Origin of the sequence: Ahrensia marina (genome assembly GCF_001293565.1) — a bacterium.
GTDB classification, from domain to species: Bacteria; Pseudomonadota; Alphaproteobacteria; order Rhizobiales; family Rhizobiaceae; genus Ahrensia; species Ahrensia marina.
In genome coordinates, this window is the sequence record NZ_JXMU01000010.1 from 115,344 (window position 1) to 173,014 (window position 57,671).

General features: G+C 50.8%; 50 protein-coding genes, 3 tRNA genes and 1 riboswitch (2 of these 54 cut by a window edge). Of the genes, 35 read left to right on the forward strand and 18 right to left on the reverse strand.

What is annotated here, in order from left to right; all coding sequences use genetic code 11:
• The 5 genes from SU32_RS08020 to SU32_RS08040 all read right to left on the reverse strand — a co-directional run.
• A protein-coding gene (locus SU32_RS08020) for a valine--tRNA ligase (RefSeq protein ID WP_053998826.1) crosses the window boundary here: on the reverse strand, window positions 1-1,891 show its 5' portion. Its footprint begins 1,079 nt before the window's first position; the window shows 1,891 of its 2,970 coding nt (coding positions 1-1,891); it begins with the start codon at window positions 1,889-1,891; the stop codon falls past the left edge of the window.
• Window positions 1,892-2,001: 110 nt separating this feature from the next.
• On the reverse strand, window positions 2,002-2,787 hold the full coding sequence (locus tag SU32_RS08025; RefSeq protein ID WP_082376563.1) for a PopZ family protein: 786 nt from the start codon (window positions 2,785-2,787) through the stop codon (window positions 2,002-2,004).
• 133 nt (window positions 2,788-2,920) lie between these two features.
• Window positions 2,921-4,297 carry a TolC family outer membrane protein gene (locus SU32_RS08030; protein WP_053998828.1) on the reverse strand — a complete coding sequence of 459 codons (1,377 nt, stop codon included), beginning with the start codon at window positions 4,295-4,297 and terminating at the stop codon, window positions 2,921-2,923.
• Between the two features lie 163 nt (window positions 4,298-4,460).
• Window positions 4,461-5,135, reverse strand: a complete 675-nt coding sequence (locus SU32_RS08035; RefSeq protein WP_053998829.1) for a protein-L-isoaspartate O-methyltransferase family protein — start codon at window positions 5,133-5,135, stop codon at window positions 4,461-4,463.
• A gap of 42 nt (window positions 5,136-5,177) precedes the next feature.
• A tRNA-Cys gene (locus SU32_RS08040) sits at window positions 5,178-5,251 on the reverse strand.
• 501 nt (window positions 5,252-5,752) lie between these two features.
• Here SU32_RS08040 and SU32_RS08050 point away from each other — a divergent pair.
• From SU32_RS08050 to SU32_RS08075, 6 genes are all read left to right on the forward strand, one after another.
• Window positions 5,753-5,827, forward strand: a tRNA-Asn gene (locus tag SU32_RS08050).
• Between the two features lie 278 nt (window positions 5,828-6,105).
• A complete protein-coding gene (locus SU32_RS08055; protein ID WP_082376565.1) occupies window positions 6,106-7,572 on the forward strand; it encodes a cryptochrome/photolyase family protein in 1,467 nt (488 codons plus the stop codon).
• Window positions 7,573-7,574: 2 nt separating this feature from the next.
• Window positions 7,575-8,909 carry an NAD(P)/FAD-dependent oxidoreductase gene (locus tag SU32_RS08060; protein ID WP_053998900.1) on the forward strand — a complete coding sequence of 445 codons (1,335 nt, stop codon included), beginning with the start codon at window positions 7,575-7,577 and terminating at the stop codon, window positions 8,907-8,909.
• A gap of 9 nt (window positions 8,910-8,918) precedes the next feature.
• Window positions 8,919-9,755 (forward strand): DUF1365 domain-containing protein, encoded by an 837-nt coding sequence (locus tag SU32_RS08065; RefSeq protein ID WP_053998830.1) that lies wholly within the window; start codon window positions 8,919-8,921, stop codon window positions 9,753-9,755.
• Between the two features lie 62 nt (window positions 9,756-9,817).
• Window positions 9,818-11,059, forward strand: a complete 1,242-nt coding sequence (locus tag SU32_RS08070) for an SAM-dependent methyltransferase (RefSeq protein WP_245625507.1) — start codon at window positions 9,818-9,820, stop codon at window positions 11,057-11,059.
• A gap of 90 nt (window positions 11,060-11,149) precedes the next feature.
• On the forward strand, window positions 11,150-12,478 hold the full coding sequence (locus tag SU32_RS08075; protein ID WP_053998832.1) for an MFS transporter: 1,329 nt from the start codon (window positions 11,150-11,152) through the stop codon (window positions 12,476-12,478).
• Here SU32_RS08075 and SU32_RS08080 read toward each other — a convergent pair.
• Together SU32_RS08080 and SU32_RS08085 are read right to left on the reverse strand one after the other, a co-directional pair.
• A complete protein-coding gene (locus SU32_RS08080; protein WP_053998833.1) occupies window positions 12,475-13,311 on the reverse strand; it encodes an SDR family NAD(P)-dependent oxidoreductase in 837 nt (278 codons plus the stop codon). The genes SU32_RS08075 and SU32_RS08080 overlap by 4 nt on opposite strands.
• Before the next feature lie 72 nt (window positions 13,312-13,383).
• A complete protein-coding gene (locus tag SU32_RS08085; protein WP_082376567.1) occupies window positions 13,384-14,031 on the reverse strand; it encodes a cupin domain-containing protein in 648 nt (215 codons plus the stop codon).
• Between the two features lie 243 nt (window positions 14,032-14,274).
• Here SU32_RS08085 and SU32_RS08090 point away from each other — a divergent pair, with 243 nt between their 5' ends.
• The 3 genes from SU32_RS08090 to SU32_RS08100 all read left to right on the forward strand — a co-directional run bounded on the left by SU32_RS08090 (window position 14,275) and on the right by SU32_RS08100 (window position 16,874).
• A complete protein-coding gene (locus tag SU32_RS08090) occupies window positions 14,275-15,309 on the forward strand; it encodes a cysteine synthase A (protein WP_053998835.1) in 1,035 nt (344 codons plus the stop codon).
• Window positions 15,310-15,424: 115 nt separating this feature from the next.
• Window positions 15,425-16,270, forward strand: a complete 846-nt coding sequence (gene sseA, locus SU32_RS08095) for a 3-mercaptopyruvate sulfurtransferase (protein WP_053998836.1) — start codon at window positions 15,425-15,427, stop codon at window positions 16,268-16,270.
• Between the two features lies 1 nt (window position 16,271).
• Window positions 16,272-16,874: a GNAT family N-acetyltransferase gene (locus tag SU32_RS08100; RefSeq protein ID WP_053998837.1), complete on the forward strand. Its 603-nt coding sequence runs from the start codon at window positions 16,272-16,274 to the stop codon at window positions 16,872-16,874.
• A 102-nt stretch (window positions 16,875-16,976) separates the two neighbouring features.
• Here the strand turns inward: SU32_RS08100 and ald are convergent, their stop codons facing one another.
• On the reverse strand, window positions 16,977-18,095 hold the full coding sequence (ald, locus tag SU32_RS08105; protein ID WP_053998838.1) for an alanine dehydrogenase: 1,119 nt from the start codon (window positions 18,093-18,095) through the stop codon (window positions 16,977-16,979).
• A gap of 139 nt (window positions 18,096-18,234) precedes the next feature.
• Between ald and SU32_RS08110 the strand changes: the two genes are divergently transcribed.
• Complete coding sequence (locus SU32_RS08110; protein WP_053998901.1) at window positions 18,235-18,717, forward strand: Lrp/AsnC family transcriptional regulator; 483 nt, start codon at window positions 18,235-18,237, stop codon at window positions 18,715-18,717.
• Between the two features lie 2 nt (window positions 18,718-18,719).
• Here SU32_RS08110 and SU32_RS08115 read toward each other — a convergent pair whose 3' ends face one another.
• A complete protein-coding gene (locus SU32_RS08115; RefSeq protein WP_160316302.1) occupies window positions 18,720-19,523 on the reverse strand; it encodes a MipA/OmpV family protein in 804 nt (267 codons plus the stop codon).
• An 84-nt stretch (window positions 19,524-19,607) separates the two neighbouring features.
• Window positions 19,608-19,922, reverse strand: coding sequence for an HlyU family transcriptional regulator (locus tag SU32_RS08120; RefSeq protein WP_053998840.1), 315 nt, complete (start codon window positions 19,920-19,922; stop codon window positions 19,608-19,610).
• A gap of 151 nt (window positions 19,923-20,073) precedes the next feature.
• On the opposite strand from SU32_RS08120, the gene SU32_RS08125 reads away from it, so the two are divergent.
• Both SU32_RS08125 and SU32_RS08130 read left to right on the forward strand, forming a co-directional pair.
• The gene (locus tag SU32_RS08125) at window positions 20,074-21,093 is read left to right on the forward strand and encodes an alpha/beta hydrolase (protein WP_082376581.1); all 1,020 of its coding nucleotides are present in this window, start codon (window positions 20,074-20,076) and stop codon (window positions 21,091-21,093) included.
• Between the two features lie 165 nt (window positions 21,094-21,258).
• Window positions 21,259-22,410 carry an AI-2E family transporter gene (locus SU32_RS08130; protein WP_053998841.1) on the forward strand — a complete coding sequence of 384 codons (1,152 nt, stop codon included), beginning with the start codon at window positions 21,259-21,261 and terminating at the stop codon, window positions 22,408-22,410.
• 5 nt (window positions 22,411-22,415) lie between these two features.
• On the opposite strand, the gene ilvA is transcribed toward SU32_RS08130, so the two are convergent.
• On the reverse strand, window positions 22,416-23,669 hold the full coding sequence (gene ilvA, locus SU32_RS08135; RefSeq protein WP_053998842.1) for a threonine ammonia-lyase IlvA: 1,254 nt from the start codon (window positions 23,667-23,669) through the stop codon (window positions 22,416-22,418).
• Between the two features lie 141 nt (window positions 23,670-23,810).
• Between ilvA and SU32_RS08140 the strand changes: the two genes are divergently transcribed.
• The 3 genes from SU32_RS08140 to SU32_RS08150 are packed head-to-tail and all read left to right on the forward strand — an operon-like array spanning window position 23,811 to window position 27,579.
• Window positions 23,811-25,262 carry a TrkH family potassium uptake protein gene (locus SU32_RS08140; protein WP_053998843.1) on the forward strand — a complete coding sequence of 484 codons (1,452 nt, stop codon included), beginning with the start codon at window positions 23,811-23,813 and terminating at the stop codon, window positions 25,260-25,262.
• Window positions 25,263-25,267: 5 nt separating this feature from the next.
• Window positions 25,268-26,395 carry an amidohydrolase gene (locus tag SU32_RS08145; protein WP_053998844.1) on the forward strand — a complete coding sequence of 376 codons (1,128 nt, stop codon included), beginning with the start codon at window positions 25,268-25,270 and terminating at the stop codon, window positions 26,393-26,395.
• Window positions 26,392-27,579 carry a class I SAM-dependent methyltransferase gene (locus tag SU32_RS08150; protein ID WP_053998845.1) on the forward strand — a complete coding sequence of 396 codons (1,188 nt, stop codon included), beginning with the start codon at window positions 26,392-26,394 and terminating at the stop codon, window positions 27,577-27,579. The genes SU32_RS08145 and SU32_RS08150 overlap by 4 nt, the downstream gene beginning before the upstream one ends.
• A gap of 84 nt (window positions 27,580-27,663) precedes the next feature.
• Here the strand turns inward: SU32_RS08150 and SU32_RS08155 are convergent, their stop codons facing one another.
• Together SU32_RS08155 and ade are read right to left on the reverse strand one after the other, a co-directional pair.
• On the reverse strand, window positions 27,664-29,007 hold the full coding sequence (locus SU32_RS08155) for an ATP-binding protein (protein WP_082376569.1): 1,344 nt from the start codon (window positions 29,005-29,007) through the stop codon (window positions 27,664-27,666).
• A gap of 62 nt (window positions 29,008-29,069) precedes the next feature.
• On the reverse strand, window positions 29,070-30,869 hold the full coding sequence (gene ade / locus SU32_RS08160; RefSeq protein WP_053998903.1) for an adenine deaminase: 1,800 nt from the start codon (window positions 30,867-30,869) through the stop codon (window positions 29,070-29,072).
• A 188-nt stretch (window positions 30,870-31,057) separates the two neighbouring features.
• On the opposite strand from ade, the gene SU32_RS08165 reads away from it, so the two are divergent.
• From SU32_RS08165 to SU32_RS08185, 5 genes are all read left to right on the forward strand, one after another.
• Window positions 31,058-31,522, forward strand: a complete 465-nt coding sequence (locus tag SU32_RS08165) for a (2Fe-2S)-binding protein (protein WP_053998847.1) — start codon at window positions 31,058-31,060, stop codon at window positions 31,520-31,522.
• On the forward strand, window positions 31,519-33,762 hold the full coding sequence (locus SU32_RS08170) for a xanthine dehydrogenase family protein molybdopterin-binding subunit (protein ID WP_053998848.1): 2,244 nt from the start codon (window positions 31,519-31,521) through the stop codon (window positions 33,760-33,762). Before SU32_RS08165 ends, SU32_RS08170 begins: the two co-directional genes overlap by 4 nt.
• A gap of 9 nt (window positions 33,763-33,771) precedes the next feature.
• Window positions 33,772-34,401: a hypothetical protein gene (locus SU32_RS08175; RefSeq protein WP_053998849.1), complete on the forward strand. Its 630-nt coding sequence runs from the start codon at window positions 33,772-33,774 to the stop codon at window positions 34,399-34,401.
• Window positions 34,394-34,753 carry a hypothetical protein gene (locus SU32_RS08180; protein ID WP_053998850.1) on the forward strand — a complete coding sequence of 120 codons (360 nt, stop codon included), beginning with the start codon at window positions 34,394-34,396 and terminating at the stop codon, window positions 34,751-34,753. Before SU32_RS08175 ends, SU32_RS08180 begins: the two co-directional genes overlap by 8 nt.
• 93 nt (window positions 34,754-34,846) lie before the next feature.
• Window positions 34,847-34,933, forward strand: a tRNA-Leu gene (locus SU32_RS08185).
• 175 nt (window positions 34,934-35,108) lie between these two features.
• Here the strand turns inward: SU32_RS08185 and SU32_RS08190 are convergent.
• Complete coding sequence (locus SU32_RS08190) at window positions 35,109-35,588, reverse strand: Lrp/AsnC family transcriptional regulator (protein WP_053998851.1); 480 nt, start codon at window positions 35,586-35,588, stop codon at window positions 35,109-35,111.
• 93 nt (window positions 35,589-35,681) lie between these two features.
• Here SU32_RS08190 and SU32_RS08195 point away from each other — a divergent pair, with 93 nt between their 5' ends.
• From SU32_RS08195 to SU32_RS08240, 10 genes are all read left to right on the forward strand, one after another.
• Complete coding sequence (locus tag SU32_RS08195) at window positions 35,682-36,884, forward strand: methionine gamma-lyase (RefSeq protein ID WP_053998852.1); 1,203 nt, start codon at window positions 35,682-35,684, stop codon at window positions 36,882-36,884.
• Window positions 36,885-36,950: 66 nt separating this feature from the next.
• Window positions 36,951-39,335: a transketolase-like TK C-terminal-containing protein gene (locus tag SU32_RS08200; RefSeq protein ID WP_053998853.1), complete on the forward strand. Its 2,385-nt coding sequence runs from the start codon at window positions 36,951-36,953 to the stop codon at window positions 39,333-39,335.
• A gap of 106 nt (window positions 39,336-39,441) precedes the next feature.
• A riboswitch (glycine riboswitch) is annotated at window positions 39,442-39,527 on the forward strand.
• A gap of 130 nt (window positions 39,528-39,657) precedes the next feature.
• Window positions 39,658-40,767: a glycine cleavage system aminomethyltransferase GcvT gene (gene gcvT / locus SU32_RS08205; protein ID WP_053998854.1), complete on the forward strand. Its 1,110-nt coding sequence runs from the start codon at window positions 39,658-39,660 to the stop codon at window positions 40,765-40,767.
• A gap of 20 nt (window positions 40,768-40,787) precedes the next feature.
• Window positions 40,788-41,147 carry a glycine cleavage system protein GcvH gene (gene gcvH / locus SU32_RS08210; protein ID WP_053998855.1) on the forward strand — a complete coding sequence of 120 codons (360 nt, stop codon included), beginning with the start codon at window positions 40,788-40,790 and terminating at the stop codon, window positions 41,145-41,147.
• Between the two features lie 14 nt (window positions 41,148-41,161).
• Window positions 41,162-43,996 (forward strand): aminomethyl-transferring glycine dehydrogenase, encoded by a 2,835-nt coding sequence (gene gcvP / locus SU32_RS08215; protein ID WP_053998856.1) that lies wholly within the window; start codon window positions 41,162-41,164, stop codon window positions 43,994-43,996.
• A 340-nt stretch (window positions 43,997-44,336) separates the two neighbouring features.
• A complete protein-coding gene (gene rnk, locus SU32_RS08220; RefSeq protein ID WP_053998904.1) occupies window positions 44,337-44,750 on the forward strand; it encodes a nucleoside diphosphate kinase regulator in 414 nt (137 codons plus the stop codon).
• Window positions 44,751-44,901: 151 nt separating this feature from the next.
• Window positions 44,902-45,408, forward strand: a complete 507-nt coding sequence (locus SU32_RS08225; RefSeq protein ID WP_053998857.1) for a GreA/GreB family elongation factor — start codon at window positions 44,902-44,904, stop codon at window positions 45,406-45,408.
• Window positions 45,409-45,486: 78 nt separating this feature from the next.
• Window positions 45,487-46,755: a D-amino acid dehydrogenase gene (locus SU32_RS08230; protein WP_053998858.1), complete on the forward strand. Its 1,269-nt coding sequence runs from the start codon at window positions 45,487-45,489 to the stop codon at window positions 46,753-46,755.
• Window positions 46,752-47,837 (forward strand): alanine racemase, encoded by a 1,086-nt coding sequence (gene alr / locus SU32_RS08235; RefSeq protein WP_053998859.1) that lies wholly within the window; start codon window positions 46,752-46,754, stop codon window positions 47,835-47,837. The genes SU32_RS08230 and alr overlap by 4 nt, the downstream gene beginning before the upstream one ends.
• Window positions 47,838-47,966: 129 nt before the next feature.
• Complete coding sequence (locus tag SU32_RS08240; protein WP_053998860.1) at window positions 47,967-48,587, forward strand: 5-formyltetrahydrofolate cyclo-ligase; 621 nt, start codon at window positions 47,967-47,969, stop codon at window positions 48,585-48,587.
• 1 nt (window position 48,588) lies between these two features.
• On the opposite strand, the gene nagA is transcribed toward SU32_RS08240, so the two are convergent.
• From nagA to SU32_RS08260, 4 genes are read right to left on the reverse strand one after another with little or no spacing between them, the layout of a single operon-like run.
• On the reverse strand, window positions 48,589-49,743 hold the full coding sequence (gene nagA, locus SU32_RS08245; RefSeq protein ID WP_053998861.1) for an N-acetylglucosamine-6-phosphate deacetylase: 1,155 nt from the start codon (window positions 49,741-49,743) through the stop codon (window positions 48,589-48,591).
• On the reverse strand, window positions 49,740-50,771 hold the full coding sequence (locus tag SU32_RS08250; RefSeq protein WP_053998862.1) for an SIS domain-containing protein: 1,032 nt from the start codon (window positions 50,769-50,771) through the stop codon (window positions 49,740-49,742). Before SU32_RS08250 ends, nagA begins: the two co-directional genes overlap by 4 nt.
• Window positions 50,772-50,790: 19 nt before the next feature.
• On the reverse strand, window positions 50,791-51,546 hold the full coding sequence (locus SU32_RS08255) for a GntR family transcriptional regulator (protein WP_053998863.1): 756 nt from the start codon (window positions 51,544-51,546) through the stop codon (window positions 50,791-50,793).
• Window positions 51,547-52,431: a glucosamine kinase nucleotide-binding domain-containing protein gene (locus SU32_RS08260; protein WP_160316303.1), complete on the reverse strand. Its 885-nt coding sequence runs from the start codon at window positions 52,429-52,431 to the stop codon at window positions 51,547-51,549. It lies immediately after the preceding gene.
• A gap of 185 nt (window positions 52,432-52,616) precedes the next feature.
• Here SU32_RS08260 and SU32_RS08265 point away from each other — a divergent pair, with 185 nt between their 5' ends.
• The 5 genes from SU32_RS08265 to SU32_RS08285 all read left to right on the forward strand — a co-directional run.
• Entirely contained in the window at window positions 52,617-53,531 is a 915-nt protein-coding gene (locus SU32_RS08265; RefSeq protein ID WP_053998865.1) for an N-acetylmuramic acid 6-phosphate etherase, read from the forward strand.
• 27 nt (window positions 53,532-53,558) lie between these two features.
• Entirely contained in the window at window positions 53,559-54,818 is a 1,260-nt protein-coding gene (locus SU32_RS08270; RefSeq protein WP_053998866.1) for an ABC transporter substrate-binding protein, read from the forward strand.
• 73 nt (window positions 54,819-54,891) lie between these two features.
• Window positions 54,892-55,818, forward strand: a complete 927-nt coding sequence (locus SU32_RS08275) for a carbohydrate ABC transporter permease (RefSeq protein WP_053998867.1) — start codon at window positions 54,892-54,894, stop codon at window positions 55,816-55,818.
• A 12-nt stretch (window positions 55,819-55,830) separates the two neighbouring features.
• On the forward strand, window positions 55,831-56,688 hold the full coding sequence (locus SU32_RS08280) for a carbohydrate ABC transporter permease (RefSeq protein WP_053998868.1): 858 nt from the start codon (window positions 55,831-55,833) through the stop codon (window positions 56,686-56,688).
• Window positions 56,685-57,671 carry the 5' portion of a Gfo/Idh/MocA family protein gene (locus SU32_RS08285; RefSeq protein WP_053998869.1) on the forward strand. 81 nt of this gene lie beyond the right edge of the window, so 987 of the gene's 1,068 nt are visible here — the first part of the coding sequence; the start codon lies at window positions 56,685-56,687; the stop codon falls past the right edge of the window. Before SU32_RS08280 ends, SU32_RS08285 begins: the two co-directional genes overlap by 4 nt.

Here is a 57,671-nt window from a genome sequence, read left to right on the forward strand (position 1 = left end):
CACGCACCAAGGCATGGACATAAACGGTGTGGAAAGGCTCAATGCCTTTTCCGTCTTCATCCTTCATGAAGTGGTTGCCCATCATCATCATGCGCGCAACCCAGAAGAATATGATGTCAAATCCCGTTACCAGAACATCTGTCTGGTAATAGGCTTCAAGCTCTTTGGTTTTCTCCGGCCAGCCCAGTGTCGAAAACGGCCACAGCGCCGACGAGAACCATGTGTCGAGAACATCAGGATCACGGCGCAAAATACTTTGCGTGTCAGACGCTTCGATCTTGTTCTCTACCCACGCTTTCCACGGACCTTCATGAGAAATGTAGTGTTGAATCGCCGCCTCAAGCGCCAATCCTTCATTCTTGGCAACGAAAACACGGTCATCAGGGCCATACCAGGCCGGAATCTGATGCCCCCACCAAAGCTGGCGCGAGATACACCAAGGTTGGATGTTTTCCATCCAATTATAATAGGTGTTTTCCCATGTCTTCGGCACAAAATTGGTGCGGCCCTCTTTAACCGATTCAAGCGCCGGCTTGGCCAGTGTTTCCGCATCGGCAAACCACTGGTCGGTCAGCATCGGTTCGATGACCACTTTGGAACGGTCGCCAAATGGCTGCATGATTTTCTTTTTTTCCACCAATGGCACCGTGGCGCGTGTTTCACCGCCCTCTTCCGGCGCAAGCGGTGCTTTTACCGGACCAAGGCGCGGATCGGTTTCCGGCACCATAATGGCCAGACCTTCCGCTGTGATGTCGGCCACGACCTTTTTGCGGGCTTCAAAACGGTCCAGTCCGCGATATTCATCCGGTACGAGGTTAATCGCATCAACCGCCGCCTCACTTGGCAGCTCACCGCTTTCGACAATCGCCTTCGCCTTTGCAGCCTCTTCTACATAAGAAGCGCCATCAGCACGCATTGCCGCTTTCGTGTCCATAAGACGGTACAGCGGAATATTGTTACGCTTGGCAACCTGATAATCGTTGAAATCATGCGCGCCGGTGATTTTAACCGCACCCGAACCAAAATCCTTATCGGGATATTCATCCGTAATAATTGGAATTTTGCGGCGGTGCTCTTTGGGACCGACAGGAATCTCGCAAAGCTTGCCAACAATAGAGGCATAACGCTCGTCAGAAGGGTGAACAGCCACCGCACCATCGCCCAACATGGTTTCAGGACGTGTTGTCGCGATGGAAATGTAATCACGCGTTTCTTCTAAAACGACATTACCGTCTTCATCTTTTTCAACATAAGTATATGTCGCACCATCGGCCAACGGGTATTTGAAATGCCACATATGGCCGTCAACTTCGGTGTTCTCAACTTCCAGATCAGAGATCGCGGTTTCAAAATGCGGGTCCCAATTGACCAGACGCTTGCCGCGGTAAATCAGACCTTCATTATAAAGCTCGACGAATACCTTAAGCACAGCCTCGGACAGACCTTCATCCATCGTAAAGCGCTCGCGTGACCAGTCACACGAAGCGCCAAGGCGTTTGAGCTGATTGAAAATCGTGCCACCGGACTCGTTTTTCCACTCCCAGATTTTCTCGATAAATTCCGGCCGCGTAAAGTCGGTGCGCTTTTTGCCCTCGGCGTTCAGCTTGCGCTCGACGACCATTTGCGTGGCAATGCCCGCATGGTCCATACCCGGCTGCCAGAGCACATTATTGCCCAGCATTCGCTGATACCGGATCATGATATCCTGCAACGTATTATTGAGCGCATGGCCCATATGCAAAGAGCCAGTCACATTGGGCGGCGGTATCACAATGCAAAATGGTTCTGCGCCCTCGCGCGCACCGGCACCAGCGGCAAACGCGTTGCTGTCATCCCATTTTTTGGCAATTTGCGGCTCAACACTGGCCGCATCAAAAGTCTTATCAAGCATCGAAAAACCCGTGCCGTTTACCGGCTATTTGTCAGAAATAATATGACCTTGGATAAATCGGATAGTAGGCCCGCTGTCAACACAGACGCGCTTGATGATCACACGGCAAATTACTCGCCGCGTGCAATCCGTTCAATTTCGGCACGAACCAACCGCTCGACCATTGCCGGAAGGTTGTTATCAAGCCATTCCGACAGCATCGGCTTGAGCAGATCTTCGGTCATCTCTGGCAAGTCGCGACCGGCTTCTTTTGCCAATGCTTCTGACAGGCTTTCAAATGAATTGCCAATGCTTGTCTGAACCTGCTCGGAAACCAAATTACGCTTAGCCTGAGGAATATGTGAAGGCGCTGCCGGGCGCACATGGGCACCGGCGACTTCGGGGTCCGATGTCCTTGCAGCAAGAGCACTGCCAACCTTTTCAAACGCCGTGCGATCGTCAGAGGTAAAACGCTGCTCGTATTTTTTCTGCGAAGGCTCGGCTTTTGGGGCTTCTACCTTTGCAGGCTCCATAATGGAAACTGTTTCCTTGGCTGTTTCCAGAGAAACGACATTGCTGTCCGCTGTTTCATATTTCGTATCCAGAGTTTCCAGAAAGCTATCAAGCTCTGGCACACCAATGTCGGAAAATTCGTCGGCAGTTGATTTTTCAACTTGGTCCAGCACTTCAGCACCAAGGATATCAGCAGCCGTCACCATAGATATCTGTTCGTTTTCCTGAGAAGGATCGGACGCTGCGTCATCATTGGCAACAGATTCCTTGGCAGCGTTCACCGCTTCGGTTTTTTTATTGCCATCGTCGATAATACGACGGATTGAAGCCAGAATATCGTCCATTGAAGGTTGGTTTTGAACCGTATTGGTCTGCGCCATGTCACCCACTCTACAATTATCCATTGAGCATTCGGAGAGCCGAATCACACATCAACGTATCGCATATAGTTGTGCAAATGAGAATCGTTGATGGAAAATTGATTCCAAAACCCACAGGAATAAAAGCGAAAATGGTTACCGCAGCCGGTTGACCGGTTTAGCGACCATCAGGCGTGCGCAAACCGTACCACTTATCCTTGACGGCGTTATAATGCTCTTCCGGATCCTTGATAGCGACACCCAATCCAAGGCGTTTCGCGCTCAGGCGTCCAACGGCAGAGGCAAGCGCAAAGCTTGAAACCACCTGATTGCGCTGCGCCTGAACCAGTGCGATCTGTGCATCAAGGACAATCGAGCGGGCATTGAGAACATCCAGCGTCGTGCGCTGGCCAACGCTGCGCTCTTCAACAACACCGTTAAGTGCCAGACGCGCAGCACGCAAACCTTCCTGATTGGCGCTGACAGAAGCGCGGGAGGCTTCAAGCTGTGTAAAGGCGGAAACAACCGCCGCTCGAACCTGATCACGGGCAACATCGACTTCAAGACGTGCCTGCCCTAACTGTTCCTTGCTTTGACGCACAGTGGCAGAAGCCTGGCCGCCCTGATAAATCGGCACAGTAACGTTCAAGCCAACACGTCCTGTTGTAGACGCTGAAGAACTGTCCAAAGCGCTCGGCCCGCGTCCGCTATTTGATGATGAAGAAAAATTGCGCGAGACAGAAGCACTCAGCCCAACCTGCGGTAGGAAAGCACCTTGTGCAGCTTTCACCGAAAACAGACCACTGTCTACGAGCGCATTGCGCACTTCGATGGCTGGATGTCCGGAAAATGCTATTTGTTCGGCCTGACCAAGCGAGCGCGGCAAGAGCTTGGAAAGCGGCGCCGGTGTTTTCAGACTGCCTGGCTGTGTGCCGACGATTTGCGCATAAATGGCTTCGGATGATTTGACTTGCGCTTGCGCGGCGATCAGTTGCGCCCGTGCTGCGGCCAGACTGGCTTGCGCCTGCGCAACATCGGTTCGCGTACCTTCACCAACTTCAAAACGGGAGCGCTCGGAGCGAAGCTGCTCATTAAGCGAATCAATATTCTGCGCCCGCAAGCTTGCAATCTGGCGGTTCTGCACAACGTCCATAAATGCCTGCGAAGCATCGAACAGCGTGTTCTGCTCTGTATTGCGAAGATTGGCGCGTTCTGCGCGCACACCTGCCTCGGCGCCCTTGACATTGTTGCGCGTCTGGAAACCGTCGAAGATCGACTGGTTAATCTCTACGCCGAAGCTTGCCGTGCTATAACCGCGTGCATCAGGAGAAAAATTATAAAGAAGCGACGATGTCGCTTGAATGCGCGGGCGTTGGCCCGATTTCGCAAGCGGTACATTTTCATCAACAGCACGCAAACCGGCGCGCGCCGAGTTCAGGCTGGGGTTGTTTTCATAGGCTTTCGCCATTGCGCCGTAAATTGTTTCAGCGCTTTGAGCGACGGAAGATACGCAGACACTCAATGTTAGAATGGCTGTAAATATTGTCCGACGCATATAACTAATCCCAGTTTTACCAAGTACGCTTGTTAGGCGCTGTAGTGCACTAAGGACATTGAGATGAAAAATTCAAGTTACAAAAGTGTCATGGACACAGCGTTTACATTTTTAACCGGTTAACCGTTGTTAATCCGCACCACAATGTCAGTAAGTTTCAAGTTTAAAACGAGAATTCCTGCTCTTTTACAAAGCCCGGCAGTGTTTTGGCAGAAAGATTAAATGCCTTTCGGCTTGATACAATTCCCTGCTCGTCTTTTACATAAAGGCGCGCGAAAGCTGTTGTGCCGCGCCCTTCGATAACAACAAGGCGGCCATTGCTTTTAAGCTGCTCAAGAAGCGCATCCGGAACAGCATCTACCGCGCCATTCAAAAAGATAACGTCATATGGCCCCTCACCGGCAAAACCGGCATTGAGTTCACCGGTGACAACGACAACATTGTCAAAACCGAGTGACGCTAATGTTTCAGAAGCCTTGTCAGCCAGCTCCTCATCGCTTTCAAGCGCAATAACAGCACTGGCAAGCTTGGAAAACACCGCCGATGAATAGCCCGTTGCACAGCCAATATCGAGTACCAGATCATCCGGACCCACTTCAGCCATTTGCGCCAATTTGGCAAAAGGTGACGGCTCCATAAGATAGCGTGGCTGCGCTGCATCGGCAGATGTTACCAGAACATCATCATCAATATAGGCAAGCGGTTTAACTTTGGCCGGCACGAACGCTTCGCGCGGAATTTCAAACATGGCTTCGATTAAGCGCAGTTCAGTCACATCAGTTGTACGGACCTGGCTATCAACCATTGCACGACGAAGTTCTGTATAATTTTCCACCATCGATTGATCTCTGCGCTTTTGTAATGTGCGGCAGTATGAAGATGGAGGCCTCGTCCGGAATCGAACCGGAGTACACGGATTTGCAATCCGCTGCGTAACCACTCCGCCACGAGGCCCTAATACCACTGCGTATCGCGGCATCTGTTAACAGAGCGTTTTTAATCCGACAAGCAGGCAATCATTATTGTAGCCATTATTTTTGCTTTGCATCGCCTTTCCTGCGCAAACGGGCTCTCATCCGGCCAAATTTTACGGTCATTTTGCGGCTGAGGCGACGAGCAATTCTGGAATCATGACTCAAAATTAAAACTCCAAGCGGCAACATCCAAAAGCCAAGCACCGGCAAAAACCCCAATATGCCACCCAGAATTAGGGCTGTTCCCAATAAAATACGCATGAATCGGTGACGCGGTAGTTTGATAGACCGGCCGAACAGCTTCAAATGTTGATCAGATTTGTATTTCATTAAGCCTATATGTGAATTTCCGCTTCGCTCTGCCAGCAATTTCCTGATTGCGCGGCCATATTTTGGCGTAAGGCAAAAAAATTATGTTTTTTGTCAAAAGTCCCTTTGCAAATTAAAATACCTTTTGTTATGAGCGCTCATCGCAAGATATTCCCCGATAGCTCAGCGGTAGAGCAATCGACTGTTAATCGATCGGTCGTAAGTTCGAATCTTACTCGGGGAGCCAATTTAAAAGGGTTAGCGCCAAACGCGCTGACCCTTTTTTGTTTCCGGCTTTAAATAGTTGCCTGCCTGTCATGGATGCCTACAGCATCATGAGGCACATGCATCCAACAAAGCATGGTTTTTCCATACTGTCAGTCACGCAATTGGTTCTTGGTCCCTCTTATCGAAGGACAAATTTTATTTTTAAGAAACATTTGATGATCTAAAGCGATGTGACCTGCGTAGTTAGAAATATAAAACCGTATATTTTCTAAAACTTGTTTCGAGTGCCCCGTAATTATGTCGACTTCAACTGCCTCTTCATTGCCCTCCGGACCAATTATCGTTTGGTTTCGCAATGATTTGAGGATTTCCGACAACGCGGCACTGTTAAAAGCGGCACAGCAAGAACAAGAGACAATCTGCCTTTATGTTTTTGATGAGGATGCCGACGAAACCACCGAGTATGGCGGCGCACAGAAATGGTGGCTGCACCATTCTCTTACCGCCTTGGCAAAATCATTAGAGACTATTGGCGCAAAACTGATTCTAAGACGTGGCTCGCCGGAACAGATAATTAAAGAACTGATTGATGAAACCGGCGCGAAATCAGTTCTATGGAACAGGCGCTATGCAACCAGCCATATCAAGCGTGACACGAAACTAAAGAGCGACCTGACAGACAGTGACATAGAAGTCATAAGCTTTGACGGCGCATTGCTGCATGAGCCGACAAAATTGCGTACAGGCTCCGGCAGTCCTTACAAGGTCTATACGCCTTTCTGGCGCGCCTTTTCGGGCATGGACGAGCCACGTGATCCAGCGCCGAAACCGGATAAGATTGTCTCTTATAGTAAATCGCTCAAAAGTGATTCTCTGGATGACTGGTCGCTATTGCCGACAAAACCGGATTGGGCGGGCGGCATTGCCGATGAATGGACGCCCGGAGAAGAAGGCGCATGGGAACGATTAGGCGATTTTCTGAACGGTCCGATTAACGACTATAAAGAAGGCCGTGATTTTCCCGCGCAAAATGACACCTCAAAACTATCCCCGCATCTGACTTTTGGCGAGATTTCGCCCTATCAGATTTGGGCTGAAGTCAATGCAAAACAAGCAACCCATACGCCCAATAAAGAAGTCTTCAGAAAAGAAGTCGTCTGGCGTGAATTTTCCTATCACCTTCTGGTCAACTTCGAGGACTTGAAAAACAAGAACTACAATGATGATTTTGACGCCTTTCCTTGGAATGACGGTAAAAAACACCTTGAAGCATGGCAGCAAGGCCAAACCGGCTACCCTATTGTCGATGCCGGCATGCGCCAGCTTTGGCAAACCGGATGGATGCACAACCGCGTTCGCATGATTGTCGCCTCGTTTTTGATTAAGCACCTGCTCATTGACTGGCGCGAGGGGGAAAAATGGTTTTGGGACACATTGGTTGACGCGGATCCCGCTTCCAATACAGCAAGCTGGCAATGGGTTGCAGGTTCCGGCGCGGACGCATCACCTTATTTCCGTATATTCAACCCGATTTTACAGGGCGAAAAGTTCGACAAGAGCGGCGAATATGTGAAACTATATTGTCCCGAACTGCGTGATATTCCTGAAAAATACATACACAAACCTTGGGAAGCACCTGAAAAGATTCTTGAAAAAGCAGGTGTAACCTTAGGCGAGACTTACCCCGAGCCGGTTGTTGACCACAAAACAGCGCGTGAGCGTGCTTTGGCTGCATACCAAAAAATGAAAGAGAATACCGGATGAATATGAACGCTCCCGCGCCGCGCAAGAAGATTGCAATTATTGGCAGCGGTATCTCCGGCGCAGCAGCAGCTTGGTCTTTAAATTTCACACAAGACGTCACTCTGTTTGAATCAGAAGAGCGCGCCGGCGGGCACACTTGCACGGTTGATGTTGACTATGATGGCACACCAATCTCTGTCGATGTCGGTTTTATTGTATTTAATGAGCGCAATTATCCAAATCTCTGCGCTTTGTTTGATCATCTTGATGTCAAATCTGAGAAAACAAACATGAGCTTCGCACTTTCGCTCAATGGCGGTCAGCGCGAATGGTGCGGCATAAATCTCGGCACTGTCTTTTCGCAAAAAGCAAATATGTTTTCACCGTCCTTCTTATGGATGCTGCGTGAAATCACGCGCTTCAACAAACAATGTTTAAAGGACCGTGACGGCGGCTTTTTGGGCACGATGACTATCGGCCAATATCTGAACAAGAGGAAATTTTCAAAGCGGTTTCAGGATGATTATCTCATTCCCATGGCAGCCGCCATCTGGTCGACCCCGAAGGTCAAAATGCTGGCTTTTCCGGCAATGTCCTTCATCCAGTTTTTTGAAAATCACCGGCTTCTGGAGTTGGAGCCGCCAACATGGCGTACCGTTTCCGGCGGTTCGCGAAACTATCATCAAAAACTGCTGGCCACACTTGGCGATCGGGTCAAACTGAATACACAAATAACGGCGTATAATAAAAGCGATGATGGCAGCGTATTGCTGACCGATCAAAATGGTGAAACTGAGCGCTTTGATGCTGTTGTTTTTGCCTGTCACTCAGATCAGGCGCTGTCCATTCTTGCATCCGGCGACGGGTCTGAGGAAACAAAGAGCGTATTAGCCGACATTAAATACAAGCCTAACCGCGTGATTCTTCACCGCGATCCCACATTCATGCCCAAGCGCAAGAAAGCGTGGGCGGCATGGAATTATATGCGCGAAACAGAAGCCAACGGCGAAGAAAGTGAGATCTGCCTCACCTATTGGATGAACCGTCTACAGAATATCGACTTTGAAAAGCCGCTTTTTGTAACCCTTAATCCGACCCGCGAGCCTGATCCGAGTAAAGTCTTTGGCGAGTGGACTTTTGACCATCCGCAATATGATCAGGCAGCTTTTGACGCGCAAAAACGCATCAGTTTTCTTCAAGGCAATGACAACATCTTTTTTGCCGGTGCCTGGACCGGATTTGGTTTTCACGAGGATGGCCTGCGTTCCGGATTGGAAGCGGCAGAAGCGCTCGGCGGTCATGTGCCTTGGCGCTCCCTTGAACCTGAAGCGCTTCCAATTGTGGTCGCGGCCGAATAGACTGTGGTTATGCATATGTCCAATATGTCTGATCAAGCTTTGTTTCCCCCGCCGGAGAAAGCTGCCATACTTTACCCCGGCAAGGTGATGCATGCGCGCTTGAAACCATTTGGCCACCGCTTCAACTACCGCGTTTTCAATTGCCTGTTTGATTTGGATAAACTCGGTTCCATATCAAAAACGGCAGGTCTGTTTTCCGTCGGACGCTTCAACCTTGTCAGTTTTTATGAGCGCGACCATTTGCCTGAAGGGCAAAAGGGCAGCTTGCGCGACTATGCATCCAATCTGGCCGAAAAAGCAGGACTGAAGCGCCCTCACCGTATTCTTCTATTGGCATATCCGCGCATTTTGGGTTTCGTCTTCAACCCGATAAGTGTGTACTTCTGCTACGATGAAACCAAACATCTGACCGGCGTAATTTATGAGGTTCGCAATACCTTTGGTGAGCGCCACAGCTATGTTTGCAAGGTCGAGAGCGGCCAGCTGACGAAAGCCGGATTGCGGCAGGAACGGACCAAGATTTTCTATGTGTCCCCGTTTATTGATATGGGATTGCGCTATCATTTTCGTATAACGCCACCCGGCGAAAAGGTAAAAATCCGCATCTTTGAAACCGATGGCGCAGACCCGTTTTTGTCGGCAACCTTTATTGGCGACGCCAAACCTTTTACGTCCGCCGCACTTGCCGGCCAAGTTGCGCGCCTGCCCTTTATGACATTGAAAGTGGTCGCCGGCATTCATTGGGAAGCGCTCAAACTCTGGCTGAAGGGCGCAAAATACCGCCCGAGAGGCAATCCGCCAGCCCCTGTCAGCTATCAGGATCGCATAACTGGACCTGCGGAATAATTTGTATAAATTTATAGATAGAAGAAACGAGACAATCTTTGATGTCACACGCGACTAACAGCATGGATGATCTATCAGCCGTTGCAGAGCCGTTAACGGCAGAAAACTTGCGTAATTATGCGCGCGGCTTGCCTGTAAAAGCACGTTTGGCGCTTAAACTGGCGCTGCAACTGCCAAAAGGCACTTTGACAATCCAGATGCCGGATCAACGTGTGGTCAAGATTGAAGGGCGTGAAAAAGGCCCTGATGCCGCGCTTGTGCTTCACAATTGGAATCTGCCCAAACGCGCCTTGAGCGGTGCTACGACCGGTGTTGCAGAAAGCTATATTGACGGTGATTGGCATAGCCCCGACATCACGACTTTCCTGCGCTTGTTTGTTGTTAATGAAGAATGGGGCAACCGTCTTGCCAGCAGCAGCAGGATCATGACGGTTTTGGGCAAAATCCGCCACTGGTTAAACCGCAATACCAAGTCCAAAGCCAAACAGAATATTGCCGCACATTATGATCTCGGCAACAAGTTCTATGCCGCCTGGCTTGACCCGACGATGACATATTCCTCCGCTCTTTATCAGGACGGCGCAAATGATCTGCAATCGGCTCAAACAGCAAAATACCGCGCGCTTGCAAACGCTATCGGCATTACAAAAGATGATCATGTGCTTGAAATCGGCTGCGGTTGGGGCGGATTTGCTGAATTTGCCGCACGCGAAATCGGCTGCAAAATCACAGGGCTTACAATCAGCCGCGAGCAGCTTGATTTTGCCCGCGAACGCATCCGCGCCGCGGATCTTTCGGACAAAGTCACATTCAAGTTTCAGGACTACCGCGACGAGCAAGGTAAATATGATAAAGTTGTCTCAATCGAAATGTTCGAAGCCGTTGGTGAAGCCTATTGGGGCACTTATTTTGAGAAGGTCCACGACGTATTGAAAACAGGCGGCAAGGCCGGCCTGCAAATCATAACAATCAATGAGAACAGCTTTCCTTTTTACCGCGAACATCCCGACTTCATTCAGCGCTATGTTTTTCCCGGTGGTATGTTGCCGCCGCCTTCAATGCTAGACCAGCTTCCTGTTGAAATGGGGTTGAAAAAGCAAAGCGAGCGTATCTTTGCGCGTGATTATGCGCGCACTCTGGCCGAATGGCGTGAACGTTTTTGGCAAAGCTGGGACATTCTCAAAACAATGGGGTTCGATGACCGCTTTAAGCGGCTTTGGGAGTTTTATCTTTATTACTGCGAAGCAGGCTTTGAGGAAGAGTTCATTGATGTACGCCAAGTCGTCTATGTGCGCGAAAACTGACAGGCTCGCCTTGGCAATACATGTTGAATCACTTTCCCAGCAAACATCTGTAACCGCCTGTATTGACTCACCAATTGAAAGCAGCAGGCTTTGACAAAAAACATTTCAAAATTAAAGCTCGCATGCATAATCATTTACGCTTTACCGGCGATGCCGCTCGCGGCGCTCACCTTGCCGCTTTATATTCTGGTCCCGACATTTTATTCGGAAACACTGGGCCTGTCTTTGGCCGCTGTCGGCACAGCGCTTTTATGTGTACGCATCATTGATGCCATAAACGATCCGCTCATCGGCTATGGCGCCGATAAATTGCGAACCGGCTTTGGCCGCCGCCGGACATTTTTTGCAATCTCCTTGCCGGTCACAGCCTTTGCCGCATTCATGATTTTCTGGCCGCCTATCGATGCGACAATCTGGTATTTGGGCTTTTGGGGTGCCGTTTTGTCGTTTGGCTACACTGCTTGCCTTATACCGTTTTACGCATGGGGTGCGGAAATGGCGGGCGATTATGAAAAACGCACGACCATTACCGGATGGCGCGAGGCGCTGACACTGATTGGCACCCTCATTGCAATCGCACTGCCCTTCGCAATCGGGACAGACAATGCCGGTGAATTTCATGGGCTGGCTTTACTTGGAGTCGTCATCGCGCTTGCGCTGCCAATTCTGGGCGCACTGACAATCTGGAAAGTGCCGGAGCCGCGCGAATATACCAAACAGGCAGTCAGTTTTGCAGATGGTTTCCGCCACCTTCAGAATAACAAACCGTTTTTACGGTTGATCACGGCGTTTTTCGTCAATGGACTTGCAAACGGCATCCCAGCAACGCTTTTCCTCTATTTCGTTTCCGATTATCTCGGCACGCCGGAAATGCGTGGGCCATTGCTATTTTTGTATTTCTTGTGCGGTGTTTTGGGTGTGCCTTTGGCAACATTCATCGCCAAACGCACGTCAAAACACCGTGCTTGGGGTTACGGCATGTTGGCGGCAACACTCATATTTGCGTTCACACCGCTTTTATCACAGGGCGATGTCGTTGCTTTCGCCGTCATATGCGCGCTGACAGGGCTGCTGGTAGGCTTTGACCTGTCGCTACCCGCTTCCATTCAGGCTGATGTGATTGACATTGACACAGCCGCATCGGGAGAACAGCGCTCCGGCACCTATTTTGCAGCTTGGAGCTTATCGACAAAATTATCTTTGGCGCTTGCTGTGGGCTTTGCATTTCCCCTGCTCGGCCTGTTCGGTTTTCAACCGGAAACCAATAACGAGCAAAGCAGTTTAGCGCTGGACGCGCTGGCAATAATCTATGCGTGGGTACCGGCGATACTCAAATTGGGCGCGGTTGCACTGGTGTGGAATTTCCCTCTCAATGCGGAAATACAGCGCGAATTGCGCGACAAAATTGAAAACCCTTAAGCCTTTCGCTGAACCTTGGCTTCAGCCGTATCACCGAACTTCAAAGGCCTGTCTTTCCAATCGGTTGCGCGTTTCATTTGCCAGAAATAAACAGGATGCGGCAGCATACGCAGAATTTTTAGCAGATACGTAAACCGTCGCGGAAATGTAATTTCAAAACCGCCATTCTCAAATCCGTCAATCATGCGCCTAACGGCCTTTTCAACCGGCATCAAAGCGGGCATATCGAATTTATTCTTTTCAGTAAGCGGCGTATCAATAAAGCCCGGATTAACAACTTGAATTCGAATATTCATTTTATCGAAGTCAAACTTCAACGACTCCGCCATATTGTTCACGGCCGCTTTTGACGCGCCATAGGCGGCAGCCGCAGGCAGGCCGGAGTAGCCGGACACCGATGCGACAAGAGCCACCTGCCCTTTGCCATGGACTTTCATTTTTTCAACAACCGGCACCAGACCATTCAACATGCCGAAAATATTGATCTCATATGTCTTGCGGAAAGCATCAATATCCAGCGCTTCGCCCGCTGTCGGCCAATAATTACCGGCGTTAAATACCGCCAGTCGAACCGGACCGTGTGATGATTCAATCTCTTCCACGGCAACCGCCATACTGTCGCGGTCCGTGACATCGCAGGGCAAAGCGTGAAAACTGCCTTTAAACGCAGCCGCCTCTGCTTCCATCTCTTTCAGCTTGTCTTCACTGCGCGCACTGCCGACAACCACATATCCTTCGCGGACCATTTGGAGCGCAAGTTCTCGCCCGATGCCGCCACTGGCCCCTGTAATCCATACAACGCCGCCGCCTGTCGATATCTGATAAAGATCCATTGTTTCTTTCCGTTATAAGTGTTCCCCACACTACGCGCGGAACGCCTCATCGGTTCCAACTATCGCAAACACTCAATATGCGCCCAAAATATCGCCGATACGTTGTTTGAAAGACCCGCTTAGCCTTTGCGGACCATCTGTAACGGCAAATCCGATGCATGGCGCGCTCATGTCCGCCGTTGGCCTGTGCTCAACATTTTCATCTGCAATCGAAATGTCGCCCCGCGCAAAAACGCCGCGCTCATCGGTAAATGCGCCCTGCAAGATCAGGGAAAGCTCTTTGCCTTCATGTTTGTGCATAGGCACAGTGCGCCCCGGTCTGATCCAGAACAAGGAAACTTCACAGCCATCGACAGTGCCCAGATCAAACTCTTTAAAGCCCGGTAATTTTGTCTTCCAGGGAATGTCATTGACGCTGAATCCGGTAAAACCGACCAGCGCAGACGGCATTACATCACACTGTGTGGATGTCTCGCCCTGACCCGACCCATCCTCATCGCTTTTGAATATTTGCGCCAGTGTTTCATCGCGCTTTGAAACAGCCACCGGCGACAACTCTTCAAGGTCGTTGCCTGCCGCCGCCTCCAGCGCTCGCACCAGAGACCGGTGCTGACCGGACAACTCCAATTGAGATGCCATCATGACATGCAAAGGCAGAGGCAGGCTGCCCGCCACATAGCCTGAAATCAGCGCATCCAGATTATCAAATTTTATTGTCATTCGCGCTCCGTTCAGCATGAATGTTTAGTGATGGATTTTTACCCACGGTCACACAGTCCAATGATTATTTTCTGATCATGTTACGTGTTAAAAACCAAATCGGATCAATATGAGGTCAAAATTCTAAAATCTCTCTGGCAGAGCAAATAATTATCACCTTCAGTTGTTTATCTAACCAAAACTGACTTGCCCGACTGCGCTCCCAACCTTAACTTGCAAGTCAAACAATAAAAGGATTGCGGTATGCACAGTTCAGTCATCGACCTCATTGGCAACACGCCACTTGTACGTCTGAAACGCGCGTCAGAAGAAACCGGATGCGATATTTACGGCAAATGTGAATTTCTCAATCCCGGCCAGTCGGTTAAGGACCGTGCCGCTCTGTTCATCATTCGCGATGCGGAGAAAAAAGGACTTTTAAAACCCGGCGGCGTTATCGTTGAAGGAACCGCAGGCAATACCGGCATAGGCATGACGTTGGTTGCCAAAGCACTGGGCTATCGCACCGTTATTGTTATTCCTGAAACACAAAGTCAGGAGAAAAAAGACGCATTGCGCCTGATGGGCGCCGAACTGGTCGAAGTACCGGCCAAGCCTTACAAAAATCCGAATAATTACATCAAAGTGTCAGCAAGACTGGCCGATGAATTGGCAAAAACGGAACCGAATGGTGCCATTTGGGCAAACCAGTTTGACAATGTCGTCAATCGCCAAGCCCACGTTGAAACAACCGGACCGGAAATTTTGCGCGATCTTGACGGCAAAATTGACGGCTTTATTTGCGCCTGTGGTTCGGGCGGTACACTGGTTGGAACGGCTGAGGCACTGCGGGCCGGTAATGCTGATGTGAAAATCGGGCTTGTCGACCCGATGGGCGCAGCGCTTTATGCCTATTATACAGAAGGTGAGTTAAAATCCGAAGGTGGCTCAATTTCCGAAGGCATAGGCCAAGGCCGCATCACTGAGAACCTTGCAGGGTTCAAACCGGATTTTGTCTATCGCGCCGATGATAAAGAAGGATTGGAAATCATTTTCAACCTAGCAGAAGAAGAAGGCATGGTCATGGGCCTTTCGACCGGCATAAATATCGCCGGTGCCATGAAGCTGGCCAAAGACTTGGGACCGGGAAAAACGATTGTCACAATGCTGTGTGACTATGGCAACCGCTACCAGTCCAAAATCTATAATCCAGAGTTTTTGCGCTCAAAAGATTTGCCGATACCGGCATGGATGGAGTCAAAAGTTGATATTACAGTGCCTTATGAAGATGAGTCCTGAGATTTGATAACCGTCGGATATTTGCAGCAACCGCAATTTGCTGCAATATTCTAATAGGCTGGAGACGTATGATAAGCGCTTCAGCTTAAACTAACGCAATGCGAGATATTGCTTCATGACACAAAGTCCGTTCATCGTATCGGCCGACTGGCTCGAAGAGCATCTGGAAGATGATGATATCGCCATCATTGACGGATCTTGGTATTTGCCTGCCCAGAACCGCAACGCCGAGGCGGAATATAATGAGGCCCATATAAGCGGCGCTGTCTTTTTTGATCATGAGCGCATCGTGGATGCAGCAAGCGACTTACCGCATACACTTCCCTCGCCTGAAGTCTTTTCTAAATTTGCTGGCGAAATGGGGCTTACACGACAAAAGACGATCATTGTTTATGACGGTCCCGGCATATTCACCGCGCCGCGCGTTTGGTGGATCCTGCGCCATTTTGGAGCCGAAAACGTATTCGTGCTGGATGGCGGTATAGATAACTGGAAAGCGGAAAAGCGTCCGGTCACAAACAAAAAAACGGTTGTAGAGCCAGCCAATTTTGACTGCCAAACCGCAGCCGATAACGTGGTTACATTTGATAATATGCAGACCATCGTTGAAAACCAGAACTGCCAGATCGCGGATGCGCGCGGCGCAGGCCGTTTTAATGGCAGTGAAGCCGAACCGCGTGCTGGCATGCGCTCCGGTCACATGCCCGGCGCAATCAACATCCCCTTCAATCGTCTGTCCCAAAACGGCTATCTGAAAAACATTGAAGAGCTGCGAAAAACTCTGACTGAAGCCGGACTGGATTTGTCCAAACCCGTAGTCACAACATGTGGCTCCGGCGTTACCGCAGCAGTAATCAATCTCGCATTGGCATCAGTCGATGCAGCAGATACGCGCCTATATGACGGATCATGGGCTGAATGGGGCGCAAAGCCAGATACAGCGATTGTGACCGGAGACTAAAATGAATTGGTTTGGCCCAAGTGTTAAATTTGAAAAACACACCAAAACCTTAAGCACAACAGTCACTTATCTGGAAATGTTCGAGCGGCCGGACAATCATGTGCAACGCCCGGCAAACATCAATGCCGCATTGCTTGTCGCCAAAGACATGCCGCTCCATTTTTATCGCTACCTATATTTCAATGTCGGCATTCATTGGAACTGGGAAATGCGTCTCAGACTGAAAGATGATGAACTTGCACGCGCAATTCATGATCCCAACGTTGAAATTACAGTGCTCTATCTGGATGGTGCGCCTGCCGGTTTTTATGAGGTCAACCGCAATGGCATTGATGTCAATGATTTGGCCTATTTTGGCATGATGCCGCATGGCGCAGGCCGCGGTTTGGGCCGTTGGTTCCTATCAAGCGCGATTGATGCGTGCTGGTCAGGCAAGCCGTCTCGCATTACGGTTAACACCTGTACGCTGGACCACCCTGCCGCATTGCCTCTTTACCAGAAAATGGGTTTCAAACCCTATCGCCAATCAGAAGGTTATGTGCGCCCCCTAAGCCGTAGTGAATGTGCCAATTTGGCGGTACAAAACGGTATCACAGGCGCTTAGCTACGGGGCAAATATTCCCTTTTCCAACACAGCCCATTTAAACGCAAAACGCCGGATCAAATCAATGATCCGGCGTTTGCGTCAATCGCAACAACTGGGGATTTACGCGACTTTAAGAACAGATTCCGGTGCTGACATCTCATAGCCAAGCGCTTCAGCAACGGCAGCATTGGTGATTTTGCCTTTGTGCACGTTAAGACCATTACGCAGATGGTGGTCTTCCAGAATTGCATTCAGACCTTTGTCAGCAAGCATAACGCCGTAATGCAGCGTTGCATTGTTCAGCGCATGGGCAGAAGTCACAGACACAGCGCCCGGCATGTTGGCGACACAATAATGGATCACATCGTCAACAACATAGGTCGGATCAGAATGGGTTGTCGCTTTCGATGTTTCAAAACAACCGCCCTGGTCGATCGCCACATCGCAAAGAACTGAGCCTTTTTTCATGCCGGAAAGCATATCGCGTGTCACCAGCTTAGGGGCAGCAGCGCCTGGAATAAGAACAGCGCCAATCACCGCATCAGCAGCAAAAACTTCCTGCTCCAAAGCATCGATGGAAGAATAGCGTGTTTTCACGCGGCCATTGAAAATATCATCGAGCTGGCGAAGGCGCGGCAATGACCGGTCAAGGATAGTCACATCGGCACCAAGGCCAACGGCCATTTTGGCAGCATGAATACCGACAACACCGCCGCCGATAACGACGACTTTACCCGGTAATACGCCCGGCACACCGCCAAGCAGCACACCGCTGCCGCCATTTGCTTTTTGAAGCGCTGTCGCAGATGCCTGAATTGACAAACGGCCGGCAACTTCTGACATAGGTGCAAGCAATGGCAGGCCGCCGCGATCATCGGTCACGGTTTCATAGGCAATTGCTGTACAACCGCTGTCGATCAAACCTTTAGTTTGCTCCGGGTCTGGCGCAAGGTGCAAATAAGTGTAAAGCAACTGGTCTTCGCGAAGCATCGCCCACTCAACCGGCTGAGGCTCTTTCACTTTCACAATCATGTCTGACTGTTCGAAAACGTCCTTAGCCGTATCGACAATTTTCGCGCCTGCGGCTTTGTAAACGTCATCACCGGCACCAATGCCTGCACCGGCATTTGTTTCCATGATGACATCATGTCCGTGCGCAACATATTCGCGAACAGATCCAGGTGTCAGTCCGACACGGTATTCATGATTTTTAATTTCTTTTGGGCAACCAACGCGCATAACAGTCTCCTCAGCCAGATTATTGTGCAATATTGTGCAAAAAAAATTGCGCAATGTCCTTGCAAATTTGGGTTTGCAAACAAACGAGTTTCAAGCATTATTGCATAAACAGGCACAAAAATGGAAGATTTTTGCACACATGCAACTGGACACGATTGATTACGCGATTTTAAATGCCCTTCAAAAAGATGGCAGGCTCGCCAATGCAAGTCTGGCCGAAAAGGTCGGCCTCTCCGCCTCAGCCTGTTCAAGACGATTGGACACATTGGAAAAAAGCGGCGTTATCCGCGGCTATTATGCGCGCGTGTCAAACAAACAGCTCGGGCACAATCTCACTGCAATTGTCAATTTGTCCCTTTCCGGACAATTTACCAAAACACTCAACGAATTTGAAGCCGCTGTAAAACGCTGCCCCAACATCGTTGTCTGCTATCTGATGAGCGGTGAATATGACTATACGCTGCACGTCGTCGCCAAGGATTTGGCAGATTACGAGCGCATTCACCGGGACTGGCTCACCGCCCTTCCCCATGTTGTAAAGATAAATTCAAGCTTCGCTCTGCGCGAAGTCATAGACCGCCCCAATGTCGGCATAGACGCCGATCTGGCACGGTCTGTTTAAAGTTAGAACTGGTAAATGAAACCCAGACCACCTGAGAACTGGTCATTGGTGATCGAAATCGGGCTGTCAGCCGCATCATTGATCAATCTTGAATAACCGACATTGGCGCGCAGATTAAGCTGTTCCGTTGCCTGATAGCTCGTCGACAGTTTCAGATCTATATTCTTAATCCCCGCATCAGCATCAAAAACCGGCAAGCCGGAAGCGCCATTTTGTGCCGCCGTAACGCTGAACATATGATCCATATAGTCGTCGGAGGCATATGTAGCGCCCGCATACAGATTAACCGTCAAACGTTCGGTAACAGCGGCCTCATACCCGGCGCCGAAACGCGCAAGAAACCCGCTGTCGTCAAGACCGCTCAATTGCTTGGTCGCTGCCGCGTCGACAGAAAACCCGTTGATCGTGTAAGAAGCAAAAGCACCGGCCACAACGCCGCCGTCAACATCGCCAAGACCCGTAAGGTCCGATGAAAGACTTTCTTTGCGACCGAAATTATACCCGACAACGGGGCCGAGATCGAAACCGCCTTTACGGAAAACAGCATAGCGGACATCATCAACGCCGCGAAATGTAAGGCGTGACCGCTCGCCATTACCATCACCGAAGGTAGGATAGATAATTGGAAACGCACTCACGCGGTACTTATCCGAGCCCTCATAGACAGGAGCAATGGAAGCAAAGCCGCCTGCGGCGAGACTGACATTGGAAAACAGGTTGGATTCTTGCGCAACCGCATGACTGATGCCAGCAAATGAGACTGTAAGAATGCCTGCAAATGCAGTGATCATCGCTTTATTCATCATGTTTTCGACCTTCATAGTGCTTAGCACTTATATAAGCTTTAAATCTTAAAATTTTTCACGCCGGTGCAAAAGCAACGATTATATTCAAACCGGTTGATTGTCATCACCTTTCCAAAGGCTTGGCCCATTCTGGTCGATAATCATTTTGGCTTTATTGACGCTTGCAGCAATTGCCTCGTCTTTACCCTGCACAAGGTCCGCGCGAATGAATTTACGTGTGGCGTTCACGCCATCAATGTTCTTTGTCACTGTGCCAGCCACACGCCATTGACCGCTTGAATCTTTCATCGGATTGGCTCTGATTTCTACTTCCTTATAGATTTCGTTTGGCTTCTGGTTTTCAGGATTTGACGTTTCTTCGCCTCCGCCACCAAATAAACGTTTTAAAAATCCGGCCATATCCACCTGCACCACTTCTTAAATTTCTAATGCACTCTAAACTAAGTCATTGGGATTAAATCGCAAGTGCACGGCTAAAGCTGAGCTTTATTTACCCGATTGCTTTCACAGTATGCAGCATCTAATTGTAATGGAAACCAGGACATTATTCATGACCGAAGCACCGTCAGCCAAGCCGAAAAAACCCAAAAAACGCGGAAAATTTAAGATGGCGCTATATTTGGTTTTATTGCTCGCGCTGGTTCTGATTGCCCTGTTATTATTTGGCCCGCGTGCGACTTTCACAGACGATATCCGCTTTGATGCGGCGGCAATGGGCAACGATTTGGATAGCTATCTGGCCAAGTCCGAAGACGCGCAGTCAGATGTCATGTCCCATGCGGAAAAAGAAATTGTCTGGGCATATCCGACATCGAAAGCCAAAACACCTGTATCACTGGTTTATATTCACGGGTTCTCGGCATCAAAAGGCGAAATTCGTCCCGTGCCGGATCTGGTCGCCGAAGAATTGAAGGCCAATCTGTTTTACACACGTCTTGAGGGGCATGGCGCCGGTAGCGACGCAATGGGGTCCGCAACCGGTCAGGACTGGCTTGATGATACCGCAGAGGCCATCGAAATTGGCGCGCGCATCGGGGAAAAGGTGGTCGTCATAGGAACCTCGACAGGTGCAACACTGGCAAGCGTTGCTGCCCTTTCCCCGTCTCTGAAAGACAAAATGGATGCGTTTATTCTCATATCTCCCAATTTTAAAGTTCAGGCAGCTGGCAGCGGACTTTTGACATTTCCCTATGCGGAAAAATGGCTTCCCCTGATTATCGGCAAGGAGAGAAGCTTTGAGCCTGTAAACGATGCTCACGCAAAATTCTGGACGCCGCAATATCCAAGCAAAGCCATCTTGCCGATGGGCGCGCTTGTCGCTCATGCTGAAACTTTGCGTTACGAGAAAATCACCCAGCCCGCGCTGTTCATTTACTCCGAACAGGACACAGTGGTTGATCACAGCGCAAGCAAACAGGTCATGGAGCGATGGGGCGGAGAAACACAGCTCCACGCCGTTACCGGTGCTGATGACCCTTACAAGCATGTGATTGCCGGTGACGCGTTATCGCCGAACAAAAATCAGGAAATCACGGACGCCATCGTTAATTGGATAAAAGCGCTGCAATAACGTTTTGGGACATTGTTGCCAGATTGTATTACGCTATCTCAACTGCCCAGACCGGAACTAATCCGAAAGTCCTACGCAAAAATGCCGTAAATCAGCATATACATAATGATAGGCTTGCCTATAGCCTGTAAAACAGAAAATAGGCGCTGAAGGGAAAGATTTAGAATGAACGCTCCAATTGAGCCGAAGCATCCGCGTGAACGCAATGAACGGTTTCGCAATACCGTTTATGGGGTCGCAATGGCGCTGATGATCGGTTGGGTGCTGAGCATTGGCCAAAGCGTTTTCATCCCCATTATTGCCAGTATTATTCTGGCCTACATCATTATCGCGCTGGCCGAGCTTCTCAATAAAATAAAAATGGGCGGGCGGTCTGCGCCTGCGTCGGTACGTTATCTGATTTCCATATTGGTCATCGTGGCTGTTGTGACGGCATTTGTGTTCCTGATCATTTCAAACATCAACCAGTTGATCGCGCTTGCGCCGACTTATCAGGCAAAACTGCTTAGTTTTATTCAGGATATCGCACGCGCGATCGGTGAAGAATTTGAAGTGGAAACAGAACCGACATGGCAAACTATACGCCGCGATGTTCTCGGCGGCATCAGCCTTCAAAGCCTCATCACGTCAACCATAACGTCGATATCGGTGCTGGCCGGTTCGGTTTTCGTTGTTCTGGTCTATACCGGCTTTGCACTTGCCGAGCGTGTGACCTTTACCAAGAAACTTGCCAAACTCACCGACGATCCTGATGATGCAACACGCATTGCCGATCTTATCACCATCATCAACGAGCGCATTGGCAATTATCTAGCAGCTAAAACACTGGTCAATCTCGTTCTAGGATTGATGAGTTATATCGTGATGGCTTTTGTCGGCCTGGACTTTGCCGCCTTCTGGGGCGTGTTGATCGCTTTGCTCAATTATATTCCCTATGTCGGCTCGTTTTTGGGCGTTGCCTTTCCGGTGGCCATCGCAATCGTGCAGTTCGGTGATCCGGCATGGATAATCGGCACCGCAGGCGCACTGATCGTGTGTCAGGTTCTTGTCGGCAGCTTTTTAGAGCCGAATTTAATGGGCCGCACACTCAATCTCAGCCCCTTTGTCATTCTAGTGGCATTGACCACTTGGGGAACATTATGGGGCATTGCCGGAGCTTTGCTGTCAGTGCCGATCACCGCTATTCTTGTGATTATCCTGTCAGAGTTTGAAGGCACCCGCCCGTTCGCTGTTCTGTTGTCACGCGCCGGTAAAATCCCGCCGCGCCGCCAACGTGCCGGTGACACGCCTGTCACCGACGAGCACGAGCATGTTTAGCCAGTCTAAATCAGCAGACCGGCAACCAGTTCATTATCTGTAATATCCTGCCAGATGATTCCGCTGTCTGTCATGCGGGCCATCAAGCCGGCAAAATTAGCGGCATCTTTTGTTTCAATGCCGATTAAAATCGAACCGAAGTTCCGCGCCGATTTTTTTAGGTACTCAAACCGCGAAATATCATCGTCGGGCCCCAGAAGATTGAGAAAGTCCCGCAAGGCACCCGGGCGCTGCGGCAAACGCAATACAAAGTACTTTTTCACACCACTATGACGCAAAACGCGTTCTTTGACTTCTGCCAAACGCTCGAAGTCGAAATTTCCGCCAGATGCAATACAAAGAACATTTTTGTCATGAAGAGCGCTTGGGCTCACATCTTTAAGCGAGTCAATGGACAATGCACCGGCAGGCTCCAATACGATCCCTTCGACATTTAGCATTTCAATCATGGTGCGGCACAGCCGGTCTTCAGAGACCAGATTGACTTTATCGGCTGAGAAACGCTTGAGAATTTCAAACGGATATTGGCCCATTAAAGCGACGGACGCACCGTCGACAAAATTGTCAACATGGCCAACATCAACGCGTTCGCCTTTGATCAGGCTCTGTTTCAGGCTTGGCGCGCCTTTCGGCTCGACAAACATGAACTCCGGCGACAGATTCATATCAGCAAAATAACGTGCCATGCCCGACGACAAGCCACCGCCGCCAACAGCAACATGTATGCGATCAACCGTTTGGCCTGCGGGCATTTGCTTAAGCACTTCATGGGCAACAGTTGCCTGCCCTTCAATAATATCCGGATGATCAAACGGCGAAACCATCATGGCATTATTGTCTTTGGCATATTCCATCGCCGCCGCATAACACTGGTCGAAAATATCACCGATCAGCCGGACTTCGATCGCAGAGCCGCCAAAGGCGCGTGTTTTGTCAATTTTCTGCTGCGGCGTTGTCACCGGCATAAAGATAACGCCCTTCTTGCCCAAGTGCTGGCAAACATAAGCAAAGCCCTGCGCATGATTGCCTGCGGATGCGCAAACAAAACTGGATGGATTGGATGTCATCAGACATTTGCGGAAGAAATTGAATGCACCGCGAATCTTGTAGGATCGTACCGGCGATAAATCTTCGCGCTTGAGCAAAATCCGCGCATCATAACGCTGGCTTAAAAAAACATTTTCCTGCAACGGTGTTTCGACAAACAGATCACGCATCGCCTCCGCAGCAGCGGCAACATTATCTATAAATTCACTCATAACGGACTTTCGTAACGCAGATTTCGCAATTTCCTATGAAATAGACCTCAGCTCGGTGTATAGGCGCTTTCTTAACAATGCCAGTTCTGTAATAAGCTAAATGACCTATTTGGGACGAAACTGCGGGAGCAAAGCGCTTATATGAATAGCTCGACGCTACGAAACGCACTGCATATCAGTGCAATATTTGCTTTCTATTTAGCGACGATGATGCTGATACCCGGCTTGGTCGATCTGTATTACAACAATGCGGACTGGAAAGTGTTTGCCGCCTCATCTGCCGGAATCGGCGGCATATCTGCACTGGTCGCCATTGCAACACGTTCCGGCCCGCCGGTCGTTTCAACACGGTTCACCTTCCTTGTTGTCAATTTGCTCTGGATTACCTTCTGCGTATGCGCAGCCGTACCATTCTATCTTTCAACGCTGAATATTTCGCTGGCAGACGCCTTCTTTGAGGCTGTTTCAGGCGCAACATCAACCGGCTCAACCGTACTTACCGGATTGGATACAATGCCGCCCGGTATTCTCCTCTGGCGCTCTATATTGCAATGGATCGGCGGTCTGGGTGTGATTGTTCTCGGCCTATTCATTCTTCCATTTTTGAAAATTGGCGGCTCCTCCTTTTTCAAAATCGAATCGTCCGACCGTTATGACAGGCCATTTGCGCGGTTTTCCACCTATGCAACATCTGTTGTACTGATCTACACCGCGCTCACAATTTTATGCGCCGTTCTCTATGCCTATTTTGGCATGAGCGGATTTGACGCCATCAACCACGCCATGACCACGCTTTCCACCGGCGGTATGTCGACTCACGACCAGTCATTCGGATTTTTCAACGATCAACTGCACTGGATTGCGGTTGTCTTTATGATTATTGGCGCTGTCCCGTTTACGATCATCCTTGTGATGGCGATGCGCGGCCGGTTTGACGCATTACGTGACAATCAGGTGATGTTCTTTTTGACCTATACAATGGTCTTCGCGGTCATTTTGACCATTCAGTTGGAACGCACAAACGTTATGGATGGCACCGAGGCTTTTGCCCATGCAACTTTCAATCTGGTGTCCATTATCACCACAACGGGTTATTCCAACGATGACTACAATTTATGGGGCCCCTTCTCCGCTGGTGTTTTTCTGATCGCCACTTTTATGGGCGGGTGTTCGGGCTCAACATCCGGCGGCATCAAGGCATCCCGCTGGATTGTGCTTTTCGGTGTGGTAAACCGCGCTTTGGAAAAATTTATTTATCCAAACGCTGTTCGTCCGGTGCGAAGCGGCGCAATGCCGATCCCTGAACAGGTACAATTTGTGACATTGATGTATTTTTGTACCTTTGGCTTGCTCGTCGGCATCGGCACACTTCTTGTCGCTCTGACCGGTGCCGATCTGGTGACCTCTTTCTCGGCTGCTATAACCGCAATTTCCAATGTCGGTCCGGGATTGGGTGATATTGTCGGTCCTGCAGGCTCATTCGGACCCTTGGCCGACAGCGCCAAATGGGTTCTATCTTTTGGTATGCTGCTCGGGCGTCTTGAGCTATTTACCGTATTGGTTCTTCTCAGCCCGGCATTTTGGCGGGATTAACATCAATGATCGACCTTTTAGACTTCAGACACGAATTGCATCGCTTTCCCGAACTGTCAGGTGAGGAAAGTGTAACGGCGACCCGCATATTAAAATATCTTGGCGAGTGCAGTCCGTCACAGATCATCAACAATCTTGGCGGTCATGGCGTTGCTGCGATTTTCGACAGCGGTGAGGCTGGTGAAACAGTTCTGCTGCGCTGCGAACTGGACGCACTGCCGATCCTGGAGACCGGACAGCCGCCTTATCGCTCGACAGTGGATGGCAAGGGCCATTTATGCGGCCATGACGGCCATATGGCGATCATTATGGGCGTTGCGCAGCGTTTGGCCAAGCGCCCTATTGCGCGCGGACGCGTTGTCCTGCTTTTCCAGCCCGCTGAAGAAACCGGCATTGGCGCGCCGTCAGTTCTGGCCGATGAAAAATTCGCTGCGATTAGGCCGGATTTTGCCTATGCCCTGCATAATCTGCCCGGCATGCCGCTTGGCCATATCGGCCTGAAGTCAGGTTCGCTATGCTTTGCATCTGAAGGGCTGAACATGTCTTTCCTTGGCCGCACATCTCATGCGTCCCATCCCGAAGATGCCATCACGCCGCAAAACGCGCTCGTGGAGCTTATGAGCACATTGAACAGCTTACCTGAACAATTGGGCATTGATCCTGAAAAAACACTGGTGACAATCTGCCATGCCCGTTTGGGTTTGCCTGCCTTTGGCATCACGCCCGGTGATGGCGATTTATTTGCTGCCTTCCGCGCTGAGACTGACGCTTTGCAAGCCAAACTCATCGCCAGCGCCGCACAATATGCAAGAGATTGCGCTGAAAAGCATGGGCTGAAAATCACCGTTGACTATAATGAGAAATTTGCCGCTTGCGATAATGATGAGACCGCTGTTGCCAATATTCGCGATGCGGCGGTCGGGCTAAACCTGCCAATCATCGATATCGACAAGCCCTTCCGCTGGTCGGAAGATTTCGGTGCCTTTAGCGCGGCGGGAAAAACCGCTCTGTTTGTGCTTGGCAGCGGTAAAAACTGCCCGCAGCTTCACGCGCCCGATTATGATTTCCCCGACGGCATTATCAATACCGGCGTTGATATGTTTGAACAAATTACGAGAAAGCATTGCGGATGAACGGTACATGGCGCAACGCGGAGCAAGAACAGTTCATACAAACGCTGAAACAGTCGCTTGATGAAGGCAGTTTCAAGCGTGTCACCTTTTCTGCAAAAGCCAAGAATGCTGATAAATTCAAGGCCAGCTTTGATCTGGTGCTGGGCGGTTCGAAGAAAATCATCAAACATGAGGCCAGTCATTTGGCGGCAGGCGAAACACTCGCCTATGAGCCGATAGCGCTTATCGCCATGCTTCAAGACCAACCTTATGCGGGTTTTCGGGCGGCCACGCTTTTTACGCAAGACAAGGATTTTCACTATACGGAAAACCGGAAAGGCGAGCCGAAATTCTATGCGGCGAAAGCCACCATGCGCGATGTGGTACAAACCCACAACAAGCCGAAAAACTATGTTCTATCGGAAAAGCGTCCTTATTTGCGCGGGCTTGGCGTTGCCGATCATCGCGGCCATATCATCAAGAAATATCATCCGAAATTTCGCCAGATTGCCAATTTTGTCGAGATTATCGACCGCGATATTGGCACCTTTGTTGAAACAGCCGACCATCCCATTTCCATTCTCGATTTAGGTTGCGGCAAAGGTTATCTGACCTTTGCAACCTATGATTATGTGGCCGAACGCGCGCGCATGCAGCCTATTGGTCAAGGCATCGACATCAAGGAAAACGTCATTGATCTGTGCAACGAGATCGCCGGTAATGTCGGCTTTGACGGTCTGAAGTTCATCAATGCGCGGATTGATAAGAACCAGCCGCAAAATGTCGACATTCTGATCGCGTTGCATGCTTGCGATACGGCGACCGATGATGCGCTTGCGCTGGGTGTGCGCGCCGATATGCAGTATTTCTTCTGTGCGCCGTGCTGTCAGGCCGAAATATCACGCCAGATCGGCAATGCCGGAACAACATTCGATATGGTCAATCAATATCCGCTGATGCGCCGCAGACAGGCCGACCTGATTACCGATACCGCCCGCGCCCTGATGCTGACCGCCCTTGGCTATGAGGTGAAGTTCCTCGAATTCACCCCGCTTGAACACACCGCCAAGAACGTCATGCTGGCAGGCAAGAAATCAGACAAAGTCGACCGCAACAAAGCATGGGCCGACTATCTGGAACTTAAAAAGTCCAGCGGTTTTGAAAAACATGCGCTTGAGGAAAATTTGCGGGATTTGTTGGGGTGATGGCAGTTTTCTATAAATGAGTTTACGGATGTATTAGCAAATCATCTGAATTGTGATTCTAGTCAACTTTTGGTCGAAAGCAGGCTAACTTCGCCGTGTTAAGCGTTCTAGCTCTTGCTCCACGATCTGTCTTGGTAGTTCATAAAAATCGAATAATTCATAAAGCGGCGCAACAATTGCTTGGATGATCTCAGGTAAATTATCGTCAATCTGTCCGATAGTAATCGAACGTGAACTTTCGATTTCTGCTGTTCGGCATATCCGATCAAAACTCATTCGCATACGATTACCGCTTAATGCCTGAAGGGCTCGTCCTTCCAGTCCAGACCACTTTACTTTCACAGCAATTCTTTCGACACCGTCATATGTTGCAGCAAGACGACGAGCAAAGAGAAGCGCCTCAGCCACACGCCAGATTGGTAAAGTGATGTCGATAGCGGTTCCAGCCTCCACACGATCAGGAACCCCATCTTCATCATATCCAGTTGTTGTGTAAAGTAATCCTTCGGGCCTAATTCGCCAGAAGTCTGAATGCGCAGCATCCTCGCCAAGATACCGATCGGCACCAGCTCTCCCGATCCAAGCTTCAACCCCGCCATCAGCTGCATATGGTGCCATTTCCTGTCTCGTCATCACTAGGAAAGTAGGCCATCCTGTTAGCTTGATGCGATGTGCGGCATCAATACGTTCCCGCAAGCTTGTGAGATTGGGTATGGTCGCGGGTGAATCGAAAGCAAAACCAATTTCATAGCGCCCCAAAGGCATTCTTGTAACAGCATCCACCGGTACCTTTGCTGCATCTAAAAGGTCCTCGTGACGCTTTCGCGACCTAGTAACAAACGTTATAAGCTTCTCTTGCAAATTTGGTTCAGTATCGCTCTCTTCAACCCTGCCCTCAACGATTGCACGAATGGCGTCAAGCATTGTTGAACGGCTCCGCTGAACGCAACGATCAAGCAAGCTACGCCATTCATCAACTGTTCGCGGCTCCTCACTGCGGGGCCCCGGCTGACGAACGTACACTCGGGCCTGTCGCAACACACCTTCACAGTCTCTCACTGCCATCACTGGTGTCGTAGTGGTTGATGGTACGACCACCACCGGATGATCTACACCTGTACGAGCATTCGTGATAACCTCCAAACGAACGTGCAGTGCTGGTGTTGCAAAGCGCTGTATGGCCCCATTGACTAGATCTTGAGTTATATCACGTATATTTTCAGGTTTTGGTATTGATTGTAGTGTATCGACTTCTTCCTCGTATCCGATCACCACATATCCACCATCAGCATTCGCCATGGCAATTACGGCTTTAGCTAGTGTTGCTTTCCCATGATTAGAGTTTAGGTCAAGCCAAGCTTTATACTCAAAAGATAAATCTTCTTGTGGATCTAGCAAGGCTTCTTCAAGTTCGTCACGTCTTGACAATTTACAAACCCTTTATGCTAGCCAACGAAGTGATGTAGATTGACTTATACTATCTCCCCACCTCACAAAAACAAATCCACTTTCTCGAACGTACGCACGTCGATCAGCCCCTCATCGGAAATACGCAGTTCGGGAATAACCACCAGCGCCAAAAGTGAATGCTGCATATAGGCATTGTTGAGCGTGCAGCCCATTTCGCGCATAGCGGCGGTGAGGATTTCGGCTTTCGCGGCAACGATCTCGGCGCGCTCGTCGCTCATCAATCCGGCAATCGGCATTTCCACCATCGCCAATTCTTCGCCCTGACTGACCATGCACACACCGCCGCCCACAGCCGCCAAACGGTTGGCGGCCATCGCCATATCGCCGTGATTGGTGCCGACCACAATCATGTGATGGCTGTCATGGGCCACGGTGGAAGCAATCGCGCAGTCTTTCGTATAGCCAAAGCCTGAAACGAACGCATTGGTCACCCCGCCCGTTGCGCGGTGACGCTCCACCAGCGCAATCTGGCAGACGTCGTTTTTACGGTCCATTTCCACCATGCCGTCTTTGACATTGAGCGTGGCTTCCAGCGCTTTCGTCGGCGCTTGGTTTTCAACAACGCCGATCACCCGTGCATTGACTTCATTGGCACCGCTTGGCGCGTCAATCTGGAAGCGCTGTGCGGTCAGCTTGCTTTTCAGATTAACCGTGTTCTTGGCGCTGTCAGGATAGGCATAAGCCGGAATATCAGCGATCAATTTGCCGTTCTCGGCAAGTTTGACACCGCGGCCGTAAACCGCATCAATGGTGAGTGCCGCCAAGTCTGAAACCAGCAGAAAATCCGCACGGCGGCCGGGGGTGATTGAGCCAAGCTCCCGCTCAAGGCCAAAGTGTTGCGCCGTGTTCAGCGTTGCCATCTGAATCGCCGTGACCGGCTTTAGACCCTGCTCAATGGCGTGGCGCACAACACGGTCCATATGCCCGTCATTGACCAGCGTGCCGGAATGGCAATCATCGGTGCATAAAATGAAACTGCGCGGATCAAGCCCCTGCTCCGTCACGGCTTTAATCTGCTCGGCAACATCATACCAGGCAGAGCCAAGGCGCAGCATCGCCTTCATGCCTTGGCGCACACGGGCAATCGCGTCTTCGGCGCGTGTGCCTTCATGGTCATCTTCGGGACCGCCCGCCACATAGCCGTGGAACGGCAAACCCAGATCAGGCGACGCATAATGCCCTCCCACAGTTTTACCGGCCCGCACGGTCGCGTCAATTGCCCCCCGCATAATTGGATCATTGGCCGCAACGCCGGGAAAATTCATCACTTCGCCAAGGCCGATAATATTCGGCCAGTTCATCGCTTCGGCAATTTCTTCCGGCCCAAGCGCCGCTCCCGCATTCTCCAAGCCCGGCGCGGACGGCACACAGGACGGCATCTGGACATACACATTGACCGGCATGGCTTCGGCTTCGTCGTGCATCAGGCGAACGCCTTTAAGCCCCAACACATTGGCGATTTCATGCGGATCAATAAACATGGATGTCGTACCGTACGGCACCACAGCGCGGGTAAATTCTGTCACCGTCACCATGCCGCTTTCCACATGCATATGCGCGTCGCATAGCCCGGGCACCAGATAGCGACCTTGGGCGTCAACCACTTTGGTATCCGGCCCGATGCAATGGTCGGCATCCGGCCCGCAATAGGCAAAGCGCCCTTCGGCAATGGCGATATCGCTGGCCGGAATAATTTCACCGGAATGAACATTGACCCATTTACCATTGCGCACCACGAGATCAGCAGGCTTTCGCCCCATAGCGACATCAACAAGGTGTGCGGAAACATCGGTCCAAGGCTTCATTTTCGATTCAGGCATAATCAGCTCCATTAAGTCCGCGCAATGTGCCAAGCATAAATCATGAAAGCCAGCCATTTTGCCCGTTTGATCAAAACTATTTTTCACCCAAGCCTGCCGCAAACTTAATTGAACGCAGTTTCTTGAAACCTTGTCCATTTGGTCAATATACTAACAACACAAAACATCCTCACACGGACGGGACCTTCATGCGGCTGATCATTAACGGAAAACCCGAAACGCTGGACGTTGAAGACGACATGCCGCTTTTGTGGGTGCTGCGTGACGAACTTGGCATAAAAGGCGTAAAATACGGTTGTGGCATCGCGCAATGCGGTGCCTGCACGGTCCACATCGACGGGGTCGCTGTGCGGTCATGCGCGATACGGGCAAGCGATGTTGAAGGTGAAATCACAACCATTGAGGGCCTTGGCACACCCGATGCGCTTCATGTGGTCCAACAGGCATGGATCGACCATCAGGTGGCACAATGCGGCTATTGCCAGTCCGGCCAGATCATGTCAGCTGCGGCTTTGCTTGACCAAAATGCCAACCCCAGCGATGAGGACATCGACAATTACATGTCGGCCAATCTGTGCCGCTGCGGCACATATCCGCGCATTCGTGAAGCGATCAAAGATGCGGCTTCAAAACTTGGCGCAGGTGCCGCATGAGCAAGCTTAAAACCTTCACGCGCCGCACTTTCCTCATTGGTTCAACCGCAGTCGCCGGCGGTGTTGCCTTTGGCGCTTATATGTATAAACGCGATCCGCAAAATCCGCTTGCCGCAAGCATGAAAGAGGATGAAGCCGCCCTCACCCCTTACGTAAAAATTGACGGTGAAGGAATTACACTGATCACACCGCGCACGGATTTAGGACAAGGCGCGTACTCCATGCAAGCCATGCTGATTGCCGAGGAACTGGATGTCGAACTTGATCAGATCAAGGTAGACCCGGGCCTTCCCGATCCTGCCTATTACAATACCGCATTGTCTGACGAAGGAGCGCCTTTCAGGCCAACCGATGACAGCTTTGCAGCGGAATCGGCGCGCTCATTCGTCGATGCGATCATGAAGTTTCTCGGGCTTCAGATTACCGGCGGTTCAACATCTGTCCCCGATGCTTACGAAAAATTGCGCCACGCCGGCGCTGTTGCGCGCGAAACGCTGAAAATGGCAGCCTCCCAAAAATCCGGCATTCCGGTAGATCAATTGAACACCGCCAACGGGCAGGTTCAACTGCCGGATGGAAGCGCCCTTTCCTATATTCAGCTTGCGCCGTTTGCCGCAACTATTGAACCGGTAAAGGACGTTACGTTGCGCGCTCCGAGTGAATGGCGGTTGCTCGGTAAACAGGTCTTACGTCATGACATTGTCGCCAAGTCGACCGGCACGCTGAATTACGGCATAGATCTTGAAATCGAAGGCATGGTTCATGCTGCGATCAAGACCAATCCGCGCCAAGGCGGCATCATGAACAGCTATGATGACAGCGAAGCTGAAAAAATGCGCGGTGTTCAAAAAGTCGTCCCCTTGGAAAACGGGGTAGCGATCATTGCCGATAATACATGGCGTGCTTTCAAAGCGGCAGAAGCTGTTACTTTTGATTGGGGTCCGGCGCCCTATCCTGCTGAAATGGATGACCACTGGCAGACATTGTCGGACTCGTTCACGCCCGATCTGCAAGATGCCCGTACTCGCGATGACGGTGAAATCGATAATGTTTTTGCAGAAGGCCCGCCTGATTTTGAAGCCGAATATCGTGCGCCTTATGTGGCCCACCAACCTCTGGAACCGGTCTCTGCCATTGCCAAAATTACCGATGACCGCGCTGACATCTGGACCGGCACGCAAATTCCCGGCTTTGTGCGCACCAATGTTGCCAAGGCCACCGGCTTAACCGAGGAACAGGTCTTTGTTCATGTCACCTATGTCGGCGGCAGTTTTGGCCATCGACTTGAGGACGAGTTTGTCAAACAGGCCGTGGAAATTGCGAAATCGGTCAAAGGAACGCCGGTTAAGCTGACCTATAGCCGTGAAGAAGATTTTGCGCATGATTATCCGCGCCAGATCGCAATGGCCCGCGCTAAAGGAAAAGTCAAAGACGGCAAAGTCGACAGTTTTGATCTCTCGATTGCAATGCCTTCAGTCATTGAATCGCAAATGGGCAGGCAAGGTTTTCCGGTTCCAGGTCCTGACCCTGCCATTCTGGCCGGTGCTTGGGAGCAGCCCTATGCAATCCCGAATTACCGGACTACCGGCTATCGTGCACCGGCGCTCGCCCCCATCTCATCATGGCGGTCCGTGGGCGCATCCTCAAACGGGTTTTTCCATGATTGCGCGCTGGATGAATTGATCCATGCAGCCGGCGCTGACCCTTTGGAAGAACGCATCCGGCTTATGTGGCATGAACCATCGCGCAAAGTGCTGGAAGCTGTGGGCGAAATGTCAAACTGGGGTAGCGACCTTGGACAAAACCGCGGCCGTGGTGTTGCTTTTTGCCTGTCATTCGGCACGGCGGTTGCCGAAGTCATTGAGGTCACCAACACCCAAGACGGCATTAAAATCGATAATGTTTATGTCGCCGCAGAAGTCGGTAAGGTCATTGACCCGATCAACTTTGATAATCTGGTCAAAGGCGGCGTTGTCTGGGGGTTGGGCCATGCCATGAACTGCCAGATCACCTATTCCGATGGCATGGCGCAGCAATCCAACTTTCATGAGCATGAAGGTATGCGGCTGTATCAATGCCCCAACATTGAGGTACGCGCATTGGAAAACGGTGCCAAAGTGCGCGGTATCGGTGAGCCGCCCGTACCACCCGCCGCGCCAGCGCTCGCCAATGCAATTTTTGCCGCGACCGGCAAACGCCTTCGCGAAATGCCGTTCAACAAACATATTGATTTTGTGTGAGGAATTAAAATGAAAAACATCCTCATAGCACTTTCATTATTCATGTTGCCAAGCGCCTCTTTTGCGGAAGAAGCGGAACAGAAAATAGAAGTTGAACTTCTGGAAGAAGGCTCGGTTTCCGAAGAAAAGGGCTTGGAGCATTGGGCGAAAATTTACGAAGTATTCTCCCATCCGCGCTGCGCCAATTGCCATGTTGATGAAGGCGGCATACCGATCTGGTCCGGCCCTTCATATGGCCCAGAACCGCAACCCCACGGCATGAATGTCAAAGCCGGAGAAAGCCGCGTTGGTGCGGAAACCATTTTGTGTTCGACCTGTCACACCAAGCATAACGGCTCGATTGAACATGCGCCGCCAGGCGCCCATGTCTGGCATTTACCGCCGCCTGAAATGGTATGGTATGAAAAATCCTCTGCCGAGATTTGTGCGCAGATTCAGGATCCGGAGCGCAATGGCGAGCGCACAATGAAAAACATTGCCGAACACATTGCCAATGACGAACTTGTTCATTGGGGCTGGGATCCGGGTCCGGGACGCGAGCCTGCACCCTATTCGGCCAAAATCAACGTCATGGATATTCTGGCATGGACCGCCGCTGGCAATCCTTGCCCGCAAGCTGAAGGTGAAACCGATGGATAACGCCCCGCGCCGCTATCAGCTGGCTTCACTGTTTCTGTCAATATCCGGCATTGCCCACATTGTCATATCGGGATTGTCCGGCCTGCAAATCACGGACGCTGTTTTTCTGGGTATCGGCGTTGCCTATCTGCTGCTTGCCTATTTGATGCAGGCGGGCCGGCGCTGGATCGCCTATTTCGTGTTTATCTTTATGCTGATCGGTGCTGTTGGTGCCTATATGATGATGCCAACAGAAAGCGGGATCATCCAGATGGCCTATCAGGTGATAATTGCCGCCGATATTGCCTGCGCCTTTATGCTGTTTATTCTCTTGTGGCGCCGTAAAAATCCGGTCGTTCTCAACAATGGATAAATATGCCCATAAAAATTAGCGTGATTATCAATTAAGGGCTTTTGTTTGATAGCCAGTTTGGCTAGGAGTGCTTCGGGCTGATTTTCAGCACGTGCCCCCTTGGCGGAACTGGTAGACGCAAGGGACTTAAAATCCCTCGATCATTAGATCGTGCCGGTTCGATTCCGGCAGGGGGCACCAGACGCAAATTCGCGCAGCGAAATGCGGAGACAAACTTTTCAAAACAAAAAGTAAAAGCGGCAGCCAATTGTACTGCAAAGGGCGAGAACGGCCGCTCTCAGATTACCCGCTCAAACTGCACCCAAAAAAGCGCTTTCGCTTTCTTATCGCCGTAGACAAAAGCGAAACAAAAATCCTACCCTTGATATTCAGGATATACATTTGTGCGCTTGACCACGCCATAAACGAAACTTGTGTCTATCGATCCGATTCCGCCAATCGGGTGCAGCCTGTCTCTTACAAAGCGCTCATAGTCTTCCAGATCGCTGACCACCACCCGCAGCAGATAGTCTGACAAACCGGTCATGACAAAACACTCCAAAACTTCGGGTATGGCTTTCATGCGCTCTTCAAACCGCAGCACCACATCTTCGGTGTGTTTATCCAAGCTGATACGCACCATGACTGTTACCGGCAGGCCATATGCTTTTGCGTTGACCTCGACACTATAGCCGGTAATGGCACCATTATTTTCAAGATTTCGAAGTCGCCGCAAACAGGGCGAAGGTGACAGATTTACTTCCGCCGCCAGCTCCAGATTCGTCATGCGTCCGCTGCGCTGCAAAGCTCTGATAATTTTGCGGTCAATGGCATCTATTTGCGGTATTTTTGACATAATATTCCAAAATTCCTGAGATTCAGGTCAATAATAACAACTAAAAACCTTTTTTGACAGCAGATAATGCCCTCAAAGACATAGAGGCTTATCATGCGTGACAAAACCCAAGATTTTTCGACCCGTGCCATCCACCACGGTTATGACGCTCAATCCGAACATGGCGCGTTGAACCCGCCGATCTATATGACCTCCACTTTTACGTTTGAAAGTGCGGAGGCCGGCGGTGCAATGTTTGCCGGTGAAAAGGAAGGGCATTTCTACACCCGCATTTCCAACCCGACACTGGACCATCTGGAAAAGCGGATTGCCAATCTGGAAGGTGCCGAAGCAGGTCTTTCCACAGCATCGGGCATGGGGGCGATCACCTCGACACTCTGGTCTTTTCTGGAGGCCGGTGACGAGATCATCATCGACAAGACGCTTTACGGCTGTACCTTTGCGTTCATGACGCACGGCCTGCCGCGCTTTGGCGTCAATGTTAAACTGGTTGATATGACAACGCCTGCCAATCTGACAGAGGCAATCAGCGACAAAACCAAACTTGTCTATTTTGAAACACCGGCCAACCCGAACAACAGGCTTGTTGATATAGCTGCTATTTCCGAAATCGCCCATCGTGCAAGCGCAAAAGTTGTTGTCGACAATACATACGCCACGCCGGTTATCACACGCCCTATCGAACATGGCGCGGATATCGTTCTACATTCTGCCACGAAGTTTCTAAGCGGTCATGGCGATGTTGTCGCCGGACTGATCGTCGGCAGTTTGGAAGACATCACGCAGATCAGGCTTGTGGGTTTGAAGGATATGACCGGCGCTGTCATGTCTCCGATGACGGCAATGCTGCTTCTGCGCGGCATAAAAACACTGGAACTGCGCGTTGAAAGACATTGCCAAACCGCATTCAAGGTGGCCAAGGCGTTAGAGGCGCATCCGGCTGTGCTGAATGTATTTTATCCCGGTCTTGAAAGCTTCCCGCAACATGAACTGGCCTGCCGGCAAATGTCGAATTTCGGCGGTATGATTCCGTTCGAGGTAAAAGGCGGAAAAGCTGCCGGAATTGCCGTGATGAACAGACTGAACCTCATCCAGCGCGCCGTCAGCCTTGGCGATGCGGAAAGCCTTATCCAGCATCCCGCCAGCATGACACACTCCACCTATTCACCCGAAGAACGGGCTGAACACGGCATTGCCGAAGGCCTTGTGCGTTTATCCGTCGGGCTGGAAGGCGCGCAGGATATTATCGACGATTTACAGGCGGCATTAGGCGCGCATAACATGCCATGTGATTGATCGGGCAGCGATCCGGCACACCCTGTACGTCACCCTCAACCGGTCCAAAGGAAGCAAAAGCGCACCATGTCCCACATTGACAAAGCACATCTTAAAACCATCGAACAACGGTTGTTGTGGCTGTCGCATTGGATGATCCACAATGCCAACCATATCCGCCCGAAGGTGGATGGGATTAAGATCGGCGGGCATCAGGCATCCTCGGCTTCAATGGTGTCAATTATGACAGCGCTTTATTTCAGCGCCCTTCGACCGGAAGACCGCGTTGCGGTTAAACCGCACGCCTCCCCTATTTTCCACGCCATACAATATCTGATGGGCAATCAAACGAGTGAGAAAATGGAAAACTTCCGCGGGTTTCACGGCGTACAGAGCTATCCGAGCCGCACCAAGGATATTGATGATGTTGATTTTTCAACCGGCTCGGTCGGCTTGGGTGTCGCAATCACATCCTTTGCTTCAATCATACAGGATTATATCACCGCGAAAGATTGGGGCAGCGATGTGCCTCTCGGCCGCATGATCGCATTGGTGGGTGATGCTGAACTGGATGAAGGCAATATCTACGAAGCGTTGCAGGAAGGCTGGAAAAACGATCTGCGCAACACTTGGTGGATTATCGACTATAACCGCCAGTCACTTGATGGTGTGGTTCGGGAAGGCCTTTTCAAGCGCATTGAAAAAATTTTCGATGCTTTTGGCTGGGATGTTGTCAAAGTCAAATATGGTGCACTGCAACGCGCGGCATTCAAAGAACCCGGCGGCGACAAGCTGCGCGAGTGGATCGACAATTGCCCGAACCAGCTATACTCGGCTCTGACCTTTATGGGCGGCGCAGTCTGGCGCGAACGTTTGATGGATGCGCTTGGCGATCAGGGCGACGTTACCGCACTTATTGAAGCACGCAGCGACCAGCAATTGGCCGAATTGATGGAAAATCTGGGCGGCAATTGCGTGCAGACCATGGCCGAAACCTTTGACGCCATAGACCATGATCGCCCCATTTGTTTTCTGGCCTATACGATCAAGGGCTGGGGCACGCCGATTGCCGGTCATAAAGACAATCATGGCGGCCTGATGAACAAGGCCCAAATGGCCGACTGGCAAAAACATATGGGCGTTGCCGAAGGTGAAGAGTGGGAAAAATTCGCAACGGTAAAAGACGTTTCCGCTTTTCAGGAAGCGCTGCAAAAAGCCCCCTTCTTTGCAAAAGGCGTTCGCCGCTACGCGGATAAAACGCTTGACGTTCCGGCAATCGAACTGTCCAGCGACCGCGAAATTTCAACCCAGATGGCGTTCGGCAAAATTCTTGATGAGCTTTCCAAAGGCGACAGCGATCTGGCCGCGCGCATTGTCACGACATCACCGGATGTTACCGGCACCACGAACCTTGGCCCGTGGGTGAACAGGCGCAAGCTATTTGCCCGCACAGAGCAGTCAGACACTTTTATCAACGAGAAAATACCGTCAACGGCAAAATGGGAATTCACCCCGAAAGGCCAGCATATTGAGCTTGGCATTGCCGAGATGAACCTGTTTCTGCTGCTTGGTGCCGCCGGATTGTCCCATTCATTGTTCGGCAAACGCATTATACCCATCGGCACGGTCTACGACCCCTTTGTGGCGCGCGGTCTCGATGCGCTAAACTACGCCTGCTATCAGGATGCACGGTTTATGATTGTCGGCACACCGTCAGGTATCACGCTCGCACCTGAAGGCGGCGCACATCAGTCCATCGGAACACCGCTGATCGGCATGAGTCAGGACGGGCTTGCCAGCTTTGAACCTGCCTTTGCCGACGAGCTTGCTGTCATCATGCAGTGGGCATTTGATTATATGCAGCGCGACGGCGAAGGCGATCCCGATGAGCGTACCTGGCTACGCGATGAAACCGGTGGTTCAGTCTATCTACGTTTGACAACCAATCCGATCGAACAACCCGGCAAACGCATTGACGATGATTTCAGGCAAGGCGCGATTGACGGTGCCTATTGGCTGCGCAAGCCCGGCCCGAACTGTGAAGTCGTCATTGCCTATCAGGGCGCTGTCGCACCAGAAGCGATAAAAGCCGCCGGCATAATCGCCGAGAGGCGGCGTGACATCGGCGTGTTGGCCATAACCTCCGCCGACCGTCTCAATGCAGGCTGGACAGCGGCGCAGCGTGCCCGTGCGCGGGGCACAAAATCGGCTGAAAGCCATTTGGAGAAATTGCTCGGTGATTTGCAGGACCATTGTAAAATCGTCACCGTGATTGACGGTCATCCTGCAACACTTGGCTGGATTGGTTCGGTGAAAGGCCATCAGACAATTCCGCTGGGTGTCGAACATTTTGGCCAAACAGGAACAATCGGCGATCTTTACAAACATTTCGGCATTGATGCCAATTCCATCGTTGAGAAAGTGGCCGGGCTAACCGAGGGAAGATCCATTTCCCCAAGATCAAACATTTAGGCAAAGCCAGATCGCTTGAGCCATAATTCTGGTGAAAGACCGATCTGCGTGCTTCTCGCGGCGCTGAATCATATTGACAGTAAATTCATATAAAATGTAACGTCATTTCACTATTTTGGGAGAATCGGACTTACCGATGCCGAAGGAGCAACCACCCCGGAAACTCTCAGGCAAATGGACCAATTTAGTGCAATGACTCTGGAGAGAGGCCGAAGGCCCGCCGAAGGGATAACAATCTCAGGCACATAGACAGAGGGGGTATCATCATCCGCATCCGCGGTATGACTGGTGCCGGATCATCCGGTTTAATTGAGAGGGCCGGATGGAAAATTTAAAAACAACTGCACTTCATGAACTACATTTGAATCTCGGTGCCAAAATGGTGCCGTTTGCAGGCTATGAGATGCCTGTGCAATATCCCGCCGGTGTAATGAAGGAGCATCTGCACACCCGCGCCAAGGCCGGTCTTTTTGATGTCAGCCATATGGGACAGGTTTTGCTGCATGGCGATGACGCTGCTCTGCAATTGGAAACGCTTGTGCCGGTTGATGTGGCAAATCTGCCTGAAGGCAGACAGCGCTATGGTTTTTTCACCAATGAGAACGGCGGTATTTTGGACGACATCATGATCGCCAATAGAGGCGACCATCTTTTTGTTGTCGTCAATGCGGCCTGTAAAGATGCTGACATTGCGCATATGGAGAAGAACCTTCAGTGCAAGGTTGAAACAATCAGCGGCCGCTCTCTTCTGGCGCTGCAAGGCCCTGCCTCGGAAGCTGTTTTAAGCCAGATCGTACCTGACGTTAAAGACATGCGCTTTATGGATGTGCGCATTGTTAACAGTAGCTTTGGCACGCTGTGGATTTCGCGCTCGGGTTATACCGGTGAAGACGGTTTTGAAATTTCCGTTGAGGATTCCCAAGCCATAAAATTGGCCGAAGAACTTCTGGCCAGCGAAGATGTATTACCAATCGGCTTGGGCGCACGTGACAGCTTGCGCTTGGAGGCGGGACTTTGCCTTTATGGTAACGATATTGACGAAACGACCTCCCCTTTGGAAGCCGGACTGCAATGGGCCATTCAAAAATCACGGCGCAAGGATGGTGCGCGCGCTGGCGGTTTCCCCGGCGCCGAGCATATCCTTGGCCAATTCGACAATGGCGTTAAGCGTCAACGGGTCGGCTTACAGCCTGAAGGCCGTGCCCCGATGCGCGCTGGCACCAAACTTTTTGCAAGCGAAAATGATGAAACAGCGATTGGCGAAGTGACCTCCGGTGCTTTTGGCCCGACAGTCGAGCGCCCTGTTTCCATGGCCTATGTGAGCGCAGACCATTCTGACACAGACACGGTTGTTTTTGGCGATGTGCGCGGCAAACGTCTGCCCGCGCGCATTTGCACTCTGCCCTTCACGCCTTTAAATTTTAAACGATAATAATTTCGGAGATTATAAATATGAAGTTCACAGAAGAACATGAATGGCTACGTGCCGAAGGTGACCTCGTGGTTGTCGGCATTACAAAATATGCCGCGGAACAACTAGGCGACGTTGTTTTTGTCGAACTGCCAGATGCCGATACCGACGTATCAAAAGGTGACGATGTTGTTGTTATTGAAAGCGTAAAAGTCGCCTCTGACATTCTTGCACCGCTGGATGGAACAATTGTCGAAGTGAACGAGAAGCTTGGCGATGAGCCCGCGCTTGTAAACAGCGATCCGCTTGACGCTGGCTGGTTCTTCAAGATGAAGCTGAAAGACGCTTCCGAGCTGGACTCGCTGATGGATGAAACCGCCTACAACGCGATGATCGCTTAACGGAGCCTTTATAAATGTCTTTTGTTCCGACAAAATACGAACCATATGATTTTGCCAACCGGCGCCATATTGGTCCTTCCCCTGCTGAAATCGCTGACATGCTTAAGGTTATCGGTGTCAAAAGTCTTGATGACTTGATTAACCAGACTGTACCCGACAGCATTCGTCAAAAAGAGCCGCTAGATTTCGGCAAACCTTTGTCGGAACGCGACCTGCTCTGGCACATGCGGGAAGTCGCCAATAAGAACGAAGTTTTTACATCGATGATCGGCCAGGGATATTATGGCACGGTAACGCCGCCTGCTATCCAACGTAATATTCTGGAAAATCCGGCTTGGTACACGGCCTATACGCCCTATCAGCCGGAGATCAGTCAGGGCCGCCTCGAAGCCCTGCTCAACTTCCAGACCATGATCTGTGATCTGACAGGCTTGGACGTTGCCAACGCTTCCCTGCTCGATGAAGGCACTGCGGCAGCCGAAGCCATGACAATGGCGCAGCGCGTCTCCAAATCTAAAGCAAAGCAGTTCTTTATTGACGAAAACTGCCACGCTCAAAACATCAATGTGATGAAAACCCGCGCCGAACCGCTCGGCATTGAAATCATCGTCGGCCCGGTTGAGCAATTGGACCCAGCAGCCGTATTTGGGGCGATTTTCCAATATCCGGGCACACGCGGCGGATTGCAGGACTTCACATCGCAGATTGAAGCGCTTCACAACGAAAAAGCGCTCGGCATTGTGATTGCAGACCCGATGGCGCTGGCCTTGCTCAAAGAGCCGGGCGCAATGGGCGCGGATATTGCTGTCGGATCGACGCAGCGCTTTGGTGTACCGATGGGATTTGGTGGGCCGCACGCCGCCTATATGTCATGCCGTGATGCCTATAAGCGTTCCCTGCCTGGCCGTATTGTTGGCGTTTCCAAAGATGCGCGCGGCAATCAGGCATACCGTCTGTCACTGCAAACACGCGAACAACATATCCGCCGTGAAAAAGCGACATCAAACGTGTGTACAGCGCAGGCTTTGCTTGCCGTGATCGCGGGCTTTTACGCTGTCTTTCATGGCGCGGAAGGCGTCAAAGCCATCGCCCAGCAAATCCACCTTAAAGCGGCACGCATTGCAAAAGCCCTGTCCGCCAACGGGTTTGAACTCGAACACAACGCGTTTTTTGATACAATCTGCGTCGAAGTCGGCGCCATGCAGGGCGCAATTTTAGAGTCCGCACGGGCACGCAAAATCAATTTGCGCAAAATCGGCACAAGCAAATTGGGCATTTCTGTCGACGAGACAACACGCCTTGAATCGCTTTCAGACCTGCTGGAGGCCTTTGGCATTAAAGATGGCATTGATAATAAAGAGCCGGATTATTGCCTGCCGGAGGCATTGGTACGAGAAACTGAATATTTCCAGCATGCCATCTTCCAGATGAACCGCGCTGAAACGGAAATGATGCGCTATATGCGCAGGCTCGCAGACCGCGATCTGGCATTGGACCGTGCGATGATACCGCTTGGTTCCTGCACCATGAAGCTGAACTCTGCTGCGGAAATGATGCCGATCACATGGCCGGAATTTTCAAATCTTCACCCCTACGCGCCAAGCGAACAGGTTGAAGGCTATAATGAAATGCTCGCCGACCTGTCGGAAAAACTATGCATGATCACCGGCTATGACGCGATGTCAATGCAGCCGAACTCCGGCGCGCAAGGCGAATATGCGGGCCTTCTGACAATTCGCGCCTATCACCGTTCGCGCGGTGACAATGAGCGCAATGTTTGTCTTATTCCCGTCTCCGCGCACGGCACAAATCCGGCATCCGCTCAAATGGCAGGTATGGAAGTTGTCGTTGTTAAATCGGCTGAAAACGGCGATATCGACATTGACGATTTCCGCGAAAAGGCAAAAGCGGCCGGAGACCGTCTGGCGGCTTGCATGATCACCTACCCGTCAACGCATGGCGTGTTTGAAGAAACCGTTCGCGAAATTTGTGATATCACACATGAGTTTGGCGGACAGGTATATCTGGACGGCGCTAATTTGAACGCGATGGTCGGCTTGGCAAAGCCGGGCGAGATCGGCTCCGACGTCAGCCATTTGAACCTGCATAAGACATTTTGTATTCCGCACGGCGGCGGCGGCCCCGGCATGGGACCAATTGGTGTGAAAAGCCATCTTGAACCTTTCCTGCCGGGCAATCCCGCGGATGATGAAAGCGCCGTATCCAGTGCAAATTATGGCTCTGCATCCATCCTGCCGATCAGTTGGGCCTACTGCCTGATGATGGGCGGCAGCGGCTTAACGCAGGCAACCAAGATCGCAATCCTGAACGCCAACTACATCGCCAAACGTCTGGAAGACGGCTTTGATGTTCTCTTTAAGGGCCGCAAAGGACGTGTTGCCCATGAGTGCATTTTAGACACAAGACCGTTTGCAGACAGTGCCCATGTCACCGTTGAGGATATTGCCAAGCGCCTGATTGATAGCGGTTTCCATGCGCCGACAATGAGCTGGCCGGTTGCAGGGACATTGATGGTCGAACCGACAGAGAGCGAAACAAAAGCCGAGCTTGACCGCTTTTGTGATGCAATGCTGTCTATCCGCAATGAGATTGCAGCCATTGAAAGCGGTGACATGGATGCGGAAAACAATCCGCTGAAAAATGCACCGCATACAACAGCCGATCTGATTGCCGAATGGGATCGCCCCTATTCGCGCGAAGCCGGATGTTTCCCCGCCGGTGCATTCAGGGTTGATAAATACTGGCCGTCCGTGGGCCGTATCGACAACGCCTTTGGTGATAGAAATCTCGTCTGCACCTGCCCGCCGCTTGAAAACTATCTTGATTGATATGAACGCGCGCAGCGCTTCACAATACCGGCGGTCCGGAATTTCCGGATCGCCGCTTCCCACAAAGCTTTGATTGAGCTTGACAGCTTTGGGCTTTGATGTAGCCTTAATTCTATGAAAAACGCACCGGCACATAATCGCTATTGCTTGAGGGTAATTCCGGCACGGAATTAGACCCCGAATCGTGCAGTCATGCATCGATATCGGGGCGCGTTGATTATCGGATAAACCGATCTTTCCCGGAGAAAACCGGGATCCCCATTTATTAATCTGCCATTGATCGTAAGCGCTTCATTGCTGTGCGCTTCGCGGTGCAATGACGTTTTTAAGCGAACGCATTATGACCTCTTCATCTCCAAGAATAATAATCGGTGAAACCGATTTTACCAGACTGACCAATCTTGCCGAAGCAACCGCCCGTTCCAACAGCGCGGTAGCAGACTTTCTGATGTCGGAGCTTGATCGCGCGACGGTTAAGCCCGATCATTTGGTCAAGCCAACCACCGTCAAGATGGGCTCTACCCTGACTTATGAAACCGATCATGGTGAGCATAGAACCGTTACGCTGGTGTTTCCGGTTGATGCCGACATTTCACGCGGCAGAATTTCTATCCTGACACCCATCGGTGCGGCATTGATTGGTCTGCGTGTCGGGCAATCAATTAATTGGACAGCACCAAACGGTGAAAAGCATAAGCTGACCATCATTTCCGCCAATGCCGAACAGGAAGCTTTTGATCGGGCGGCGCAATAATGCTGAACACGCACGATACATTCAACAGATTAGCTCTATCAGGAGGATGCCTGCTGGCAGGATTTTAGCCCCTGCGCGGCACAATCGTGCTGCCAGGGGAACAGTCCACTTTCATCATTGAAAATGCCCTTCGGGTGCCAGGAGACTAATCATGATTTCTCATGAATGTATTTTAACGCAAAGCAATGCCGCTCTATTGCATAAGCTTTTTGAAGCACAGCAACAGCAAAACACTCTGTTTGCAAGACTTCTAAAATCGAAACTAGACAACGCCCAAATCTGTCCGGAACACGATATTCCCGACGATATCGTTACGCTGGATAGCCGTGTCACCTACAGCGTGAATGCGGCTTTTACCGACACCCGTATCATTTCAGCGCGCAACAGCAGCAATATTGTCGGGCTGTCCCTGCCGGTGACAAATTTAAGAGGCCTTGCGCTCATCGGTCTAAGGCAAAGCCAATATTTTACACTGATTCGACCAGATCACAGCGCGGACCGGCTATATGTCGAAAAAATCCAGTTTCAGCCGGAGACACACCGGCAGCTTTTAAAAGATGCAATTATTGCCAATTCGCCTGCACAGCGGCGCGCATCCATCAAGCTTGTTCACTCGGTGGCCACACGCTCCGACTTTTTCTCACAAACATCCCAATAAACATTTTGCACATGGCATCGGCATTTACTTGCCGGTGTTTTGAGGGCAAAAACACAGCTATTAAGGTATAAAAGGCAAATGAAGATTATCGTTTTAGGTGCCGGTGTTGTTGGCGTAACAACAGCATTCTATTTGGCAAAAAAAGGCCATGAAGTGCAGGTCATTGACCGCGCACATCAGGCTGCGGAAGGAACCAGCTTTGCCAATGCCGGGCAAATTTCAGCAGGCTATGCCTCACCTTGGGCCGCGCCCGGTATACCGCTAAAAGCACTCAAATGGCTTTTCATGGAGCACGGCCCGCTTGTCATAAAACCGCGTTTTGATGCCGAGCTTGCGGGCTGGATGATGAAAATGCTCAGCAATTGCACCAAAGCCAATTACCAGCGCAACAAAAGCCGGATGATGCCGCTTGCAGAATATAGCCGCGGCAGCTTGCGGGCGCTGCGTTCTGAATTGGGCATTTCATTTGACGAGCGCAGCAAAGGCATTTTGCAGATTTTCAGAACTGCCAAACAATATGACAGCGCCGCACAAGACCTTGAAAGCCTTGTACAATTTGGCGTTACACACGCTTTGCTGGATGCAAAAAGCTGCGCGAAATTTGAGCCTGCACTTGCACAAAACACTTTGCCGATTGCCGGCGGCCTGCACTTTCCGGATGATGATACAGGCGATTGCCATCTGTTCAGTAACAAGCTCGTCGCAGAAGCAAAACGTCTCGGCGTTCAATTTCATTTCAATACCGAGATCAAACATCTGGAAACATCGGGCGGCAAATTATCGACTGTTATTACGTCGGGCGGGACATTTAGCGCCGATGCCTGCGTCGTAGCGCTCGGTACCGGATCGCGGTCTTTGCTAAAAAGCCACGGTGTGAAACTCCCCATTTATCCTGTCAAAGGCTATTCTCTGACAATACCACTATCCAATGCGGATGCCGCGCCTGTTTCAACTGTTATGGACGAAACCTATAAAGTTGCCATTACACGTCTTGGCGACCGTATTCGCGTTGGCGGCACGGCGGAGCTTGCCGGATATGACACCAGCCTAAACCCGAAACGGCGCGGTGCGTTGGAGCGCTCGTTTAAAGATTTGTTCCCCAATAGCGGCGATGTAAACAGCGCATCATTCTGGAGCGGGCTGCGTCCTATGACGCCCGATGGTCCGCCCTTAATTGGCGCGTCACCGGTCAAAGGCATATACCTTAATACCGGCCACGGCACATTCGGCTGGACAATGGCGTGCGGCTCGGCCCGCGTCATCGCTGATATTATTGATGGTTCAAAACCGGATATTGATATTACCGGCCTTGGTCTGGACCGCTATCAGATGGACAGGCGTTCATGACCTCTGCCGGCGCACTGTTAAATATCGACCTGTCTGCGGTTCGTGAAAACTATCGCCGCCTGTGTGCAAAAGCATCCGGCGCGAAAGTTGCAGCAGTCGTTAAAAGTGATGCCTATGGTCTTGGTGCCGATAAACTGGCAACGCAATTACTGCAGGACAAATGCGACACCTTTTTCGTCGCCCATTTGGGCGAAGCCATCAAGCTGCGTGCGGCCCTTGGCCCCTCACCTGAAATATTGGTGCTCAATGGCATTCCCGAAGGCTATGCGGCTGACTTTACAGACAGCAATCTGACGCCGGTCATCAATTCTCTGTCCGATCTGGAGCAGTGGCAATCATTGTCCCGCAAGCTGGAAAAAACGCTTGGTGCGGCATTGCAAATCGACAGCGGCATGTCCCGCCTCGGGCTGTGCGCCAAAGATGTCCAGAAAATTCAAACCAACCCCGATATGCTGGACGGCGTTAATATCAGCCTTGTGATGAGCCACCTTGCCTGCGCGGGCGATCCTTCGCATCCTTCGAATGCAGAACAGCTGGAGGCTTTTGAGACGCTGTCTAACATGTTGCCGAAGGCGAAGCGCTCTTTGGCCAACTCATCCGGAATTTTTCTGGACCACCAATTTCATTATGATCTCGTTCGTCCGGGAGCGGCACTTTATGGTATCAATCCCATAAGCTACACCGAAAATCCTATACTGCCTGTGGTACAACTTCAGGCGCGTGTGCTGGAAATACGGGAAATAACCGCTGGTGCCCATGTCGGCTATGATTATCTTTACAAAGCATCAAACCCGCGAAGACTGGCAACTTTATCAATCGGCTATGCGGACGGCTGGCACCGGCAGTGGACAGTCGGCGCTACATATAATGGTACAAGCCTGCCATTGGTGGGCAGAATATCAATGGATAGTATGGTCATCGATATTTCAGACCTGCCTGAAGCGCAGCTATCCAGAAACATGTTTGTCGATCTGATCAACAAAACGCAAACGCTGGACGTTGTGGCCAATGCCGCACAAACCATAGGTTATGAGGTTTTGACCTCAATTGGCGAGCGTGTTGAACGCCGGTACACATCATGACCGGGAAATGATGGACAAGCTGGATTTGCATTTGCCTGTCGGTTTCAGGCAATATTTTCTTGGTCGCTTGCACTAACATCAAATTCAAGGCGCAAATGGCCGCTCTTATTCACGGAGTCTGAAAGCACTATGGAAGACGATTCATCACCATGTTTTGCCCATACGCTTGTTGATGGCCAGGTCATCGATCCGCAAACGCTGCATGATGTTCGCGTCTTTCGAAAATCCAATCGGACGCGCCTTTATGAACTGCGAAAAAAGCAAAGCCTTGAGACGCGTGAAAAAGCATCAACAAACATCGCTGCAAAACTGGATGATGCTTTAGGCGATATTGCCGAAAAAACCATTGCCGCCTATTGGCCAATACGCGGAGAACTCGACCTGCGTCCGTGGATGACAAAAGCCATCGCGAAGGGTGCGAGAATTGCCCTGCCCGTCGTGATTAAGAAAGATCAGCCTGTCGACTTTCACCTTTGGACACCTGACTGCGCCATGAAAATCGGCAAATGGCAGATCCCCGTTCCCGCAGAGGCTAAAGCTGTTTCGCCCGACATTATCATCATCCCGCTGCTTGGCGTGGATAAAGAGCAATATCGCCTCGGCAATGGCGGCGGTTATTATGACCGGACGTTGGTCGGACTGTCATCGGCAAAAACAATTGGCATCGGCCAATCATTTGCGCGAATGGACACTATTTATCCGATGCCTTGGGATATTCCCATGCAGCAAATTCTATTGGCAGATGCGTAACTCAGACGATCTTTTGCCCTGAGCGCCAGCAACCCAGCATCTCGCCTTCATGTGAACGGTGAACAAAATTTGCCGAACCGCCAACTTTGATTTCACCAATCCCCGATTGCGCGCCAATACAGCGAGCCGGATAAAGCGCTGCCATACGCAAAGCTTCGTCAGCGCCCAGATCGATAATATCGCTTATATAATTGACCGCGGCGTTCATATCCAAATCTGCACCGGCCAGCGTGCCATCGCTCAGTTCCAAACGGCCGTTTGCACGCGTGATTTTGCGCCCCTTAAGAAAGAACGATTTCTGATCCGTGCCGATGGTGGACATGGCATCGGTCACCAGAAATATCTTTTTGCCGCCGCGCTTGGCGTTAAGCGCTATTGTAATAACCGCAGGGTCAACATGAATACCGTCCGCGATCAAACCCGCGTACAAATTTTCATTTTGCAGCGCCGCGCCCACAAGACCGGGCTCGCGGTGCGTTAAAGCGCTCATCGCGTTGAATAAATGCGTAACGCATGTCGCACCGGCTCCAGCGGCTTCTTGCGCTTTGTCATATGTGGTCGAGCTATGGCCGAGGCTGACGATTATGCCCGCATCTGATAGTTTTGTAATTTGCTCACCCGACACGGATGCCGGCGCAACGGTGACCATCATATGTGCCAGCTTTTGCTTGGCAGACAGTAATTCTTGCATGTCGTCATCGCTCATCGCCCGAATAAAGGCAGGATCGTGCGCACCATGTTTGGCAGGGTCCAGATGCGGTCCTTCCAGATGCAACCCCAAGAAACCGGGCAGATTTTGTTCCTGTGCTAGAATAGCCGCTTCAATCGCTTTGGACGTGACCTCGGGCGTATCGGTGATCAGTGTCGGCAGAAGTGACGTCGTGCCGAACAGCGCATGGGCATCACACATCGTGCGGATAGTCTCGACGGTTGGCGCATCATTAAACAGAACGCCGCCGCCCCCGTTTACTTGCAAATCCACATAGCCCGGCGCAATTACGCCGGATTCTAAGCTGACTTGATCTTCAATGGAAGACGCATCAGCAGCATCACAAATGTCTGCAATGATGCCATTCTCGATAATGAGAGATTGGTTTTTGCGGTGACTTTCCCCGTCAAAGAGATCGGCGCACGATAAGACCCAGGATGTACTCATACTGTTTCAGTCACCTTCTTGAGGTTTAACGGTTCATCCGGATTAAAACCGCGCAGACGCGACAGTTTTTCAACAAATGAGTAAAAGGATACGATCAGCAAAAGCGGGTCGGTCAACGGATGTCCGGTCGCGACAAACGGCAACTGCTTTGCCTTGGCGGAATTGGTTGATGTGGCATAAACATCCCCGCCCCGTTCGCATAGATCATCGATAACGTCGATCATTGACTGCTCAGCCTTATCGCGGGCAACAAGCGCCAGAACCGGATAGTTGGACGAGACAATAGAAACCGGTCCATGCAATACTTCGGCAGAGCTGAACGCCTCGCCCTGAAGCTGGCATGTCTCTTTGAATTTAAGCGCGACTTCGCTGGCAATGGCAAAAGCGGGGCCGCGCCCCAGAACATAGAGCCTGTCCTGCCTGAGCAACCGCTTTGTAAGCTCGTCCCATTCGGTTCCAAGTGCCTGTGTTGCCAGTTCCGGCAATTTATCGAGCGCGCTTAAAAGTGCATCATCTTCCTGCCAATAGGCCAGTAACATCAGGCCGGAAACAACCGACGTGATGAATGTTTTGGTCGCCGCAACGCTTTTTTCAACACCGGCATGAATGTCGATTGTGTAATCACTTATTTCCGCCAGCGGTGATTGAACAGTGTTGGTCAGCGCAATCGAAAGCGAACCGTTTTTCCGCGCCGTCTTGATCATGCTGACAATATCCGGGCTTTGACCAGATTGCGAGATGCCGATACAAGCGGTTTTCCGCAACTTCAGATTGGCGCCATATATCGAGCTCACCGACGGGCCGATTGATGCGACAGGCGTTTGCGCTGTCAGTTCGATTGCATATTTCAGATAGGTCGCCGCATGGTCGGACGAGCCTCTGGCAACAGTACAAATAAGGTTGGGATCAAGGCTACGCAGTTCCGCGCCGGCTTTTATAATGTTATCGCGTGAACCACCCAGCAATGCGCTTAAAGCATCAGGGATACCCTCAACTTCTTCACGCATTTTAGTTTTAAAATCAAACATTTACTTAGCTTTCAGTTACTTACAACTGCAATTCCGCGACAAAATCATAAGCGTCGCCCCGATAGACAGATTTGGTAAATTCGACGACCTGCCCGTTTTCAAGATAGGCAATCCGCTCGATACGCAGACCGGCAGAACCATCTTCGACATTCAAAATGCCGGCATCTGTGCCGGAAAGAATATCGGCAGAAATGCGCTGGACCGCCCGAACCGGCTTTTTGCCGATCTTTTGCAGATATTCGTAAAGTGACCCGTCAATCAGATTTGGATCGGCAATAACACTTGCCGATATAGACACCCGCTCAATGGCCAGCGGCTGATCATTGGCAATGCGCAAACGCGCAATTCTGGCAACCGAACTTGTCGGGCTGATACCAAGCGTCATACTTTCTTCAGGAGACGGCATATAAATGCCCTTATCGAGCCATTCCGACCGAGCCACCAAGCCGCGGCGCTCCATGTCTTCACTAAAAGATGTGAGCTTGGACAGTGATTGCTGAACCCGCCCGAATGTCGGCGCCACAGATGTGCCTGATCCCTGTCTGCGGATAACAAGGCCATCCTTGACCAGCTTCTCGACAGCTTTGCGGACGGTGACGCGGGACAAATTGCTTATATTGGCCAGTTCCCGCTCCGAGGGCAAAGCATCGCCCTCTTTAAATTCTCCGGAAAGAATTGAATTTTCAATATGTTGGCTAAGTTGCGTATACAACGGACCGCCATTTTTCTTCAACCAGTTATCCGGCGCAAGGACCTGCAAAAAATCTGCGGACATTCACAAAATCCTCCCGTTGAAACTTTGAATAGCCAGACTGACTGCACCGCTGAGCGCGTCTCCCTTTGCAGCAATCAGGTGTTTTTTATAATCATCGCCAAGGCGCTGCGCATAAATTGCGCCCAGCCCGCCGATCATGCAAAACGGACTTGTCGCATCGGGCAAAATGCGGTCCAATGTTTCTTCAATATTGGCGACCGCTTTGTGCACAAGACGCACACCAAAACTATCGCCCTTATCGGCAAAATCGAAAACCATCGGCGCGAAGGTGCCGAACGAAGCCGGACTTGCACCTTGCGCAAACTCAACAATCTTTTGAGGGTTGTTGCCGAACTGGTCCAGAACAGCCTGTGTGAGCGGTGAACCGGCATGAATGCCGTCATAAACAAGCAATGTTTCCTGCAATAATTCACGGCCAAGCCACGCCCCGCCGGATAGATCACCAACCATAAAGCCCCACCCGCCAGTGGTTTTCTCAACGCCATTATATCTATACTGGTAAATCGAGCCCGTACCTATAATAGCAGCAGCCCCGTCACCGGAACCGACAGCACCTTCCAGTGAAATACGTGCATCGGTTTCGACAATGATATTTTCAAACGGCAGACGCTGCTTGAGCTTTGTGTTGAGCGCTTCATATTCAGCACCGGCAAGCCCCATATAAACAGGAATTTGAGAAAGCTTCTCGGCAGGCAGGCCGATTTGCTCCACCGCCTCACTACAGCATTGCAAGATACTATCACGTGCAACATCCAGACTGGACATAATATTGGCCGAACCGGCTTTTGCAAATGATAACGGCACACCGTCAGCGTCGCATAAACATGCTCTGCAGCCAGTACCGCCACCATCGACACCCAGATAAAATTTTTGATCCTCGACCATAGGAGCCATATAAACCAATTTAATACCACATCCAAGAGCAAAGCTGCATAATTTTCACATTGCCGCCATTAACCTGTTGAAAAGACCAAAGTTTTTCAGCGAATCCCCACAGAAAACAGAAAAAGTGTTAACTTTTGCTAGACAGATGGTATTGTTTTGGTATTAGATGGACGCGGAGGAATTCAATGAAAGCAATTCAGACAGAGTTAAAAAGCGAAAAGGCGCAGGGCATTGATACGCTTGCCCCTGAGCAAGCGCTTGAAACACTGCTGGAAGGCCAGTTTGCGGCGGTAAAGTCGCTTCATTCCTGTACACCCGCCATTACCAAAGCCGCCAAAATCGCGGCAGGCACAATACAATCCGGCGGGAAAATCGCTTACATCGGCGCAGGCAGTTCCGGCCTTATGGCGCTGTCGGACGGGCTCGAAATCACCGGCACTTTTGGCGTGCTTATGAGCCAGATTAAAATCCTTTTCGCCGGCGCTCCGGATGCCTTTAATGATATGCGCGGCGGTGCTGAAGACGACACGGACCTTGCCATTTCCGATGTGGAAAATGCGGAGCTGGCAGCAGGTGATTGCGCTATGCTTGTTTCAGCAAGCGGAAACACACCCTATACGCTAGCCGCGCTTAAAGAACTGAAACAGCGCGGCATCACAACAATTGCCATTGCCAATAACAAGCCAAGCGCGCTTCTCGATCATGCGGATATTTCGATTCACTTGGACACACCGCCGGAAGTGATCGCCGGTTCGACAAGGCTGGGCGCTGGCACCGCGCAGAAAATTGCATTGAATATGTTCTCCACCCTTATGGGTATCGAGCTTGGGCATATTCATGACGGGCTTATGGTCAACCTTACTGCTGATAATGCAAAGCTGATCGATCGGTCACAGCGTATGGTTCAGGATATTGCCCGATGTGAACCGGAACAAGCAGGCAAAGCACTCCAGCAGACACAGGGCAATGTAAAATTAGCCGTGCTTCTGGCTGCCGGAGCAAAAGACCAGAATACCGCAGAACGCATGCTGAATAAGCACGGAGGCATTCTCAGAAGATGTCTGGAAGAAATTCGGTCTGACGAGAACTTAAACGCATAATTTTATGCATCAACAGGGAGTAATCAAATGAAACATACATCGTTTAAGGCAATCTTGGTTGCATCAACGGTATTTGGCAGCGCGGGTCTGTCTTTTGCCCAAGATGTGACATTGACAATCGAAAGCTGGCGCAATGACGATCTGTCCATCTGGCAGGACAAAATCATCCCGGCATTTGAAGCCAAGCATCCCAACATCAAGTTGAAATTCACGCCCTCAGCACCGGCTGAATATAATGCTGTTTTGAACTCCAAGCTTGAAGCCGGTTCAGCTGGCGATCTAATTACATGCCGTCCGTTCGATGCGTCGCTTTCACTTTATGAAGCAAACTATCTCGCGCCGCTGACAGATTTGGAAGGCATGAGCAACTTCTCTGATGTGGCCAAATCAGCTTGGATCACGGACGACGGCTCAACACCGTTCTGCGTGCCGATGGCATCGGTTATCCACGGTTTCATCTACAACAAAGAAGCATTTGAAGATGCCGGTGTTGAAGTGCCTGAAACCGAAGAGGAGTTCTTTGCAGCGCTCGACGCGATCAAGGAAAAAGGCAACTACATCCCGCTCGCAATGGGTACCAACGACCAGTGGGAAGCCGCAACAATGGGCTATAACAATATTGGCCCGAACTACTGGAAAGGCGAAGAAGGCCGCAATGCGCTGATCAAAGGCGAGCAAAAGCTGACAGACGAGCCTTGGGTCGCGCCATTCCGCCAGTTGGCAAAGTGGAAAGACTATCTTGGTGACGGTTTTGAAGCGCAAACATATCCGGACAGCCAGAACCTGTTTACGCTTGGCAGAGCGGCAATCTACCCGGCCGGTTCTTGGGAGATTTCGGGCTTCAACACAAATGCCGACTTTGAAATGGGCGCCTTCAACCCGCCTGTGCCGAACGAAGGCGACACATGCTACATTTCCGACCACACCGATATTGGTCTTGGCATGAACGCGAATACCGAGCATCCTGAAGCGGCAAAAACCTTCCTGAACTGGGTCGGTTCTGAAGAGTTCGCAAGCCTTTATGCCAACGCATTGCCTGGCTTCTTCCCGCTGTCAAAAACAGCCGTTGAAATGGAAGACCCGCTCGCGCAGGAATTCATTTCATGGCGCGAAAAGTGTGAGCCGACAATTCGTTCAACTTACCAGATTTTGTCACGCGGTACTCCGAACCTTGAAAATGACACATGGAATGCGTCCGCGGCCGTTATCAAAGGCACAGAAACACCTGAAGAAGCTGGTAAGCGTCTGCAGGAAGGCCTTGCTTCCTGGTACGAGCCACAGCAGTAACATAACACTATGATGGCGGGCTGCATCTTACGTGCAGCCCGTTTCAACCTTTTTAAAAAAGCTGGAAAAACTCATGCAAAAACCGATCAGCAAGCCTCCGATCCGCTGGCATATTCCTGTCTTTCTTGCTCCGGCTTTTATCATTTACACCGCGATCATGGTCATTCCGCTGCTCGGAACGATACAGCTTTCCCTATTCAGCGACATTGACGGCGAACAGGTTTTTGTCGGTCTTGCCAATTTCAAAACGCTTCTTGGCGACCCGCGCTGGGCGCAGCAATTCTGGAATGCGCTGGTCAACAACACCTGGTTCTTCATCGTGCATATGCTGGTTCAAAACCCGATCGGTATTTTGCTCGCGGCCCTTCTCAGCAGCAACAAATTACGCATGAAAGCGTTTTACCGCACATCAATTTTCATTCCGACAATTCTTTCTTTCGTGATTGTCGGCTTTGCCTGGAAACTGATCTTGAGCCCGATTTGGGGCGTTGCGCCGAGCATGCTTGATGCTGTCGGCTTGAAAAGCCTGTTTGCGCCATGGCTCGGCAAAGAAGAATATGCGCTTACAACGCTCGCACTTATTTCCGTCTGGCAATTTGTCGGTATTCCCATGATGTTGATCTATGCAGCCATGCTGTCGATACCGGACGAGATTCTGGAAGCGGCAGAATGCGACGGTATAACCGGCATTTCGCAGTTCTGGAAAGTTAAACTGCCCCTCATTCTGCCATCCATCGGCATCATTTCGATTTTGACATTCGTCGGCAATTTTAACGCATTCGACTTGATATATTCTGTTCAGGGCGCGCTGGCCGGTCCGAATTTCGCAACCGATGTGCTCGGCACCTTTATGTTCAGAACCTTCTTCGGCTTCCAGTTGCAATTGGGTGATCCGAATATGGGCTCTGCAATCGCCTCGATCATGTTTGTCATCATTCTCATCGGCGTGTCGATATATCTTTTCGGTATCCAAACCCGTCTTCGCCGGTACCAGTTTTAGAAAGTGCGGAACATGTCAGTTGATATCAAAACTACCGCCCGTTCGCAGGTTACATTCAGAGCAATTGCAGCCCATGCAATCCTGATTACCTATACGCTCATCGCCCTCTTCCCCGTGTTTGTGATTGTTATTAATTCATTCAAATCACGAAAAGCGATCTTTCGCGAACCCTTGTCGGTGCCAACACCTGAAACCTTCAGCTTAAAAGGTTATGAGACCGTCCTGAAACAAGGCGATTTTGTACTCTACTTTCAAAACAGCCTGGTCGTGACAGTAGCCTCGCTGACCATGGTTTTGTTATTTGGTGCAATGGCGGCTTTTGCTTTGTCCGAATATCGTTTTCGCGGCAATTTGCTGACCGGTCTTTATCTGGCAATCGGCATCATGATCCCGATCCGTCTGGGCACTGTAGCGATCTTGGAGATGATGGTCGCATCCGGTCTGGTAAACACTTTAACAGCGCTCATTCTGGTTTATACGGCGCAAGGCCTGCCACTGGCGATATTCATCCTGACCGAATTTATGCAGGGCATTTCCGATGATTTGAAAAATGCAGGCCGCATAGACGGATTGTCGGAATACACAATCTTTGGTGTTCTGGTTCTCCCGCTTATCCGCCCTGCTCTGGCAACCGTTGCCGTGTTCACCATGATCCCTATCTGGAACGACCTATGGTTCCCGCTCATCCTCGCGCCTGCAGAAGAAACCAAGACTATTACGCTCGGCGCACAGGTCTTTATCGGTCAGTTTGTCACCGATTGGAACGCCGTTCTTGCCTCCCTGTCCTTGGCAATTATTCCGGTTCTGGTCCTGTATCTCATCTTCTCCAGACAGCTAATTAAGGGCATTACAGCAGGTGCAGTCAAATGAGTGAATCTTGCAAAAAAATCCGCGTTCTCGTTGTCGGTCTTGGCAATATGGGCCTCAGTCATGCCCTTGCCTATCACGGCAATGACGGTTTCGAGATTGCCGCTTTGGTCAACCGCTCCAAGGTTGATTTGCCCGAAAGCTTGCAAAGCTACAATTTCGAAGAATCCTATGCTGAGGCATTGGAAAAATACAAACCTGATCTGGTGTCCATCAACACCTATTCAGACACGCATGCTGATTATGCAATCACGGCCATGGAAGCCGGATGCGATGTGTTTGTCGAAAAGCCGCTTGCCAACACGGTGGCCGAGGCTGAAAAAGTGGTTGCAGCGGCCAAAAAACTCAATCGCAAACTGGTTGTCGGATATATCCTGCGCCACCACCCGTCTTGGGTCACCTTTGTTGACAAGGCGCGCGAACTGGGCGGCCCCTTCGTGTTCCGCCTGAACCTGAATCAGCAATCATCGGGCGACACTTGGAAAACACACAAGCGCCTGATGGAAACAACCTCCCCCATCGTCGATTGCGGCGTCCATTATGTTGATGTGATGTGCCAGATCGCAAGTTCGGACCCTGTTTCCGTACGCGGTATGGGCCTTCGCCTGAGCGATGAAATTGCCGAAGACATGTATAATTACGGCCACTTCCAAGTGACATTCAAAGACGGGTCAATCGGCTGGTATGAAGCCGGATGGGGCCCAATGATGTCCCAGACAGCTTTCTTCGTAAAAGATGTAATCTCGCCAAATGGGTCGGTTTCCATAGTCGTGTCCGATGACATGGAATCAGATGACATCGATAATCACACCAAAGCGTCGACCATTCGCATCCATGATTCAGCGACGGACGCAAAGGGTGAATTTGTGAAAAGTAAAGACACCTTGTTGTCGACCGACGCAGACATTTCACATGACGAGCTATGCGCGCTGGAACAAGAATTTGTTCTCAAAGCGATCCGCAACGATATGGATTTGACCGAGCAT

Excerpts from the sequence above, each read along its gene's own strand:
- SU32_RS08025 (WP_082376563.1), bottom strand. The coding sequence starts at position 2,787 with ATGGATAATTGTAGAGTGGGTGACATGGCGCAGACCAATACGGTTCAA.
- SU32_RS08030 (WP_053998828.1), bottom strand. The coding sequence starts at position 4,297 with ATGCGTCGGACAATATTTACAGCCATTCTAACATTGAGTGTCTGCGTA.
- SU32_RS08035 (WP_053998829.1), bottom strand. The coding sequence starts at position 5,135 with ATGGTGGAAAATTATACAGAACTTCGTCGTGCAATGGTTGATAGCCAG.
- SU32_RS08055 (WP_082376565.1), top strand. The coding sequence starts at position 6,106 with ATGTCGACTTCAACTGCCTCTTCATTGCCCTCCGGACCAATTATCGTT.
- SU32_RS08060 (WP_053998900.1), top strand. The coding sequence starts at position 7,575 with ATGAACGCTCCCGCGCCGCGCAAGAAGATTGCAATTATTGGCAGCGGT.
- SU32_RS08065 (WP_053998830.1), top strand. The coding sequence starts at position 8,919 with ATGCATATGTCCAATATGTCTGATCAAGCTTTGTTTCCCCCGCCGGAG.
- SU32_RS08070 (WP_245625507.1), top strand. The coding sequence starts at position 9,818 with ATGGATGATCTATCAGCCGTTGCAGAGCCGTTAACGGCAGAAAACTTG.
- SU32_RS08080 (WP_053998833.1), bottom strand. The coding sequence starts at position 13,311 with ATGGATCTTTATCAGATATCGACAGGCGGCGGCGTTGTATGGATTACA.
- SU32_RS08085 (WP_082376567.1), bottom strand. The coding sequence starts at position 14,031 with ATGACAATAAAATTTGATAATCTGGATGCGCTGATTTCAGGCTATGTG.
- SU32_RS08090 (WP_053998835.1), top strand. The coding sequence starts at position 14,275 with ATGCACAGTTCAGTCATCGACCTCATTGGCAACACGCCACTTGTACGT.
- sseA (WP_053998836.1), top strand. The coding sequence starts at position 15,425 with ATGACACAAAGTCCGTTCATCGTATCGGCCGACTGGCTCGAAGAGCAT.
- SU32_RS08100 (WP_053998837.1), top strand. The coding sequence starts at position 16,272 with ATGAATTGGTTTGGCCCAAGTGTTAAATTTGAAAAACACACCAAAACC.
- ald (WP_053998838.1), bottom strand. The coding sequence starts at position 18,095 with ATGCGCGTTGGTTGCCCAAAAGAAATTAAAAATCATGAATACCGTGTC.
- SU32_RS08110 (WP_053998901.1), top strand. The coding sequence starts at position 18,235 with ATGCAACTGGACACGATTGATTACGCGATTTTAAATGCCCTTCAAAAA.
- SU32_RS08115 (WP_160316302.1), bottom strand. The coding sequence starts at position 19,523 with ATGATGAATAAAGCGATGATCACTGCATTTGCAGGCATTCTTACAGTC.
- SU32_RS08120 (WP_053998840.1), bottom strand. The coding sequence starts at position 19,922 with ATGGCCGGATTTTTAAAACGTTTATTTGGTGGCGGAGGCGAAGAAACG.
- SU32_RS08125 (WP_082376581.1), top strand. The coding sequence starts at position 20,074 with ATGACCGAAGCACCGTCAGCCAAGCCGAAAAAACCCAAAAAACGCGGA.
- SU32_RS08130 (WP_053998841.1), top strand. The coding sequence starts at position 21,259 with ATGAACGCTCCAATTGAGCCGAAGCATCCGCGTGAACGCAATGAACGG.
- ilvA (WP_053998842.1), bottom strand. The coding sequence starts at position 23,669 with ATGAGTGAATTTATAGATAATGTTGCCGCTGCTGCGGAGGCGATGCGT.
- SU32_RS08140 (WP_053998843.1), top strand. The coding sequence starts at position 23,811 with ATGAATAGCTCGACGCTACGAAACGCACTGCATATCAGTGCAATATTT.
- SU32_RS08145 (WP_053998844.1), top strand. The coding sequence starts at position 25,268 with ATGATCGACCTTTTAGACTTCAGACACGAATTGCATCGCTTTCCCGAA.
- SU32_RS08150 (WP_053998845.1), top strand. The coding sequence starts at position 26,392 with ATGAACGGTACATGGCGCAACGCGGAGCAAGAACAGTTCATACAAACG.
- ade (WP_053998903.1), bottom strand. The coding sequence starts at position 30,869 with ATGCCTGAATCGAAAATGAAGCCTTGGACCGATGTTTCCGCACACCTT.
- SU32_RS08165 (WP_053998847.1), top strand. The coding sequence starts at position 31,058 with ATGCGGCTGATCATTAACGGAAAACCCGAAACGCTGGACGTTGAAGAC.
- SU32_RS08170 (WP_053998848.1), top strand. The coding sequence starts at position 31,519 with ATGAGCAAGCTTAAAACCTTCACGCGCCGCACTTTCCTCATTGGTTCA.
- SU32_RS08175 (WP_053998849.1), top strand. The coding sequence starts at position 33,772 with ATGAAAAACATCCTCATAGCACTTTCATTATTCATGTTGCCAAGCGCC.
- SU32_RS08180 (WP_053998850.1), top strand. The coding sequence starts at position 34,394 with ATGGATAACGCCCCGCGCCGCTATCAGCTGGCTTCACTGTTTCTGTCA.
- SU32_RS08190 (WP_053998851.1), bottom strand. The coding sequence starts at position 35,588 with ATGTCAAAAATACCGCAAATAGATGCCATTGACCGCAAAATTATCAGA.
- SU32_RS08195 (WP_053998852.1), top strand. The coding sequence starts at position 35,682 with ATGCGTGACAAAACCCAAGATTTTTCGACCCGTGCCATCCACCACGGT.
- SU32_RS08200 (WP_053998853.1), top strand. The coding sequence starts at position 36,951 with ATGTCCCACATTGACAAAGCACATCTTAAAACCATCGAACAACGGTTG.
- gcvT (WP_053998854.1), top strand. The coding sequence starts at position 39,658 with ATGGAAAATTTAAAAACAACTGCACTTCATGAACTACATTTGAATCTC.
- gcvH (WP_053998855.1), top strand. The coding sequence starts at position 40,788 with ATGAAGTTCACAGAAGAACATGAATGGCTACGTGCCGAAGGTGACCTC.
- gcvP (WP_053998856.1), top strand. The coding sequence starts at position 41,162 with ATGTCTTTTGTTCCGACAAAATACGAACCATATGATTTTGCCAACCGG.
- rnk (WP_053998904.1), top strand. The coding sequence starts at position 44,337 with ATGACCTCTTCATCTCCAAGAATAATAATCGGTGAAACCGATTTTACC.
- SU32_RS08225 (WP_053998857.1), top strand. The coding sequence starts at position 44,902 with ATGATTTCTCATGAATGTATTTTAACGCAAAGCAATGCCGCTCTATTG.
- SU32_RS08230 (WP_053998858.1), top strand. The coding sequence starts at position 45,487 with ATGAAGATTATCGTTTTAGGTGCCGGTGTTGTTGGCGTAACAACAGCA.
- alr (WP_053998859.1), top strand. The coding sequence starts at position 46,752 with ATGACCTCTGCCGGCGCACTGTTAAATATCGACCTGTCTGCGGTTCGT.
- SU32_RS08240 (WP_053998860.1), top strand. The coding sequence starts at position 47,967 with ATGGAAGACGATTCATCACCATGTTTTGCCCATACGCTTGTTGATGGC.
- nagA (WP_053998861.1), bottom strand. The coding sequence starts at position 49,743 with ATGAGTACATCCTGGGTCTTATCGTGCGCCGATCTCTTTGACGGGGAA.
- SU32_RS08250 (WP_053998862.1), bottom strand. The coding sequence starts at position 50,771 with ATGTTTGATTTTAAAACTAAAATGCGTGAAGAAGTTGAGGGTATCCCT.
- SU32_RS08255 (WP_053998863.1), bottom strand. The coding sequence starts at position 51,546 with ATGTCCGCAGATTTTTTGCAGGTCCTTGCGCCGGATAACTGGTTGAAG.
- SU32_RS08260 (WP_160316303.1), bottom strand. The coding sequence starts at position 52,431 with ATGGTCGAGGATCAAAAATTTTATCTGGGTGTCGATGGTGGCGGTACT.
- SU32_RS08265 (WP_053998865.1), top strand. The coding sequence starts at position 52,617 with ATGAAAGCAATTCAGACAGAGTTAAAAAGCGAAAAGGCGCAGGGCATT.
- SU32_RS08270 (WP_053998866.1), top strand. The coding sequence starts at position 53,559 with ATGAAACATACATCGTTTAAGGCAATCTTGGTTGCATCAACGGTATTT.
- SU32_RS08275 (WP_053998867.1), top strand. The coding sequence starts at position 54,892 with ATGCAAAAACCGATCAGCAAGCCTCCGATCCGCTGGCATATTCCTGTC.
- SU32_RS08280 (WP_053998868.1), top strand. The coding sequence starts at position 55,831 with ATGTCAGTTGATATCAAAACTACCGCCCGTTCGCAGGTTACATTCAGA.